At 62.6% G+C, this 54,806-nt stretch carries 57 protein-coding genes (2 of these 57 cut by a window edge); 23 read left to right on the plus strand and 34 right to left on the minus strand.

Translation table 11 applies throughout. The features are described 5' to 3' along the window. From argR to acs, 7 genes are all read right to left on the minus strand, one after another. Window positions 1-946 carry the 5' portion of a transcriptional regulator ArgR gene (gene argR, locus CF161_RS06090; protein ID WP_020295683.1) on the minus strand. It extends 35 nt beyond the left edge of the window, so the window shows 946 of its 981 coding nt (coding positions 1-946); its start codon is at window positions 944-946; its stop codon lies beyond the left edge, outside the window. A 122-nt stretch (window positions 947-1,068) separates the two neighbouring features. Next, window positions 1,069-1,833 (minus strand): ABC transporter ATP-binding protein, encoded by a 765-nt coding sequence (locus CF161_RS06095; RefSeq protein ID WP_020295684.1) that lies wholly within the window; start codon window positions 1,831-1,833, stop codon window positions 1,069-1,071. A gap of 28 nt (window positions 1,834-1,861) precedes the next feature. After that, window positions 1,862-2,974: a succinylglutamate desuccinylase/aspartoacylase family protein gene (locus tag CF161_RS06100; protein WP_020295685.1), complete on the minus strand. Its 1,113-nt coding sequence runs from the start codon at window positions 2,972-2,974 to the stop codon at window positions 1,862-1,864. A gap of 1 nt (window position 2,975) precedes the next feature. Beyond that, window positions 2,976-3,674, minus strand: a complete 699-nt coding sequence (locus CF161_RS06105) for an ABC transporter permease (RefSeq protein WP_020295686.1) — start codon at window positions 3,672-3,674, stop codon at window positions 2,976-2,978. Beyond that, on the minus strand, window positions 3,671-4,360 hold the full coding sequence (locus CF161_RS06110) for an ABC transporter permease (RefSeq protein WP_020295687.1): 690 nt from the start codon (window positions 4,358-4,360) through the stop codon (window positions 3,671-3,673). The genes CF161_RS06105 and CF161_RS06110 overlap by 4 nt, the downstream gene beginning before the upstream one ends. A 91-nt stretch (window positions 4,361-4,451) precedes the next feature. Further along, a complete protein-coding gene (locus CF161_RS06115) occupies window positions 4,452-5,225 on the minus strand; it encodes an ABC transporter substrate-binding protein (protein ID WP_020295688.1) in 774 nt (257 codons plus the stop codon). Between the two features lie 668 nt (window positions 5,226-5,893). After that, entirely contained in the window at window positions 5,894-7,849 is a 1,956-nt protein-coding gene (acs, locus tag CF161_RS06120) for an acetate--CoA ligase (RefSeq protein ID WP_020295689.1), read from the minus strand. Between the two features lie 415 nt (window positions 7,850-8,264). Here acs and CF161_RS06125 point away from each other — a divergent pair, with 415 nt between their 5' ends. From CF161_RS06125 to CF161_RS06135, 3 genes are all read left to right on the plus strand, one after another. Continuing rightward, a complete protein-coding gene (locus CF161_RS06125; protein WP_020295690.1) occupies window positions 8,265-8,528 on the plus strand; it encodes a DUF2790 domain-containing protein in 264 nt (87 codons plus the stop codon). A 327-nt stretch (window positions 8,529-8,855) separates the two neighbouring features. After that, complete coding sequence (locus tag CF161_RS06130) at window positions 8,856-9,149, plus strand: hypothetical protein (RefSeq protein WP_020295691.1); 294 nt, start codon at window positions 8,856-8,858, stop codon at window positions 9,147-9,149. A gap of 518 nt (window positions 9,150-9,667) precedes the next feature. Further along, a complete protein-coding gene (locus CF161_RS06135; RefSeq protein ID WP_020295692.1) occupies window positions 9,668-10,915 on the plus strand; it encodes a ribonucleotide-diphosphate reductase subunit beta in 1,248 nt (415 codons plus the stop codon). A gap of 133 nt (window positions 10,916-11,048) precedes the next feature. Here CF161_RS06135 and CF161_RS06140 read toward each other — a convergent pair whose 3' ends face one another. Further along, window positions 11,049-11,927: a tetratricopeptide repeat protein gene (locus CF161_RS06140; RefSeq protein WP_020295693.1), complete on the minus strand. Its 879-nt coding sequence runs from the start codon at window positions 11,925-11,927 to the stop codon at window positions 11,049-11,051. 190 nt (window positions 11,928-12,117) lie between these two features. Here CF161_RS06140 and CF161_RS06145 point away from each other — a divergent pair, with 190 nt between their 5' ends. Next, entirely contained in the window at window positions 12,118-13,110 is a 993-nt protein-coding gene (locus CF161_RS06145; RefSeq protein WP_020295694.1) for a hypothetical protein, read from the plus strand. Here CF161_RS06145 and CF161_RS06150 read toward each other — a convergent pair. The 4 genes from CF161_RS06150 to CF161_RS06165 all read right to left on the minus strand — a co-directional run bounded on the left by CF161_RS06150 (window position 13,107) and on the right by CF161_RS06165 (window position 17,758). Beyond that, window positions 13,107-14,288, minus strand: a complete 1,182-nt coding sequence (locus CF161_RS06150; RefSeq protein ID WP_020295695.1) for a hypothetical protein — start codon at window positions 14,286-14,288, stop codon at window positions 13,107-13,109. The genes CF161_RS06145 and CF161_RS06150 overlap by 4 nt on opposite strands. A 50-nt stretch (window positions 14,289-14,338) precedes the next feature. Beyond that, on the minus strand, window positions 14,339-15,529 hold the full coding sequence (locus CF161_RS06155; protein ID WP_020295696.1) for a hypothetical protein: 1,191 nt from the start codon (window positions 15,527-15,529) through the stop codon (window positions 14,339-14,341). A gap of 46 nt (window positions 15,530-15,575) precedes the next feature. Continuing rightward, entirely contained in the window at window positions 15,576-16,811 is a 1,236-nt protein-coding gene (locus tag CF161_RS06160) for a hypothetical protein (RefSeq protein WP_020295697.1), read from the minus strand. 131 nt (window positions 16,812-16,942) lie between these two features. Continuing rightward, window positions 16,943-17,758, minus strand: coding sequence for a sulfite exporter TauE/SafE family protein (locus tag CF161_RS06165; protein ID WP_020295698.1), 816 nt, complete (start codon window positions 17,756-17,758; stop codon window positions 16,943-16,945). Between the two features lie 114 nt (window positions 17,759-17,872). Between CF161_RS06165 and CF161_RS06170 the strand changes: the two genes are divergently transcribed. Further along, window positions 17,873-18,643: a helix-turn-helix transcriptional regulator gene (locus CF161_RS06170; protein ID WP_020295699.1), complete on the plus strand. Its 771-nt coding sequence runs from the start codon at window positions 17,873-17,875 to the stop codon at window positions 18,641-18,643. 128 nt (window positions 18,644-18,771) lie between these two features. Continuing rightward, entirely contained in the window at window positions 18,772-19,089 is a 318-nt protein-coding gene (locus CF161_RS06175; RefSeq protein WP_020295700.1) for a helix-turn-helix transcriptional regulator, read from the plus strand. Between the two features lie 93 nt (window positions 19,090-19,182). On the opposite strand, the gene CF161_RS06180 is transcribed toward CF161_RS06175, so the two are convergent. Beyond that, the gene (locus tag CF161_RS06180; protein WP_020295701.1) at window positions 19,183-20,241 is read right to left on the minus strand and encodes an MBL fold metallo-hydrolase; all 1,059 of its coding nucleotides are present in this window, start codon (window positions 20,239-20,241) and stop codon (window positions 19,183-19,185) included. A gap of 209 nt (window positions 20,242-20,450) precedes the next feature. On the opposite strand from CF161_RS06180, the gene CF161_RS06185 reads away from it, so the two are divergent. From CF161_RS06185 to CF161_RS06200, 4 genes are all read left to right on the plus strand, one after another. Beyond that, a complete protein-coding gene (locus tag CF161_RS06185) occupies window positions 20,451-21,059 on the plus strand; it encodes a TetR/AcrR family transcriptional regulator (RefSeq protein WP_020295702.1) in 609 nt (202 codons plus the stop codon). Between the two features lie 210 nt (window positions 21,060-21,269). Then, window positions 21,270-22,340, plus strand: a complete 1,071-nt coding sequence (locus tag CF161_RS06190; protein WP_020295703.1) for a diguanylate cyclase — start codon at window positions 21,270-21,272, stop codon at window positions 22,338-22,340. A gap of 363 nt (window positions 22,341-22,703) precedes the next feature. Beyond that, window positions 22,704-24,023 carry a methyl-accepting chemotaxis protein gene (locus CF161_RS06195; RefSeq protein ID WP_020295704.1) on the plus strand — a complete coding sequence of 440 codons (1,320 nt, stop codon included), beginning with the start codon at window positions 22,704-22,706 and terminating at the stop codon, window positions 24,021-24,023. An 89-nt stretch (window positions 24,024-24,112) separates the two neighbouring features. After that, the gene (locus tag CF161_RS06200) at window positions 24,113-24,655 is read left to right on the plus strand and encodes a DUF1003 domain-containing protein (RefSeq protein WP_020295705.1); all 543 of its coding nucleotides are present in this window, start codon (window positions 24,113-24,115) and stop codon (window positions 24,653-24,655) included. Between the two features lie 4 nt (window positions 24,656-24,659). Here the strand turns inward: CF161_RS06200 and CF161_RS06205 are convergent, their stop codons facing one another. After that, entirely contained in the window at window positions 24,660-25,607 is a 948-nt protein-coding gene (locus tag CF161_RS06205) for a LysR family transcriptional regulator (protein ID WP_084471664.1), read from the minus strand. Between the two features lie 25 nt (window positions 25,608-25,632). On the opposite strand from CF161_RS06205, the gene CF161_RS06210 reads away from it, so the two are divergent. Beyond that, window positions 25,633-26,352, plus strand: coding sequence for a CTP synthase (locus CF161_RS06210; RefSeq protein WP_020295707.1), 720 nt, complete (start codon window positions 25,633-25,635; stop codon window positions 26,350-26,352). Then, entirely contained in the window at window positions 26,349-26,672 is a 324-nt protein-coding gene (locus CF161_RS06215; protein WP_020295708.1) for an antibiotic biosynthesis monooxygenase, read from the plus strand. Before CF161_RS06210 ends, CF161_RS06215 begins: the two co-directional genes overlap by 4 nt. Window positions 26,673-26,684: 12 nt before the next feature. Here the strand turns inward: CF161_RS06215 and CF161_RS06220 are convergent, their stop codons facing one another. Further along, a complete protein-coding gene (locus tag CF161_RS06220) occupies window positions 26,685-27,020 on the minus strand; it encodes a DUF2025 family protein (protein WP_020295709.1) in 336 nt (111 codons plus the stop codon). A gap of 439 nt (window positions 27,021-27,459) precedes the next feature. Here CF161_RS06220 and CF161_RS06225 point away from each other — a divergent pair, with 439 nt between their 5' ends. Together CF161_RS06225 and CF161_RS06230 are read left to right on the plus strand one after the other, a co-directional pair. Beyond that, window positions 27,460-28,587, plus strand: a complete 1,128-nt coding sequence (locus CF161_RS06225; protein WP_020295710.1) for a glycerophosphodiester phosphodiesterase — start codon at window positions 27,460-27,462, stop codon at window positions 28,585-28,587. 2 nt (window positions 28,588-28,589) lie between these two features. Then, a complete protein-coding gene (locus CF161_RS06230; RefSeq protein WP_020295711.1) occupies window positions 28,590-29,288 on the plus strand; it encodes a helix-turn-helix domain-containing protein in 699 nt (232 codons plus the stop codon). Window position 29,289: 1 nt separating this feature from the next. Here the strand turns inward: CF161_RS06230 and CF161_RS06235 are convergent, their stop codons facing one another. After that, window positions 29,290-30,177: a sterol desaturase family protein gene (locus CF161_RS06235; protein WP_020295712.1), complete on the minus strand. Its 888-nt coding sequence runs from the start codon at window positions 30,175-30,177 to the stop codon at window positions 29,290-29,292. 151 nt (window positions 30,178-30,328) lie between these two features. Between CF161_RS06235 and CF161_RS06240 the strand changes: the two genes are divergently transcribed. After that, window positions 30,329-30,646: a PepSY domain-containing protein gene (locus CF161_RS06240; RefSeq protein ID WP_020295713.1), complete on the plus strand. Its 318-nt coding sequence runs from the start codon at window positions 30,329-30,331 to the stop codon at window positions 30,644-30,646. 190 nt (window positions 30,647-30,836) lie between these two features. Continuing rightward, complete coding sequence (locus CF161_RS06245; RefSeq protein ID WP_020295714.1) at window positions 30,837-32,024, plus strand: GAF domain-containing sensor histidine kinase; 1,188 nt, start codon at window positions 30,837-30,839, stop codon at window positions 32,022-32,024. Between the two features lie 15 nt (window positions 32,025-32,039). Here the strand turns inward: CF161_RS06245 and CF161_RS06250 are convergent, their stop codons facing one another. Both CF161_RS06250 and CF161_RS06255 read right to left on the minus strand, forming a co-directional pair. Further along, complete coding sequence (locus CF161_RS06250) at window positions 32,040-32,486, minus strand: hypothetical protein (RefSeq protein ID WP_020295715.1); 447 nt, start codon at window positions 32,484-32,486, stop codon at window positions 32,040-32,042. A 111-nt stretch (window positions 32,487-32,597) separates the two neighbouring features. Further along, window positions 32,598-34,223: a methyl-accepting chemotaxis protein gene (locus CF161_RS06255; RefSeq protein ID WP_020295716.1), complete on the minus strand. Its 1,626-nt coding sequence runs from the start codon at window positions 34,221-34,223 to the stop codon at window positions 32,598-32,600. A gap of 273 nt (window positions 34,224-34,496) precedes the next feature. On the opposite strand from CF161_RS06255, the gene CF161_RS06260 reads away from it, so the two are divergent. After that, window positions 34,497-35,519: a transporter gene (locus CF161_RS06260; RefSeq protein ID WP_020295717.1), complete on the plus strand. Its 1,023-nt coding sequence runs from the start codon at window positions 34,497-34,499 to the stop codon at window positions 35,517-35,519. A 188-nt stretch (window positions 35,520-35,707) separates the two neighbouring features. Next, window positions 35,708-37,324 carry an inorganic phosphate transporter gene (locus CF161_RS06265; protein WP_020295718.1) on the plus strand — a complete coding sequence of 539 codons (1,617 nt, stop codon included), beginning with the start codon at window positions 35,708-35,710 and terminating at the stop codon, window positions 37,322-37,324. Window positions 37,325-37,400: 76 nt separating this feature from the next. Here the strand turns inward: CF161_RS06265 and CF161_RS06270 are convergent, their stop codons facing one another. From CF161_RS06270 to CF161_RS06280, 3 genes are all read right to left on the minus strand, one after another. After that, complete coding sequence (locus tag CF161_RS06270) at window positions 37,401-38,375, minus strand: biotin-dependent carboxyltransferase family protein (RefSeq protein WP_020295719.1); 975 nt, start codon at window positions 38,373-38,375, stop codon at window positions 37,401-37,403. Further along, window positions 38,372-39,244 carry an allophanate hydrolase subunit 1 gene (locus CF161_RS06275; protein ID WP_020295720.1) on the minus strand — a complete coding sequence of 291 codons (873 nt, stop codon included), beginning with the start codon at window positions 39,242-39,244 and terminating at the stop codon, window positions 38,372-38,374. The genes CF161_RS06270 and CF161_RS06275 overlap by 4 nt, the downstream gene beginning before the upstream one ends. 174 nt (window positions 39,245-39,418) lie before the next feature. Next, window positions 39,419-40,177, minus strand: a complete 759-nt coding sequence (locus CF161_RS06280) for a 5-oxoprolinase subunit PxpA (RefSeq protein WP_020295721.1) — start codon at window positions 40,175-40,177, stop codon at window positions 39,419-39,421. 187 nt (window positions 40,178-40,364) lie between these two features. Here CF161_RS06280 and CF161_RS06285 point away from each other — a divergent pair, with 187 nt between their 5' ends. Next, window positions 40,365-41,282, plus strand: a complete 918-nt coding sequence (locus CF161_RS06285) for a LysR family transcriptional regulator (protein ID WP_020295722.1) — start codon at window positions 40,365-40,367, stop codon at window positions 41,280-41,282. A gap of 6 nt (window positions 41,283-41,288) precedes the next feature. On the opposite strand, the gene CF161_RS06290 is transcribed toward CF161_RS06285, so the two are convergent. From CF161_RS06290 to CF161_RS06310, 5 genes are all read right to left on the minus strand, one after another. After that, window positions 41,289-41,894 carry a membrane integrity-associated transporter subunit PqiC gene (locus tag CF161_RS06290; RefSeq protein WP_020295723.1) on the minus strand — a complete coding sequence of 202 codons (606 nt, stop codon included), beginning with the start codon at window positions 41,892-41,894 and terminating at the stop codon, window positions 41,289-41,291. Further along, complete coding sequence (locus CF161_RS06295) at window positions 41,891-43,573, minus strand: intermembrane transport protein PqiB (protein WP_020295724.1); 1,683 nt, start codon at window positions 43,571-43,573, stop codon at window positions 41,891-41,893. The genes CF161_RS06290 and CF161_RS06295 overlap by 4 nt, the downstream gene beginning before the upstream one ends. After that, a complete protein-coding gene (locus CF161_RS06300) occupies window positions 43,566-44,180 on the minus strand; it encodes a paraquat-inducible protein A (protein WP_020295725.1) in 615 nt (204 codons plus the stop codon). Before CF161_RS06300 ends, CF161_RS06295 begins: the two co-directional genes overlap by 8 nt. Continuing rightward, a complete protein-coding gene (locus CF161_RS06305) occupies window positions 44,180-44,788 on the minus strand; it encodes a paraquat-inducible protein A (RefSeq protein ID WP_020295726.1) in 609 nt (202 codons plus the stop codon). The genes CF161_RS06300 and CF161_RS06305 overlap by 1 nt, the downstream gene beginning before the upstream one ends. Before the next feature lie 286 nt (window positions 44,789-45,074). Further along, window positions 45,075-45,509 carry a multidrug/biocide efflux PACE transporter gene (locus CF161_RS06310; protein ID WP_020295727.1) on the minus strand — a complete coding sequence of 145 codons (435 nt, stop codon included), beginning with the start codon at window positions 45,507-45,509 and terminating at the stop codon, window positions 45,075-45,077. Between the two features lie 89 nt (window positions 45,510-45,598). On the opposite strand from CF161_RS06310, the gene CF161_RS06315 reads away from it, so the two are divergent. Further along, window positions 45,599-46,453 (plus strand): LysR family transcriptional regulator, encoded by an 855-nt coding sequence (locus CF161_RS06315; RefSeq protein ID WP_020295728.1) that lies wholly within the window; start codon window positions 45,599-45,601, stop codon window positions 46,451-46,453. Here CF161_RS06315 and CF161_RS06320 read toward each other — a convergent pair whose 3' ends face one another. Further along, a complete protein-coding gene (locus CF161_RS06320; RefSeq protein WP_020295729.1) occupies window positions 46,454-47,302 on the minus strand; it encodes a LysR family transcriptional regulator in 849 nt (282 codons plus the stop codon). A gap of 110 nt (window positions 47,303-47,412) precedes the next feature. Between CF161_RS06320 and CF161_RS06325 the strand changes: the two genes are divergently transcribed. Further along, complete coding sequence (locus CF161_RS06325) at window positions 47,413-48,138, plus strand: SDR family oxidoreductase (protein ID WP_020295730.1); 726 nt, start codon at window positions 47,413-47,415, stop codon at window positions 48,136-48,138. A 50-nt stretch (window positions 48,139-48,188) separates the two neighbouring features. Here the strand turns inward: CF161_RS06325 and CF161_RS06330 are convergent, their stop codons facing one another. The 4 genes from CF161_RS06330 to CF161_RS06345 all read right to left on the minus strand — a co-directional run bounded on the left by CF161_RS06330 (window position 48,189) and on the right by CF161_RS06345 (window position 50,807). Further along, the gene (locus CF161_RS06330; protein WP_020295731.1) at window positions 48,189-49,442 is read right to left on the minus strand and encodes an RNA polymerase sigma factor; all 1,254 of its coding nucleotides are present in this window, start codon (window positions 49,440-49,442) and stop codon (window positions 48,189-48,191) included. Continuing rightward, window positions 49,442-49,933 (minus strand): SRPBCC family protein, encoded by a 492-nt coding sequence (locus CF161_RS06335; protein ID WP_020295732.1) that lies wholly within the window; start codon window positions 49,931-49,933, stop codon window positions 49,442-49,444. Before CF161_RS06335 ends, CF161_RS06330 begins: the two co-directional genes overlap by 1 nt. 26 nt (window positions 49,934-49,959) lie before the next feature. Beyond that, entirely contained in the window at window positions 49,960-50,304 is a 345-nt protein-coding gene (locus CF161_RS06340) for a YciI family protein (RefSeq protein WP_020295733.1), read from the minus strand. A 68-nt stretch (window positions 50,305-50,372) separates the two neighbouring features. Beyond that, window positions 50,373-50,807, minus strand: coding sequence for an SgcJ/EcaC family oxidoreductase (locus CF161_RS06345; protein WP_020295734.1), 435 nt, complete (start codon window positions 50,805-50,807; stop codon window positions 50,373-50,375). 140 nt (window positions 50,808-50,947) lie between these two features. On the opposite strand from CF161_RS06345, the gene CF161_RS06350 reads away from it, so the two are divergent. Continuing rightward, on the plus strand, window positions 50,948-51,433 hold the full coding sequence (locus tag CF161_RS06350; protein WP_043228769.1) for a GNAT family N-acetyltransferase: 486 nt from the start codon (window positions 50,948-50,950) through the stop codon (window positions 51,431-51,433). Between the two features lie 10 nt (window positions 51,434-51,443). On the opposite strand, the gene CF161_RS06355 is transcribed toward CF161_RS06350, so the two are convergent. The 3 genes from CF161_RS06355 to CF161_RS06365 all read right to left on the minus strand — a co-directional run bounded on the left by CF161_RS06355 (window position 51,444) and on the right by CF161_RS06365 (window position 53,565). Then, window positions 51,444-51,941 (minus strand): GNAT family N-acetyltransferase, encoded by a 498-nt coding sequence (locus tag CF161_RS06355; protein ID WP_020295736.1) that lies wholly within the window; start codon window positions 51,939-51,941, stop codon window positions 51,444-51,446. Window positions 51,942-52,344: 403 nt separating this feature from the next. Continuing rightward, window positions 52,345-52,833 carry a GyrI-like domain-containing protein gene (locus tag CF161_RS06360; RefSeq protein WP_020295738.1) on the minus strand — a complete coding sequence of 163 codons (489 nt, stop codon included), beginning with the start codon at window positions 52,831-52,833 and terminating at the stop codon, window positions 52,345-52,347. Between the two features lie 69 nt (window positions 52,834-52,902). Continuing rightward, window positions 52,903-53,565: a LysE family translocator gene (locus tag CF161_RS06365; RefSeq protein ID WP_043228772.1), complete on the minus strand. Its 663-nt coding sequence runs from the start codon at window positions 53,563-53,565 to the stop codon at window positions 52,903-52,905. Window positions 53,566-53,811: 246 nt separating this feature from the next. Here CF161_RS06365 and alaC point away from each other — a divergent pair, with 246 nt between their 5' ends. Further along, window positions 53,812-54,806, plus strand: partial view of an alanine transaminase gene (alaC, locus tag CF161_RS06370; RefSeq protein WP_020295740.1) — the 5' portion only. Its footprint extends 220 nt past the window's final position; 995 of the gene's 1,215 nt are visible here — the first part of the coding sequence; the start codon lies at window positions 53,812-53,814; its stop codon lies off the right edge, out of view.

The following is a 54,806-nucleotide window of genomic DNA, read 5'->3' on the forward strand; positions in this document are numbered from 1 at the left end:
ACGGGCTGCTGCTGCGGCGCTGGTTGCGGTCTTCGCGGGGGGTGGCGCCGAAGAAGTTGCGGTAGGCGCTGGAGAAATGCGGCCCCGAGGAGAAGCCGCAGGACAGGCCGATCTGAATGATCGACTTGCTGGTCTGCATCAACATCTGACGCGCCTTGTTCAGGCGCAGCTCCAGGTAATACTGGCTGGGCACACGATTGAGGTACTGCTTGAAGATCCGCTCCAGTTGCCGGCGCGACACACAAACGTGCTGGGCAATTTCATCGGTGGTCAGCGGCTCTTCGATATTGGCTTCCATCAGCAGCACGGCCTGGGTCAGCTTCGGATGGCTGGAACCCAGGCGGTTTTGCAACGGAATACGCTGGCGCTCGCCACCTTCGCGAATCCGCTCTACCACCAACTCTTCCGACACCGCACCCGCCAGCTCGGCACCGTGATCACGGGCCAGCACCGCCAATAGCAGATCCAGCACCGACATACCGCCACAGGCGGTCAGGCGATCGCGATCCCAGTCAAACAGATGACTGGTGGCAATCACCTTGGGGAAACGCTCGGCGAAATCATCCTGCCAACGCCAGTGCACCGCCGCCCGATAGCCATCGAGCAAGCCCAACTGCGCCAGCGGGTAGACGCCGGCCGACAGGCCACCGATCACACAACCGGCTCGCACCAGCTGCTTGAGCGCGCTGCTCAAGGCCGGCGCCAGGGACGCCGGCGGCTCATCCGCCAGCAAAAACAGCTTTTGGCAGCCCTCAAGCTTGCCCGCCCAAGGCTCACCCGGCAGTTGCCAGGCGCCTTCAACCGGAGCTTCGGCCTGCAGGAACGAGAGTTCGTAGACAACATCCGGATGCACGCGCTGAGCAACACGCAAGGCCTCCTCAGCCAGCGCCAGCGTCAAGGCTTTAGTGCTGGGCCAAATCAGGAAACCAATTCGATGGGCAGTCATGGCGTGCGATCCGAAACGAAAACAGTGTTAAAAAACCGAGGGCGGCAGCACCAACATAGACCCGTCTGCGCGAGGCGCAGCATGCCCTAAAAAGGTGCACAACGGCAGCGCTAAATCAGCTGTTACTTCAAGCTGCCCGACAGGAACTGCTGCAACCGCTCGGATTGCGGATTGACCAGCACTTCACGCGGGTTGCCGCTCTCTTCCACCACCCCTTGGTGCAGAAACACCAACTGGTTCGACACTTCGCGAGCAAAGCCCATTTCGTGGGTGACCACGACCATAGTCCGACCTTCCTGGGCCAGGGCCTGCATGACTTTCAGCACGTCACCCACCAACTCCGGGTCGAGCGCCGAGGTCGGTTCGTCGAACAGCATGACTTCCGGCTCCATGGCCAGCGCCCGGGCAATCGCCACCCGCTGCTGCTCACCACCGGACATGTGGCCCGGGTAGGCGTCCTTGCGGTGCGCCACGCCGACCTTGGCCAGGTACAGCTCGGCCTTTTCCCGCGCCTCGGCCTTGGACATGCCGAGCACATGGACCGGCGCTTCCATGATGTTTTCCAGGGCGGTCATGTGCGACCACAGGTTGAAATGCTGGAACACCATGGACAGCCGCGAGCGCATGCGCTGCAGTTGTTTCGGGTCGGCGGCCTTGAGCGCGCCGTCCTTGTTCGCCACCAGCTTGAGCTCTTCGTTGTTCAGCAGGATCTTGCCCGCATGGGGCTGCTCAAGCAGGTTGATACAGCGCAAAAAGGTACTTTTGCCGGAGCCACTGGAGCCGATGATGCTGATGACATCGCCGGCGGCGGCTTTCAGGGACACGCCCTTGAGCACTTCGTGACTGCCATAGCGTTTATGCAGGTCTTGGACTTCAAGTTTGTACATGCTGTCGGTTCTCACAAAAAGCTGTCAGTCAGTCGTTGAGCAAGCGCCCGTGCCGCAGCGCTTCGCGCCCCGCCACCTTGGCCAGCCAGAAACCGGATTGGGCATAACGTAGCCGTTCCACGGCAAACAACACGCCGCTGGTGCCAGCACACAGGATGCTGACCCGATCGGATAAGGGGTCAATCACTTCAAAGATCGGCTCGCCCTTCTCCACCCAGCTGCCAACCGGACGCAGAAAGCTCACCACGCCCGGATGGGGCGCAAACAATAGCTCGGTGCCTTCAAATGGCATGGCTTCGCAGGCTTCCTGCGCGGCCTTGGGCCACTCACCAGCGATCAGGCCCTGCTCGGCCAGAAACGCCAGGATCCCTTCGGCATGAGCCTCGGCTTGCGGGCGACCGGTGTCAGCCTGCCCGCCCAGCTCGACGGTGGTCGCCAGGCACGCCAAGGGAATCTGCGCCTCGGGAAACAACCGGGAAAGTTGCAGCCAGGGCAGCGAACAGGCCTCGTCAAACGAGTTGCCGCCCGACTCCTCGGCCAGCAGGCCGACCCGTACATTCAAGTGCGCAGCCAGGGAGCGCCACTGCGGCCATTGCTGCGGCAAGGCGTACATGTGCAGCGCAGCCTCGGCATCGCAATGCAGGTCGAGAACCACATCGGCGCCACAGGCATGGCTCAGCAATACCCGTTGCAAGCCTTGCAGCTGACTGGTCGGGGCCGGCAATGCCGCCAGGGCATCGCTCATGGCCTGGCGAATCAGGCGGATATTGGCGTGGGGATCATCCCCCAGGCGCCCTTCCAGCAGCGCCGCAACTGGCGCGCTCAGCTCAACGAAATCACGGTTGAAGTTCTTGCCGCTGCCGGCCTCGAAACGCCCCTGGTGATTGCCTTGCAGCAACTGCCCGAGGCCGATCGGATTGGCCACTGGCACCAGCTCGATCACGCCATTGAGCGCGCCCTGGGCTTCCAGCTCGGTCAGGCGTTTCTTCAGTTCCCAGGCGGTGCGCATGCCGGGCAACTCATCGGCGTGCAAGCTGGCCTGGATATAGGCCTTGCGCTCGCCACGGCCAAAGCGAAACACCGAGACCTGGCGCTCGCAGCCCAGATGGCTCCAGGGCAATGAATGATCGATACGTTCCATATCAGTGCTTCCGCGGCGCCAGGTAGCCCAGCCAGCGGCGCTCGGCCAGCTTGAACAGGCGCACCAGGATGAAGGTCAGACACAGGTAGAACACGCCAGCGGTGATGTAGGCCTCGAACGGCAGGTAGTACTGGGCGTTGACGGTACGGGCGGCGCCGGTGATGTCGATCAGGGTCACGATGGAGGCCAGACTGGTGGTCTGCAGCATCATGATCACTTCGTTGCTGTACTGCGGCAGCGCTCGGCGCAGGGCCGACGGCAGCAGGATGCGGCGATACATCTTGTAGCGCGACATGCCCATGGCCTTGGCCGCTTCGATCTCGCCATTAGGCGTGGCCCGCAGGCTGCCGGCGATGATTTCAGCGGTGTAGGCGCTGGTGTTCACGGCAAAGGCCAGGCAGGCACAGAAGGTTGCGCTCGACAGCCACGGCCAGAGAAAACTCTCACGCACCGCCTCGAACTGCGCCAGGCCGTAGTAGATCAGAAACAGCTGCACCAGCATCGGCGTGCCGCGGATCACGTAGGTGTAGAGCCAGGCGGTCATGTTGATGATCGGCTGCTTGGAGACCCGCATCAGCCCCAGGGGCAAGGCCGCCAGCAGACCGAAAAACAGCGACAGGGCCAGGAGTTTCAAGGTGGTCAGCAGGCCGCCCAGGTACAGCGGCATCGCCTCCCAAATGACGTTGTAGTCGAAGATCATAGATCAGCCGCCCTTACGCCTACCGAGTAGCGCTTCTCAAGGTAACGCAGTGCCAGCAACGAGACGCTGGTGATCACCAGGTACATCGCCGCCACTGCAAGGAAGAAGGTGAAAGGCTCGCGGGTGGCGTCTGCCGCCTGCTTGGCCTTGAACATCATGTCTTGCAGGCCCACCACCGAAATCAGCGCGGTGGCCTTGGTCAGGACCAGCCAGTTATTGGTGAAGCCGGGAATCGCCAGGCGAATCATCTGCGGCACCAGCACCCGGAAAAACACCTGGAAACTGCTCATGCCGTAAGCCATGCCAGCTTCGGCCTGCCCCTTGGGGATGGCCATAAAGGCACCGCGGAAGGTTTCCGACAGGTAGGCACCGAAGATGAAACCCAGGGTGCCGATACCGGCAGCCAGCGGGTTGAGGTCGATGTAGTCGTCAAAACCCAGCAGCGGTGCGACGCGGTTGAGCAGGTCCTGGCCGCCGTAGAAAATCAGCAGGATCAGCACCAGGTCGGGAATCCCACGGATCACCGTCGAATACAGATCGCCCAGCCAGGCCAGCCAGCGCACCGGTGACAGGCGCAGCGCGACCCCGATCAGACCCAGAACAATGGCCAGGGCCATGGACGACAAGGCGAGCTGAAGCGTCAGCCAAGCGCCATCGAGGATGACAGCCCCGTAGCCTTTCAACATGATTCAGGTCCTCGAAAATTGGGATGAAAAAATGGCGCAAACTTCAGAGATTCTGCTGCTTGCGCCATCTCGGACTAACTGCTTCGACGTATTACTGGCCGTAAATATCGAAGTCGAAGTACTTGTCCTGGATTTGCTTGTACTTGCCGTTCGCACGAATGGCGGCGATGGCAGTGGTGATCTTGTCTTTGAGCGCATCACCCTTGCGTACCGCGATCCCTACGCCGTCGCCAAAGTATTTGACGTCGGTGAAGGCCGGACCCACGAAGGCGAAGCCCTTGCCGGAATCGGTCTTCAGGAAGCCGTCGTTCAACAGGGTGGCGTCTGCCACGGTGCCATCGAGACGACCGGCGGCCACATCCAGGTAGATTTCGTTCTGCGAACCGTAAGGCTTGATCTCGGCACCCAGCGGCGCCAGCACTTCACGGGCAAAGCGTTCGTGGATCGAACCACGTTGCACGCCAATGTTCTTGCCTTTGAGCTCGGTCAGGCCATCGCTGATCTGAGTGCCGGCCTTCATGACCAGACGTGCCGGGGTGTTGTAGTACTTGCCGGTGAAGTCCACGGACTTCTTGCGATCATCGGTGATCGACATCGACGACAGGATGGCGTCGATCTTGCGAACCTTGAGGGCCGGGATCAGGCCGTCGAACTCTTGCTCGACCCATACACACTTGACCTTCATCTCTTCACAGAGGGCGTTGCCGATGTCGTAGTCGAACCCGACGATGCCGCCGTCCGGCGCCTTGGAGGCAAACGGAGGGTAAGCCGCTTCAATACCAATTTTCAGGGGCTTTTCATCAGCGAATGTCGGCAGGGAGAGCACGGACAGTGCCAGGGCGCCAAGAAGCACGAGTTTCTTCATCTTAGGACTCCATCGGTAAAGGGCGAAAACGGCAGAGTGAGCGACAGCCCAATATGCGAATGGGTGGAACCTGATTAGCGGCGCAGCGTCCTTGGCAGCCCGGCGAAAATCCAGCACAGGCGACGACGAGCGAGTGATCGGCATTCTAACGACAGGCCGGAAGCCGATATTTCTTCAATGCGACAACAAATTACACAAGCATCGAGAAAGCCGGTCAGGCGCATTGACAGCTCTTCGGGTTTATGCAAGAGCAAAAGAAATGGAACCGATACATGCTGCAAATTGCGGGCCTATTATTGGCAAAGCCTTCTATTCCGGCAAGCTCAGCGTAATGACTTATTTTTTACCTGGATAAAACACGCCCGAAAATGGGGCCTGGCGTTTCCCATGGCCCCGCTATTGGGCACAGGGTTACACCTTGGGCGATCCCGGTAACATTCAGATACGTCCGATGGACAAAACCGATATTTATCATCTCTGCAGCCGCTGCCGTCAGGCTGCGCTGGCCCGATCAATTGCCGCAGAGTGCCAGGTCGATCGATGTCGCGTCGCAGGGCCAGCATCTCAGCCCCAAGGGCCAATCGACACCAATACAAAGCGCCGACGCCAAGCAAAAAAAGCCCCGCCAGGCGCAAGGCCGGGCGGGGCTCGATGACAGGTAGCGCGTGTTACGCGACGTTCATCGTCTTGTGGGTTTCGATCAGGTGCTGCACCACTCCCGGGTCAGCCAGGGTCGAGATATCCCCCAGGCCGTCGTACTCGGCGGTCGCGATTTTGCGCAGGATACGCCGCATGATCTTCCCGGAACGGGTCTTCGGCAGGCCTGGCGCCCACTGAATCACGTCCGGCGAAGCAATCGGACCGATCTCCTTGCGCACCCAGTTCTTCAACTCAAGGCGCAGCGCTTCGCTCGGCTCTTCGCCGCCATTGAGGGTGACGTAGACATAAATGCCCTGCCCCTTGATGTCGTGCGGCACCCCGACCACCGCCGCTTCCGCGACTTTAGGGTGGGCGACCATGGCGCTCTCGATCTCGGCGGTGCCCATGCGGTGCCCGGAAACGTTGAGTACGTCATCCACACGCCCGGTGATCCACCAGTAACCGTCCTCGTCACGACGTGCACCGTCACCGGTGAAATACATGCCCCGGAAGGTCTTGAAGTAGGTATCGACGAACCGGTCGTGGTCGCCATAGAGCGTGCGCGCCTGGCCTGGCCACGAATCGAGAATCACCAGGTTGCCTTCGGCTGCGCCCTCGATGATGTTGCCCAGGTTGTCGACCAAGGCCGGCACCACGCCAAAGAACGGCCGCGCGGCAGAACCCGGCTTCAGCGCATGGGCGCCCGGCAACGGACTCATCAGGGTCGCGCCGGTTTCGGTCTGCCACCAGGTGTCGACGATCGGGCAACGGGATTGACCGACGTTCTTGTAGTACCAGTCCCAGGCTTCCGGGTTGATCGGCTCGCCCACCGAACCCAGCAGACGCAGGCTGCTGCCATCGGCGCCCTCACAGGCGGCGGTGCCGGAGGCCATCATGGCGCGGATCGCAGTCGGCGCGGTGTAGAGGATGTTGACCTTGTGCTTGTCGACGATCTTCGCCACCCGGGTGATGTCCGGGTAGTTCGGCACACCTTCGAACAACAGGGTGGTCGCGCCATTGGCCAGCGGGCCGTAGACAATATAAGTGTGACCGGTGACCCAGCCGACGTCGGCGGTGCACCAGTAGATTTCCCCTGGGCGGTAGTCGAACACGCGCTCGTGGGTCAGGGCCGCGTACAACAGGTAGCCGCCGGTGGTGTGCTGCACGCCCTTGGGCTTGCCGGTGGAGCCAGAGGTATAAAGGATGAACAGGGCTTCTTCAGCCCCCATTTCCTTGGGTGCGCAGACGGTGCCGGCAACCTTCATCAGGTCTTCGTACCAGATGTCGCGATGCTGGTTCCACTTGATGCTGCCACCGGTGCGCTTGCACACGATGACCTTCTGGATGCTGCTGGTTTCCGGGTTGGTCAGGGCGTCGTCGACATTGGCCTTGAGCGGGATCTTCTTGCCGGCGCGAATGCCTTCGTCGGCGGTGATCACCACTTTCGAGCGGCAGTCGATGATGCGACCGGCCAGGGCTTCAGGCGAGAAGCCGCCGAAGACCACCGAGTGGATGGCGCCGATGCGGGTGCAGGCCAGCATCGCGACCACGGCTTCGGGGATCATCGGCATATAGATAGTCACCACGTCGCCGCGGTGTACGTCCTGGCCACGCAGGGCGTTGGCGAATTTGCAGACTTCTTCGTGCAACTCGCGATAGGTGATGTTGCGGCTTTCGGCAGGGTCATCGCCCTCCCAGATGATCGCGATCTGATCGCCGCGCTCAGCCAGGTGCCGGTCCAGGCAGTTGTAGGAAACGTTGAGGGTGCCGTCGGCAAACCACTTGATGTCGACATGGTGATCGTCGAAGGAGGTCTGCTTCACCGTGGTGAAAGGCTTGATCCAGTCGAGGCGCTTGGCCTGCTCGCGCCAGAAGCCGTCGGGGTTGACGACCGACTGCTGGTACATGGCCTTGTAGGTCGCCTCGTCAGTCAGCGTATTGGCCGCAACCTCGGGACGAACGGGATACAGAGAAGCCGCACTCATCTTTCTTACCTCGGTGACATAGTTGTTGTTGTATGCCCCTGTTTTAGCCGGGGCGGGCCTATAGAACCATTCGACGATGGTAGTAACAAGCCCCTACAAAACGTCCTATTTACCTCATCAGCCGCTCTAGTACGCAGGCTGTAGCCAATTCCAAGTGATATTGAAAAGGCCCGAATCTGGGTCCGCGGCCCCGGAAATCCGGGGATTGTTACAAAATCCGTCAATAGTGTTTATCAAAAGCACGGCTATATGCCGGCCGCCCAGGCGCCTAAAATCGGTCTCGCCAACAAGGCAAAGTGATTAACCAAGTTGCAGCCCCCACGAAGGCAGTTAATCCAAAACACTTACTCAAGTTCCACACGCAACCCCAAAAAGGTTGCGTGACCCCACACGACCTTAGAAAGGTAAATTTGAAATGAAAGCTTTATTAGTTCTGGCCCTCAGCAGTCTTTGCGTCACTGCGATGGCTGACGAGATCCCGACTGATGTTGCCAGCCAGCAAACACCGGTAGAGGAATACTCTTACTCGTCCGACCTGGACATCGCCAAAGTTATCTCCATGAGCGAAGTTCCCAGTGTGTGCGAAGTTGTACCGGCGCGAATGGAGTACGAAGACTCCAACGGCCAAAGACATATTCTGCAATATCGCGTCATGGGCAGCGGCTGCTCTAACGGCTGAGAGCCAAGTTAGTTTCAAAAGACTTTATAACTGCCGGCCGCAAGAAATCACTCTTGCGGCAAAGATGCCCGCCACACACCGGCTCACGGGACTGTTGCAGAGCATCGTCTAATCGAGACGCGAACACGGCACTCGCACTCGACCGATTCCCTGAAATTTCGTTTAGCGCCTGGCAGACCTTGCCGGCCATGCGTGGAGAAGCCATCGCAAACAAATCGAAATAATCGATTATTAAACGGCATTTTTTGCGCTTTTTAATCAATTTAATCCGATTAGTATGGGCTTCACACCCACCGCACAAAACGAACAACACCTGGAGCTACCGACATGAAAACCAAACTGATCCTCGCCCTGACCCTTTCCGTACTGGCCGCCAACACATTTGCCGCTGACGGCTATGACCGTACCGGCTCGGCCATTGCCGCCGATGGTTATGACCGCACAGGTTCTGCCACCTTTGTTGAAGACGGCTATGACCGCACCGGCTCGGCCACCTTTGCCGAAGACGGCTATGACCGCACCGGCTCGGCCACTGTTGCCGAAGATGGCTTCGACCGTACTGGCTCGGCCACCTTCGCCGCTGATGGCTACGATCGCACCGGATCGGCCAACCTTGGCTGATCCTGGCAGGCGACTTCACAGCCCGACTCCGGTCGGGCTTAGTAGTGTTTGAAGCCGACCAAAACCACCTCAAACCACTACATCTAGTAAAAAACCCAGTTTCCTGGCCTTTTTCGGCCTCTATTTTCACCGTCAAAAAAAAATCTTCAGCCCCCCTCCCACGGCCAAAGCCCTGTAAACCCTCGCTTCGCCCTCAGTGCCTTCCCTTTGTGAGCCAACCTGCGCTACTTGGTCGCCCCACAGGCCTGAAAAAATCCCTATAATGCGTCCTCAAAACGGGGCCGCAACATTCCCTTACCGGATTGCAGTCACCGGCTGGACCCGCGCACGAGCCGACAACCTCAGCTCCACCCGACGGCCGTTCCAGACCTCCGTACACATATTCCGTTATTGCCTGCGTTCAGCTGCTGCAACAAACGACTTTCTATAGATCAAATGCGGCCAAGTGAGGCCGTGTGAAAAGCCAACCCTTTTGTTTTCACACGGGCATCTGGCCCTCATGCAGGAGACGACACGTCATGCTGAGCTGGGACGAATTCGACAAAGAAGAAGGCGAAGTTGCCGCTAAAGGCGCCAACGCCGGCCACGCTTCTGAAGCCAACATGGACCGCCTCGACAGCGCCGGCGGTGCCGCTGCTCTCGAAGCTCGCGCAGTAACCGCCAACGACTCCGCCGCGATCATTCGCGCCAAGGCCGCCCTCGACAAGCTCGACGTCGCCGAAGGCCTGGCCGAGCTCGAAGGGGCTTCTGCCCGTGTGGCCGTCGACGAAAAGCGCATGATCAACTGCCGCGCCGACCTCAACCAACTGGTGCCATTCAAATATGACTGGGCCTGGCAGAAGTACCTGGACGGTTGCGCCAACCACTGGATGCCGCAAGAAGTCAACATGACCGCCGACATCGCCCTCTGGAAAGACCCGGAAGGCCTGACCGACGACGAACGCCGCATCGTGATGCGCAACCTGGGCTTCTTCTCCACCGCCGACTCCCTGGTTGCCAACAACCTGGTCCTGGCCGTGTACCGCCTGATCACCAACCCGGAATGCCGCCAGTACATCCTGCGCCAGGCGTTCGAAGAGGCGATCCACACCCACGCCTACCAGTACTGCATCGAATCGCTGGCCATGGACGAAGGCGAAATCTTCAACATGTACCACGAGATCCCATCGGTCGCTAAAAAAGCCGCCTGGGGCCTGAAGTACACCCGTTCGATCTCTGATCCGAAGTTCGAAACCGGCACCGTCGACACCGACAAAGAGCTGCTGCGCAACCTGATTGCCTACTACTGCGTTCTGGAAGGCATCTTCTTCTACTGCGGCTTCACCCAGATCCTGTCCATGGGCCGTCGCAACAAAATGACCGGCGTCGCCGAGCAGTTCCAGTACATCCTGCGCGACGAATCCATGCACCTGAACTTCGGCATCGACGTGATCAACCAGATCAAAATCGAAAACCCGCACCTGTGGGACGCCGAGATGAAGGAAGAAGCCTCGCAAATGATTCTGCAAGGCACCCAGCTGGAAATCGAATACGCTCGCGACACCATGCCGCGCGGCGTACTGGGCATGAACGCAGCGATGATGGAGGACTACCTCAAGTTCATCGCCAACCGTCGCCTGTCGCAGATCGGCCTCAAAGAAGAATACCCAGGCACCACCAACCCGTTCCCATGGATGAGCGAAATCATGGACTTGAAGAAAGAGAAAAACTTCTTCGAGACTCGGGTTATCGAGTATCAGACTGGTGGCGCGTTGAGCTGGGATTGATTCCAGAAGCTCGCCTGAGTTTTCCGATCATCATTTGAATCGGCAAACACCAAAAAGCCCTGACCTGGTCAGGGCTTTTTTATGGGCGGTCGGATCGGTCGCTGAGCGATTACAGCCCGAAGCCTGAAACACCTCAGCCCTTCAACACCCCTGCATCATTGGGGCACGTCGGCTCAGGCGTGGTCTCGAACAAGTCCTTGGCCCAGCGCTCGGCGGCGGTGTACCAGGCGACGCTGGAGTTGGCGATCTCCTGCTGTGCCTGTTCCGAGCCATTGGCAGCGGCTTTGTGCAGCCAGAGCTTTCGCTGCTTTTGATCCAGGGGGATATCCCCTTGCCCAAAGCCGTAGGCGTAGCTCAGCGCGTACTGCGCGGGGGCATAGTTTTGTTGGGCGGACTGGCACAGCCAATACCCGGCTTTGCGATCGTCGCTGCTGTAGCGCGCGTCCCATTCGTCGAGTTGCCCATCGGCCGAGGCGAAGGCGTCCTCGACGCCTCGGTCGGCGCTCCAATACAACTTGCTCAAGGCGAACTGGGCTTCGGCATTGCCTTTTTTGGCCGCCTGCTCGTAAAAGTACATGGCGGTTTTCACGTCCTGTTTGACGCCAGTTCCCTGCAAATGGCTGGCGGCAAGCTCCATGAGCGCCAGGTCCAGGCCGTGCTTGGTGGCTAGCGTCAGGTACTTGATCATTTTCTTCTGGTCGGGTTCGCCGAGCAGGCCATCGCGGTAAATGATCGCGATCTCGAAGGCCGCGCGGTCATTGCCCAGCTCCGCAGCCCTGCCGTACCAGCGTATGGCACCGGGATAATTCTGTTGGGTGTAATAGGTGTAACCCAGGTTAAAGGCTGCGGCGACATCGCCTTCGTCGGCCTTTTTGATCAGCGCCATCTCCTGTTCATAACCCTCGGCAGCCTCGACGGTGAAAGGCAGTGCGTCGTCGGCTTGAGCCCCATGGGCGGTCAGGGAAGTGAAGCCGAGCATCACATAGAGCAACCAGCGTGGGCAGCGCGTCATAAGCAACGTCCTTGTAAAGGTGGGTACAACGGCGGATGCATGATGACCCGGGGTGGACAGAGCCTACTCGCCCTGCTTGCGCGCCAGCAAGGCAGCCGATCCGGTTGAGCAGGTACGGCATGCAAAGAATGCGTGCAGCCAACCGGTGCTACCGCTATAAAAGGCCCTTTTCGCTCAAGGATCCGGCCCCATGAAATTCGACCTCGCCTACTGCATCAGCCTCGACGACAAGTTGTCGATCTATGACGTGCGTGACCTGAATTTCGACGAGACCCTGGCCTTCGACTCGGCGAAGGAGCAGTTCCAGTGCCCCAACGATGCCTGCCGCAACGCGTTCGAGGCCGGCAACGGCTTGGGCACCTTCAATGCCAAGAACATCAATTACATCCGCACCCCGCACTTCAAGAACCTGCCGGGCACCCTGCATATAGAGGGCTGCCCTTATGGCAGCAGGGCGCTGACTGGCGAACTGGACAGCAGCGAGAGCGAGGACGGACGTGAAGAACACTTCCCGTCCGAGCTGTTGCTGGTCCGCCGCGAATACCAGCGCAAGCCTGCCGCCAGGATCGAAGCAGCCCACGCTCCTCAGGACATTCCAGCGCCCGCCTCCCGCAGCGAAACGCCCCACACCGCTCGGGAGACTGCACCGGATAAAACCAGCGTCTTCGCCCACCCGGTGGAATGCTTTGTGTCGAATATCGACGACAAGGAGCTGCTCAAGCGCATGCCGCTCAAGATCGGCGAGCACAGCGCGTCCTATGCCACGTTTTTCAAGAAGATCGAGTACCTGCAAGACAACAGGGGCTTGATTTACTGGGGCAAGATCAAGGAGATCAAGGACTACAACCTGAGCTTTCGCATCGATTTCGAGCAAAAGGTCTGGTTCAAGAAAGACACCGAGGCCAAGAAAAAGCCTTATTCGGTCAATGTCTACCTGAGCAAAAAGCTGATCGACAACTACCGCAAGCGCAACGCTTTCCTCGAGGAAATCAAGCACGCCATCGACAGCAAGCGGGAGTTGTACTGCTTCTTTTACGGGGTGACGCCGGAGCTGAAGCAGGTGCCGAGCAAAAAGAGCCCCGATAAGACGTTCGAAGTGTTCAGCGCCAATATCGAGAGCCTCGAGCACTTCATCATTCGCGAAGCGCCGGGGCTCAAGGCGCAGTCGGCTACAGGCAGTTAGTCAGGCAGGAGCAGCGGGACCCCGCCCGGGGTCTTTTTGACGATGGAATACGGCAGGTAACTCCAGCTCGGCCAACGACAGGCCGAGGCCGCCTGAACGAAGTCGGGGTTGAAATACAGGCCCTTGGCGGTGAAGTACCAGTTGGCAAATTTCCAGCGCTGCTCATTGTCGTAGTCGCAGCCGCCCTGCTCGCCGGTGTCTTTCATCTGCCGCGGGTACAGCTCCTGGAAGTACTCCACCAGCCAGCGACCAAAGAGTGTATTGCGGTAGTCGTAGTAGGCGTCGGTGATTTCGGCCGGGTAATGGTCGCGCCCGGGCATGAATTGCTCGTAATGAATCGGCTCGCCCTCGGCGATCCACATCACGTCCTCCAGGGTCAGGGGCCGGCCCGTGCGGGCATCCAGGTTGATCGGAAACTGATCCTGATTGGGGCTCGCGCCGCCACACATGAACTCATGGCTGACACTGACGCTGATCACCGACGACGTCAGCAGCATCGGCTTGGCCGTCTGCTGGAAAGAACCCTCGTCACCGCCGGCCAGCAGACAGCCGTGATAGGCCACCACCGCCTGCCACAAACTGCTCGATAGCTGCAGGTTGATGGCCTTGAGCGCCGGCTGCGGGTAACCGGCCACCACTTCAAACAGGGTCGCGCCGGACTCGGGCTCGCTCCACCATTGCAGGCTGTAGCCCATGAAGTGCTGCTTTTTACCGGGCTTGAGCTTGAGCTCCAGCAAACGCAGGTAATCATAGGGCGCCATGTCGTGCATCAAGGCCAGGTACGGAATCGGTTCGGCTGGCAGTGGCGGGATCTGCGCCGGGCTCAATTCGATCTTGAGGGTCTTGCCATCGGCGCCTTTCCATTCGCCATGCCAGCCCTTGGCCGAAGGCTCCAGGCGCAAACCGGGGTGGGCGCCGCTGCTGCCCCAGCGACTTTCCTCAAGCACCAGCGCATCGCCCTCGCGCTTGCCTTCAAGGCGCAGGTCCTTGTGGTACTTGCGGTAGAAGTAGCGCCCCTGAACATCCCCCGCCATGTCCTCGAACAGCTCGACGACAATCGGTGCCTGACCCAGGGTGCCGGTGAATACCTGCTTGCCCTCGCTGGCCCAGGCCGACCCCGACAGCAACAGCGAGTAGAGCGCGAAGCGGCAGGTCCGCAGCAGCAGTCCTTTGAACATTGAACGGTCCTTGAAAAACGAGCAGGCGCCCGACAGATGAAATAAGCGGTTCAGGGTAATGGCAACGCCAGGCGACCGGGATGCTGCCTGACAAGGCTGTAGGGCAATACGCTCCAGGCCGGGGCCCGGCACCCGCCCTCGCTGTGGGAAAAAGCCGGAAGCACCTGCAATCCATCCCCTCCCAGGTACCAATTGACGTACACCCAGCGCTCCACATTGCTGTAGTCACACCCCGCCTGATCGCTGGCTGGAGGGGTCAGCCCCTGGGGGTGCAGGGTCTGGAACTGGCTGATCAGCCAGGGGGCAAGACGCTGCCGGCGATAATCGGCAAAACCGCTGGAGTCGACATCGGACTCCTCCTCGCCCCAGCCATTCTCATCCCGCACGTAGCGAAATGCCCGGCCCTCACCGAGCCACAACAGGTCCTCCAGGGTCAGTTCCCGGGCCGTGTCCACTTGCAGGTTGAAGCCGGCCTCGGTTTCGTCCGGGTGCGGCCCGCCACAATCCCAGCTCCTGGAAATACTGACACTGAGCAACGCCGGGCTCAGCAATTTGGGGCGGGCGTGTTGCTCATACACCGCAGCCTCGCCGCCATTGAGCCGGCACTCGTGGTATTGCGCGACGTCGCGCCACAGGCGCGTCATCAGTTGCTGATTGATCCGCGTGCGCTGCTCGGCCGGGTAACCTTCGACCACTTCGAACAGGCTGACGTTGGACTGCGGTTCGCTCCACCACTGCAGGGTGTAGCCCATGAATACCTGTTGCTTGCCCGGTTGCAGGGTCAGGCCCTGCAGCCGCAGGTATTCATAAGGCGCGTCGGTGTAGAGCGTGGCCAGGTACGGCAGCGCATCACTGGGCAGGGGCGGCAGCTGGGCCAGGCTCAACTCGACCTCAAGTTGCTTGCCCTCGGGGCTTTGCCACTGCCCCCGCAAGCCGCTGGCAGTCTCGCGCAAGCGCAGGTGTGGCAGCGCCTTGCCCTCCCCGCCCCGGTCCTCGCCTTCGGCCAGGCTGATGAGCTGCCCGTCGCGGCGGCCATTGAGCGCCAGGTCCAGGTGGTACTTCTGGTAGAAGTAACGGCCGCTCACCTCGTTGTCATTGGAGCTATCAAGCATCAGCACAATCGGCGTCTTGCCCAGGGTGCCGCTGTAGACCCGAGGGCCTTCGTCCGCCCACAGCGAACTGCACAGCCCAGCACACAACACGGCGGCCAGTGACAGCTGGCGCAACAGTCCCTTGAACATTGGATGATCCTTGAATAAAGAGGCCGCAGGCCCTGGTGCGATGCGCTCAGGGCCGGGCATACAGGCTTGGCTCCGGCAACTTCAGCCCGGCCTTGCCCGGATGCTGCTGCAATACCGAGAACGGCAGCACGGACCAGACCACGCCACCACACCATTGCAGTTTTTCCGGGTAGACCGGCGACAGGTACAGGCCCTGGGGCGTGAAGTACCAGGCCGGGTTGCGCCAGTGGCCGGGGTTGTTGAAATCACAGACTCGATCAGCCTCTTCCGGGGCCAGCATGGGTTGCGGATACAGGCTCTGCAACTGTGCCACCAGCCAGGGCGCAAACACCTGGCTACGGTAATCGTCGAAGGCCTTGGCCTGGGCTTCAGGCAAGTGCCCGTCAGCTTGGCGCCGCCGGTCATGGGCATTTATCGCCGGGCCCTGGCCCACCCACAGCACGTCTTCCAGAAACAGCGGCTGAGCGCTATGGGCGTCGAGGTTGACCGGCTGCTCGCCCTCGTCCGGGGGTTCGTCGCCACAACGCCGGGCGATGTAGAAGCTGGCGCTGACAATGTCCGGGGTCAGCAACGTGACCGAAGTACTGGCTTGGTGATAACTGTCATCAGCGCCGACCTTGGCCAGGCAGGTGAAATGCGACGCCACTTCGGACCACAGGCGCTGGCGCAGGTGCTGGTTGATCCGCTCGCGCTCCTCGGGCGTATAGCCTGAAAGCACTTCGAACATTTTTATTTTCGAGGTCGGCTCGGTCCACCATTGCAGGCTGTAACCCATGTACTCCACCGGCTCAGCGGCCGTTAGCTGCAGCCATTGCAAACGCAGAAAATCGTAGGGCGACGCCTGGTAAGTCTCGGCGAACACCGGCTGTGCCTCGGCCTGTGGCGGGTCGACCCGAGCGGGGTCGAGGGTCAGCAGGGTCTGCCGCCCTTCTGCGCTCATCCACTGGCCCTGCCAGCGACCATCGGGGATTTTTTTAAGGCGCATCCGGGCAGAGGGCGTGTAGCGATCCTCGGCGTGCTCCTCGAGCAGCAATTGGTCGGCTTCGAGCGTGCCAGCAAAGCGCTGATCATGCAGGGCGTTTTTTGCAAAATAGCGACCACTGGCCTTGGCCGGGTTGCTCAGGTCCAGTTGCAGCACGATCGGGGTGCTGCCCAGAGTCCCGGTATACAGCCCGTCCACCGGCCGCGCCTGCCGAGATGGCCACAACCCAAGCACCACCAACAATGCCAGCAGCACCATGGCGACCCAGAGTGCGCGCCAACCGAAGCGTCCTTTGTACATTCAGCCTTCCTTGAACAGGGGGGCGACAGGAACGAGCCCTGCCTGCCTGATAACGGCGCTGAAGTATGGCGAGGTTGGCCGGCAGAATCGACTGCTGGCGCGTTAAAGATTCAAGCGTCGGGCAGGCGGATTCAGTGCCAGCACATGCTCAACAGCACCAGCAGCAACAGGCCGATATACACCCGCGCATGCAGGCGATCGGCAATCCGCCCGATCCACGGCGACGCCAGGCGAATACCCAGCAACGAGCCGAGGGTCAGCACCGCGAAGGCCAGCAGGTCGACATAGCCGATAAACCAGGGGCCCAGGTCGAAATCGCTGAACCCGGCCAGCACCAGGTAAGTCAGGGTGCCGGCCAGGGCCACCGGCACACTCAGCGGGTTGGCCATGGAGGTGGCCTGGGTCATGCTCAGCCCGCAACGGCGCAACAGGGGCACGGTCATGACGCTGCCGCCCACGCCGAGAAAGGTTGCTATGACACCGATCCCCAGGCCGCTGCCAGCCGTCCGCGCCCGCCCCAGGAGGCGCGGAGTGGCGCTGGCTGAGGGTTGTAAAAAGCCGCGCCGCAACAGGCAGTCGGCGATGGTCAATCCCAGGTAGGCGATAAAGGTGTAGCGAATCACCTCGCCATCCACCCAACTCGCGGCCAGCGCACCGAACACCGCGCCAAGACCGATATAACCTCCCAGGGGCCACACGTACTCGCGGATCAGGTTGCCGGCGCGCCGGTGTTTGAAGGTGGCGAGCAGCGCGTTGACGATCATTACGCAGGTCGATGTGGCCACCGCCACCTGCATCGCCGACTGGCTGATCGCGCTGTCGCTGCCATGACTGGCCAGCAGCAGGCGATAGAGCAAGGGCACCACCACAAAGCCGCCGCCAAACCCGAACAGCACCGCGGTGACACCGCTCAGGCAGCCAAAAAGTGCGAGGAGTAAATAGAGCATCGAACACCGTCCGTCAGCAGAAAGAACGCGAACGATAGAGGGCGGCGCCTTGGCTTGCTTGCGCAAGCCAGCCAATAATATTCGCGTTTACGCCAACTGCCGGATGGTGCCTGAATGCGCAATATTTCGATCAACCAACTGGATCACACGCCGCGCCCGGTGGTGGCGATCGGCACCGACTATGCCGACGGTTATCTGCTGGCACGCCACAGTCATCGCCGCGCCCAGTTACTGTATGGCGCCACCGGGGTCATGCAGGTCAGCACCCGCCAGGGCAACTGGGTGGTGCCGCCGCAGCGCGCGGTGTGGATCGCGCCGCAGGTCGAGCATGAGGTGCTGATGCTCGGGGTGAGCACCCGCAGCCTGTACATCGAACCGGCGCGCGCGCCGTTGCTGGGCAGCGAATGCCAGGTGATCAGCGTCTCGCCCTTGATGCGCCAACTGCTGCTGGAGGCGGTCGAGATGCCGCTGGAGTACCAGCAAGACGGCCGTGATGGGGTGTTGGTCAGCCTGCTGTTGCATGAGCTGGCGCGCACCACTCGCCTGCCGCTGCATATCCCACTGCCGGCCGACGTTCGCCTGCTGGGGTTGTGTCGCTCGTTCCTGCAGCGCCCCAATGCCCATCAGTCGCCGGAACGCTGGGCCGAGCAACTGCACATCAGCCTGCGGACCTTCAATCGCCTGTTTCGCCAACAGACCGACATGAGCTTCGTGCAATGGCGACAGCGCGCCTGCGTGGTCCTGGCCCTGGCACGCCTGGCTGCCGGGGAGCCGGTGACGCGGATCGCGATGGATTTCGGCTACGACAGCCCGGCGGCATTCTCGACCATGTTCCGCCGCGTACTGGGGCAAGCCCCCTCGACCTATCTGAACCACCCGCTTTAGAGCCCCGGGAAAAGCCTTGTCACGAAGCGCCGGGCCCCAGGCTGAAAATGAGTTTGATTCGGGCGCCAAACAACTGTACAAATAAACAGTGCTTTAGCGAACCACCTGTCATCCTCCCGGAGAAAACCATGGCTTCCCTCGCGATGAAAATCACCCTGGAACGTATTGCGCTCTATCAATTCACCCCGGAACACTGCACCCAGGCCCGCGACTTGCTGGGCTGGGACATGGAGCAACTGGCTCAAGCATCCGGCGTCTCGGTACAGGCCATCCAGCGCTTCGAAGCCGGCTTCGAATTGCGCGACGTAACCCGCCTGGCCCTGGCGTTTTGCCTCGAGGCCGAGGGCCTGGTGTTCTTCCCCGGTTTCTCGCCCGGCCGTGGCATGAATATCCGCGGCGCCACCCCCAACCCCAAGGAACGGTCTGACTACGCCATGATCGAGTGATCCCGCCACGCATTCAGCGGCCCCGGGGCAATATGCGGCAGCACTTGCCCCATGCTCCTGCGGCGCGCTGCGGCAAGTGCTGATTGACGGGCGTTACAGGCTGTTGAGGGGCACCGGGTCCGCGCTGCTTTCCACGTCCAGCCACCAGGGCGTACCGCGCTGGGGCTGCTCCAGATTGAACGCCTGGCCCATTTGCGGGGTGGTGATGGCGATGCTGCGCTCCCAGGCCAACTCCAGGATGCGGTCGAAAGGCTCATACCAGGCGTGCATCGACAAATCGAACGTGCCGTTATGAATGGGCAGCAGCCAGCGGCCCTTGAGGTCGATATGGGCTTGCAACGTCTGCTCCGGTTGCATGTGCACATGGGGCCAGTCGACGTTGTAGGCGCCGGTTTCCATCAGGGTCAGGTCAAAGGGGCCGTACTGCTGGCCGATGCGCTTGAAGCCATCGAAGTAACCGGTGTCGCCACTGAAAAAGATCCGTGTGGCGCCGTCGAGCATGACCCACGAAGCCCACAGCGTGCTGTTGCCGTCGAACAAGCCGCGTCCGGAAAAGTGCTGCGACGGCGTCGCGACAAAGCGGATGCCCGCCACCTCGGTGCCCTGCCACCAATCCAGCTGGCGCACCTTGTCGGCGGGCACTCCCCATTTGATAAGGGTATCGCCCACTCCCAGCGGCGTCAGGAAGCAGCGGGTTTTATCCGCCAGCTTGAGTACGGTCTGATGATCCAGATGATCGTAATGGTCATGGGACAGAATCACCGCCTCGAGCGCCGGCAACTCTTCAAGGCTGATGGGTGGCTGATGAAAACGCTTCGGCCCGGCCCATTGCACCGGGGATGCGCGCTCGGCAAATACCGGGTCGGTGATCCAGAACTTGTCACGCAGCTTTAACAGGACGGTCGAATGGCCCAGGCGAAACACACTGTGATTGGGCGCCGCCAGCAACTGCTCGCGGCTCAGCGGCTGTACGGGGATGGCCCCGGCCGGGCGAGTATTACGCGGTTTATGAAAAAGCATGTTCCAGAAAATCCGCAACGTCTTGCGCGAGCCTTCGCGCTGTACCGGAGCGTGATTGCGATAGGCGCCTTGTTCCTGGCGCGAGGTTTCAAGGCGAGTGGCGCCGTTGACGCGGGAAGAAAGAGTGGCCATGACCAAGTGACTCCAAGGAACGCGGCGTGGTTCCGGTGATGCTCTGCGGGATGAAATGGCCAATGCACGCACGCGTCAGCCGACACTCATTGTTCTGCGCTTTCTCTAGACAACAACTACACTGCACAGTGTAGTTTCTAGATTGCAACAACGCGCAGACGAAGTAAACTGCCCGGTGCAATTTTCCCCATCAGCCTTGAACCTCACTTATGACAGCTCCAAAGCGCCTCACCGACCGCAAACGCGAAGCCATCATCCAGGCGGCGATCAGCGAATTCCGCGCCAGCGGCTTCGAAATCACCAGCATGGACAAGATCGCCGCGACGGCCGGTGTTTCCAAGCGCACGGTGTACAACCACTTCCCGAGCAAGGAAGAGTTGTTTGCCGAAATCCTGCATAAGCTGTGGACCAGCATCAGCGCCGAATCAGACACCGTCTACCGCCAGGACCGGCCTCTGCGCGAGCAACTCCAGCAGTTGCTGCAGGCCAAGATGCAAATGCTCGCCGACGACAACTTCCTCGATTTGGCGCGCGTGGCGATAGCCGCCACCATCCACTCCCCCGAGCGGGCGCAAAACATGGTCGCGCGCCTCGGAGAGCGTGAGGAAGGCCTGACCAAGTGGATCCGTGCGGCGCTCGACGATGGCCGACTCAAGCCCCTGGCCCCGGAGTTCGCCGCCCATCAGATCCACGGGTTGCTCAAGGCCTTTGCTTTCTGGCCTCAAGTCACCCTGGGCCAGCCTGCCCTGCCGTCCACGGAGCAGGTCGCGGTCATCGAGTCGGCATTGGATATGTTCCTGGCGTGCTACCAGCTCTGAGCCCGAGCGGAACCTTCTTCCCATATAGCTCCACGGATTCGCTGCCCCGCTGCTTGAACACCGCTCAGATACGGGGGTTAAGCAATGAAATGGCTTCGAAGGACACTGATTTCTGCGTGGAATAAATGACAATATTCACCGCGCTTATCCGATAAACGGTTCGGTCGGATAAACACTCGAGTGATTCAGAGCAATTCGGTGCAGGGAAAAATGGAAAACCAACGCGGCAAAGGGCTGTCATTTGCCAAAAGAATCTATATGCCAAGAATTGTCGGCCTGGGGATCGGCTGCCTTAGCGTATACGCCGCGCTCTACCCGCTGCCGATGCCCAACTGGGTCTGGGTGCTGCTGATGTTCAATGGCTTCGTCTGGCCGCACATCGCCTATCAGTTGTCGACCCGTTCAAGCTTTCCCTACCAGGCCGAGCGCCGCAATCTGCTGTACGACTCGGTACTGGGCGGTTTCTGGGCGGCCACCATGCAGTTCAACCCCCTGCCGGCGGTGACCATTCTCGCGATGATGGCGATGAACAATGTCGCAGCGGGCGGCAAGCGCCTGTTGATCCGCGGTGCCCTGGCCCAACTGGGTGGCGTGCTGATTTCCTGGATGCTGTTCGGCCCGGGGTTCATCGACCACGCCAGTACTGCACAAATCTACGCCTGCCTGCCGATGCTGACCCTCTACCCCCTGGCCGTGGGCATGGTGTGCTACCGATTGGCAATCAAGTTGTCCGAGCACAAGCGCGCCTTGAGCGCCCTGAGCCGGATCGACAGCCTTACCGGCCTGCTCAATCACGGTTCCTGGAAAGACCTGCTGCACATCAAGTTCCACAAATGCCGGCAACAGCAGGCTCAGGCGACCATTGCCCTGATCGATGTCGATCACTTCAAGAGCATCAATGACAGTTATGGCCACATCGTCGGCGACGCCGTGCTGCGCCAGTTGAGCAGCGATCTGCGGCGCAATCTGAGGGAGAACGATCTGGCTGGGCGCTACGGCGGCGATGAGTTCTGCGTGATTCTGCCGAGCCGCTCACTGCATCAGGCCGCTGAAGTGATGGAACGGCTGCGTGAGGTGTTCAGCAACTACCGCCACAGCGAAGTGCCGCAACTACGGGTCAGCCTGAGCATTGGCCTGGCGGCGTTCCACCCCCGGTTCGACGATGCCGCCACCTGGCTCAACGAGGCCGACAAGGCGTTGTACCGAGCCAAAAACACCGGCCGCAACAAAATCGCCAGCGCCGAATCCGCCCAGGATTACCCCGTGGCCAAATTGGCCTGAGCCCTGCCGCTCGTCAAAAAACTTGTACAAAAAGGCTGTTTTTTATTTATTTGTACAAGTTTATTTGGATTTCCCCTGGCACTAGCCAGCATAATGATGTCACCGCGCAGACCCCAAACTGTCGCCGCCCTGGATCGCGTACTGTCACCTGTTGCGCCTAAATTGCCAGGCAGGTGCGTCGTCCTATACGAATGGCGAAAACCCGAGGAAAAACCGCGCCCGTGCATCACATCCATCCTTGCTTTGTGTCAGTCATGGAACGCTGACATCAGCAGATAATGCCGAGGCACCCGAGGCTTCGGTATGCAGGCGAACTTGAACAGGGACCGACTTCCCCGTTTTTCCCACTGAGCACCCGCGACCATGCTATTCAAACGCCATAACCAGACCATCCAGAACCTGCAGCAAACCGTCGCCCAACAAGCCAGCATGCTCGACGCCATCGAGCGTTCGATGGCCGTGGTGGAGTTCGACAATGACGGCAATGTGCTGCGCGCCAATGACAACTTTCTCCAGACCATGGGCTACCGCGAGCAACAGGTGATCGGCCAGCCCCATCGCCTGTTCTGTACCGAGGCATTTACCCGCAGCAATCAGTACCGCGAGCTCTGGAGCCGCCTGAAAAATGGCCAGTTCGAGTCCGGGACTTTCGAACGTCTCGACAGCAAGGGCCATTCGGTCTGGCTGGAGGCCAGCTACAACCCGATCCGGGACGCCTCGGGCGCCGTGGTGAAGGTGGTCAAGTACGCCCTCGACGTGACGAGCAGGATCCAGCAGGAAACCGACGCCAAGGGCAAGCTGGATGCGATCGACCGGGCGATGGCGGTGATCGAGTTCGATCTCTCGGGCAACATCCTCAGCGCCAACCAGAACTTCCTCAATCGCCTCGGCTACAGCCTGGCCGAGCTCAAGGGCAAGCACCATCGGATTTTCTGCCCGGCGGAACTGGTCAACAGCAGCGCCTACCAGGACTTCTGGCGCCGGCTCAATCAGGGCGAGTTGTTCAGCGGGCAGTTCGAACGCATCGACAAACGCGGACAGACCCTGTGGCTGGAGGCCAATTACAACCCGGTGTATGACGCCAGCGGGCGCCTGTGCAAAGTGGTGAAATTCGCCTCCGACGTCACCGCCATGGTGCAGCAGCACGAACGGGACGCGCAAAGTGCCACCCAGGCCTACCACATCTCGGTCGCAACCCGGAAAGTCGCCGAACAAGGCACCGAAGTGATCCAGCAGGCCGCCAGTGAAATGCGCCATATCGCCGAGAACATCGAGGGCTCGTCCAGCCTGATCGCCCAGCTCGGCGAGCGCTCCGAGCAGATCACCGCCATCGTCAACACCATCCGCGCGATTGCCGACCAGACCAACCTGCTGGCGCTCAACGCGGCCATCGAAGCGGCACGCGCCGGGGAACAAGGCCGAGGATTTGCCGTGGTGGCTGACGAGGTCCGGCAACTGGCCGCCCGCACCAGCGGCTCCACCGCGGAGATTTCCGCGATGATCGACGTGATCCAGAACGAGACCCAGCAAGCCATCAAAAGCATGCAGGGCACCCGGGACCGAGCCTCCAAGGGCGTTGGCCTGGCCGACCAGGCGGGCACGGTGATCCTGCAGATTCGCGATGGCACCAGCGAAGCGGTGCAAGCGGTGAGCATGTTCGCCAGCGAGCGCAAGGCGCTCTAATCCGCGCCAGCCCGATGCCATCCAAGGCATCGGGCAATGCCTGACAGGGCTATAGTGGCCCAACGTCCCAGTGCATCGCAGAGAACCCCATGAGCTCGAAAAAATCGGAACCCACCAGCCCTGCCGCCCCCCTCGACCACCTGCGCTTTCACCGCCCCCACGCCCATCTGAACAGCACCTTCGGCAACGATACCTTTGCCCTGAAAGCCGAAGCCTTCGCGCGCTTTTTCGGTACCCCGACCTTTCTCGGGGCCCAGACCCTGATCGTGCTGGTGTGGATCGGCCTCAACCTGGGCGGCGTGACCACCTTCGACGTCTACCCGTTTATCCTGCTTAACCTCGCGTTCAGCCTGCAAGCCGCCTACGCCGCACCGCTGATTCTGCTGGCGCAAACCCGTCAGGCGGCACGCGACAAGGCCCAGGCCGACGCCGATGCCCAGCACCGCGAGGCCATCGCGGTGGCCAACGCCGACCGCCAGGCCCAGGCCGCGCAGAACACCGCGCAGTTGCTGGAGCTACTGGAGCAGAACACCCAATTGACGCAGATGACCAAGCAATTGACCGAACGCATCGAAAGCCTGACCTCGGAAATGCACCAGCACTTTGTGCGCAAGGAGCCGCCCCAGGCCTGAGGCGTCAGGGCAGGCGCACACCCCGCGCCAGCTCATCAAACAAGGTCACCACTGAGCGCAATGCACGGCAATCCGGCCGGGTCAGCAGCCACAAGGCGGTATCGCAACCGCTCAAGGCCTCGCTCAAGGGCTGCAAACCCGAGCCCTCCCCCAGCAGGAAGTCCGGCAACACCGCCACCCCCAGCCCGGCACGGGCCAGTTCACTGACCGACAGCATGCTGTTGCAGCGATAGGCGGGCTGCACCCCGGGCCACTGTTGGCGGCGCCAGGCCACCGTCGGGTGATCGGGGAGAAAATCGTCCGGAGCGATCCAGGTCAGCCGCTCCAGATCCACACTCGCCAGCGTTTTCAGATAAGCGTCGCTGGCGCAGACCCGATAAGACACCGCCCCCAACTGCCGCCCTACCAGGTGCTCGGGCGGCGTGCGGGTCAGGCGCAGGGCAATGTCAGCATCGCGGCGGCTGAGGTTGGCAAAATCATTGGAAGTGCACAGCTCCACCGCGAGCGCCGGGTAGGCCGGCATGAAGCGCGCCAGGGCCGGCAGCAGCAACCCCTGCAATACCGAGTCGGTACAGGTCAGGCGTACCGTGCCGCTGATGACTTCACCGCCCTGCTCGACACCGACCCGCGCCGCTTCCAGGGCCTGCTCGGCGCGTTCGGCCTGCTGCGCCAGGGCCTGGGCCAGGCTGGTGGGCAGGTAGCCGGCGCGGCTCTTGTCGAACAGCTGCTGACCCAGCGCCGCCTCCAAGCGGCGTACGGCGCGAAACACGGTCGACACATCGACCTTGAGCAGCGCCGAAGCGCGGGCCAGCGAGCCACCCCGGACCAGGGCAAGGATCAGGGCCAGGTCGGGGTAGTCCAGTTGATAGTGCGTGGCTGCATTGAACACTTGGGTAAACGCCAATATTGATTGCGTGGACGCCAATCTATAGTGGCCTCCAGCAATCAACAAGCCTTGGCCACACCGGAGTTCGAGCATGCCCAGCACCACGCCCCAGCCCCCCGTCCGCATTGCCCTGATCGGCGACTACGACCCGCAGATCACCGCCCACCAAGCCATCCCCAAGGCCCTGGAACTGTCCGCCACCAGCCTTGGCCTGAAGGTCGAGGCGCAATGGCTGGCCACCGAACAGATAGAGGCAGGCACGCCGCTGGAGCGTTTCGAGGGTGTCTGGTGCGTACCGGGCAGCCCCTATCGCAGCCACGAGGGCGCGCTGCGGGCGATTCGCTTTGCCCGTGAGCAACAACGTCCATTCCTCGGCACCTGTGCCGGTTTTCAACATGCCTTGCTGGAGTACGCGCGCCATGTCCTGGGCTGGAGCGATGCCGAGCACGGCGAGATCGCGCCACAGGCCGAGCGCGCCGTGCTCTCGCCCTTGAGCTGTGCCCTGGTCGAGGTCCGCGCCGCCGTTTATTTGCAGGAAGGCAGCCTGATCGCCCAGGCCTACCCAACCCTGACGATCGAAGAGGGCTATCACTGCCGCTACGGAGTCAACCCGCAATTGGCCCCCCTGCTGCTGAGCCAGGGCCTGCATGCGGTGGGCCATGACGCGGCGGGCGATCTGCGGGCAGTGGAGCTGGCAGGCCATCCGTTCTTTATCGGCACCCTGTTCCAGCCGGAGCGCGCCGCCCTCGCCGGTGGTGTTGCGCCTCTGGTCAGCGCCTTGCTCAACGCCTGCCGGGGGCCGCGCCAATGATCGGACAAACACCCGCGCCACCCTACTACGCGGTGATTTTCAGCTCTCAACGCCGCGGGCTCGACGCCGACTACGAAACCGCCGCCACCCGCATGCTCGAATTGGCGCAACAGCAGCCCGGGTTTCTCGGCGTGGAATCGGCCCGCGGCGAGGATGGCTTTGGCATCACCGTGTCGTACTGGGCCAGCGAGGCGGCGATCCTGGCCTGGAAGGAGCATGCCGAACACAGCGCCACCCGCGAGCGCGGGCGCCGCGACTGGTACGCGTCGTGCAACACCCGGGTGTGCAAGGTCGAGCGCGCCTATGGGTTCGAGCGCTGAGGCAGGCCCGGCTCAGCCGTGGGCGTGCTTGACCAGGCTGCGCACCGCTGAAATCTCCGGCATGTCGTCGCGGCGCATGTACACCCGCAGGGGTTCGGTGATGTTGATCCGGTCATCGATGTTCTGGTCCAGCAGCAGCTGGATCAACTCGCGGCTGAGGCTCATGGCCGGGCCGCTGCCCAGGGCCCAGACGAATTCACAGGTGGGGATGATGGCGTCGTCCGCAACGTCCATGCCGAAGGAGTCTTCGCTGAAACGCACGATGTAGCGGCCGGTCTTGCGATTGAAGCCGACAAAGCCCTTGAGCTGGTCGGCAGCCTGACAGATAAGCTCGGAAGTGATGCGCATGGTAAACCTCACTGAGGGTCCCGCAGGACTCGTGGTCGATGGTTTACACGCCAGGCAAGAAAAAGAATGTTCGAGGTTTCCCTCTGACGGGGAAACTGCAGGGCCCAAGAGTACTGCAAAGCGCTGCACAAACGTGTGGAAAAAAAGTCGCAGGGGGTAATGCCCGTCCGTTAAGGGCAAGCACCGTCATGGTGGCGAGGCAGCTTGCTCCCGCCGGGCCGCGCAGCGGCCCCAAAAAGGCGACGGCTACGCCCCGGAGCCCCGGCCGGCCCCACGGGAGCAAGCGCCCTCGCCACAGGTTATGTTTCGTTCGCTCTAGCGCTTAACTGATCGGCATTCGTCGCAGGGGGGCTTTTATGTCGCTGCCGCGATAGCACTGAAGCGCCGCAGTTGTTAAAAGAGAGGCCTCTGCCAATGCCCTCACGAAAGGATTTCGAGCATGCCGGTCACCTTCACCCACAGCGCCCTGTTATTGAGCCTGCTGCTTGGCTTCGGCCAGGCCCAGGCTGCCAGCGAGCGGGAGCCCGCCGCACTGGCCGCCAGCAATGGCATTCCTTACCCGGCGGTGATCGCCCACCGAGGAGCGTCGTTCGATGCGCCGGAGTCCACGGCGGCGTCTTACCGGCTGGCCCGCGACCTGGGCGCCGACTACCTGGAGATGGACCTGCAGCGCAGCCAGGACGGCGTGCTGTTTGCCCTGCATGACAACAACCTGCAACGCACCACCGACGTCGCCAGCAAATTCCCCGAACGCAAAGACAGCCCGGCCCACCAGTTCACCATGGCGGAGCTGAAAACCCTGGATGCCGGCAGCTGGTTCAACCAGGCCTACCCGGACCGCGCGCGCCCCGCTTACGTCGGGCTGAAGATCCTGACCCTGGATGAAATCATCGACATCGCCCAGGGCAACCCGCACCACAAACCCGGGCTGTATATCGAGACCAAGGAACCCAGGCAGTTTCCCGACATCGAGCGCGACCTCAGGGAAAAACTCCAGGACCGCGGCTGGCTGAGCCCGGCCGGTTCGAAACTGGCCAAAAGCGAACTCGCGGTCGGCCAGGGCAAAGGCAAGGTGGTGTTGCAGACCTTCGATAAACACAGCCTGGAGCTGCTGCAAAAAGAGATGCCACGGGTGCCGAAGATCCTCTTGCTGTGGGTCGGTGCCGGCAGCATCGAAGCGCAATCCCTGCAGACCTTTGCCGACAGCGGCGAAAAAACCAAGGCTGCCTTCTACGCCAAGCAACACCCCAAGAACGAGGCCGAATTCAAGCGCTGGGTCGATTACGCCAAGGCCCAGGGCGCCATCGGCACTGGCCCCTCGACCCAGCTCAGTGACCTGGGCGACCAGAGTTACTCCGACCTGGTACAGCCCTGGATGAACCAGTACACCCATGACCAGGGCCTGCTGGTGCACGCCTATACCGTCGACGAACCGGTGGATTTCAAGCAGGTGCTGAATGCCGGTGTCGATGGCATTTTCACCAACCGCACGAGCGAGTTGCTCAAGTACCTCAAGCGCCCGGCTGGCGCCAGCGTCGCGCAACTGCTCGAAGCCAACGGTTACTGAGAATGGGCCGCGAGCGGCGGTTGCCGGCAGCCGAATGGACCGGACAGCTGTGGCTCGGCCGCGACTATGGCCTGATCCACGGTGAGCTGGGGCGTACTACGCCCCACGCCCATTACGCCCATCAGTTGCTCCTGGCCGTGGACCAGCCACTCACCATCAGCCTCGACGGCGCCCTGCACATCGGGCGTCAGCTGTTTGTTCCGGCAATGCGCAGCCACGCGATCATCGAGGCACCGGGCGTGGTGTTCACGGTCTATGCCGAACCCTTGCTGATCGATGCCCAGGCGCTGCAAGACGCGGTGCTCGATGCCGAACTGTCGCTGCCCGGGCTGGACCAGGCCTTGCGCCAGTGCCCGCGCCAGGCAATCCAGGATCCGCGTATCGAACGGGCGCTGGCGGCGCTCGACGCCGCCCTGATCGGCAAGGTGCCGGCGGCCTCCCTGGCGGCCCATGCCCATCTGTCCTTGAGCCAGCTGGAACGGCTGTTTGCCAGCCAGGTCGGGTTGCCGGTGCGGCGCCTGGTGCTGTGGCGCCGGCTGCGCCTGGCCATGGCCCTGGTACTGGCGGGCAAGTCGGTGACCGACGCCGCCCATGGCGCCGGTTTTGCCGACTCGGCGCACTTCTCGCGGACCCTCAAGGCGCTGTTCGGCGTGACCGCACGCCAGGCCCTGCAAGGCATTGAACTGCGCCTGCTGGAATGACTCAACGGCGCAACGGCGACGGCACCTGCGGCTCGCGGCCCAAGGTCGGCGCCTGGAAGGGATCAAGCAGCTGCGGCCAGTAATCCACCGGAAAATCCGGGCGGCTGCCGATGCCCAGGTCGCCGTCGCGAATCGGGTATTCATGGCTGTAAAACGCCGTGCCCAGCAGCCAGTCCCACAGGTTGAAGAACAAACCGAAATTCACATCCCCGGCGCGGCCGTACTTCATATGGTGCAGGCGGTGCATCGGTGCCCAGGCGAACACCCAGCGCAGCGGCCCCAGGCGCATCTCGACATTGGAGTGTTGCAACAGCAGCTGGATGGCAATGGCAAAAGCCAGCAACTGCGCCACCTGCAACGGCAGGCCCAGCACCAGCAACGGCAACAGCCCGGCCGATGCCTCGACCATCTGGTGCAACGGGTGCTTCATCAAGCCATTGAAGCCATACAAGCGCTGCACGCTGTGATGCACCGCGTGCAGACGCCAGAGCAGCGGCAGGCGGTGGCTGGCGTAATGGGCCAGGGTGATGCCGCAATCGGCCACCACAATGGCCAGCAGCACCTGGGCCCACAACGGCCAGGCCTGAGGCCACAGGCCGTCATGGCCGAGCAGCGCCACCAGCCCCGGCACCAGCAACAGGCCCAGGGCGTTCAGGCTTTCATTGACCAACGCATGCAGCACATCGCGCAGCCGGTCCTGGCGCGGGCGGTTCCAGCAGGGCTCATAGGGCAGCCACCACTCGGCCATAAACGACACCCCCAGCGCACCGACAAACAACAGCGCCAGCCAACCCGGTGCAACCCCGCCCTCTCCCACCAGCCACACCCCGGCCCCGATAAAGCCAAACCAGAACAACGGCGCATAGATACTGCCCATCAAGCCTTTCATAAGGTTCTCCCGTGATCGAGCCCGCAGCATGCAAGCCGGCGTCGTCACGGAATTGAACAAACGGCGCAAAGGTTGCGCCAAATTAAGGGTGAATTAAGTTCGAGCGGCTAACCTGAGGCCACTTAAACAGTTCACCCCAAGGAATACACCGATGAAAACGTTGACTGCCCTGTTCGCCGCTGCTGCCCTGACCCTGACCGCTGGCCTGGCCCAGGCTGACGTTCGCCCCGACCTGATTCCGGGGCTGCTCAAGGCTGGCACCATCATGGACCTGGAAAAACTCAACCAGGCCGCCCTGGCCCAACACCCCGGCACCACCGCCGCCAACATCACCGACACCGAACTGGAACACTCCGCCGCAGCCGGCTACGTGTACCAGGTAGAACTGCGCGATGCCAAAGGCGTGAAATGGGAAATCGACCTGGACGCCAAGAGCGGCAAGGTCCTGAGCAACAAGCAAGACCAGTAAGGCAACCGACAGACAGGCCGCGCGTCCTCAGGGGCGCGCGGCTTTTTTGTGGCCCGCCGCTGGCAAACCGACGCCAGAAACAAATCCGCCCGGGGCCCAAGGAAATTGCCACCCACCCGCGTCAGCTCGCTAGAATCACCCCCAGGTTCGGCGGCGCATAAGGTGTCGCGCCTTATGTACAGAGAATGAAATGGGGCAGACAGCAGCCGACATCGCCACCATCGGCCGGATCAGCGCAGTACCGGCGATGTTGCAGGTGATTCGTGAAATGACCGGCTTGCGCTTTGCCGCGGTGGCCCGAGTTACCGAGACCTCGTGGCACGCCTGCGCGGTCCTCGATGACCTGGAGTTCGGCCTCAAGGTCGGCGGCGAGCTGGACCTGGTCACCACCCTGTGCCACGAAATCCGCTCGGCCCACGTCTCGGTCGTGATCGACAAGGCCAGCGAAGACCCGCACTACCACAATCACCACACCCCACGCCTGTACCGCTTCGAGAGCTATATCTCGGTCCCGGTGTTTCGCACCGACGGCAGCTTCTTCGGCACCATCTGCGCCCTCGACCCCAGCCCGGCGGCACTCAAGGCCAGCGCCATCCAGAGCACCATGGAGTCGTTCGCACGCCTGCTGTCGCTGCAGATCGAAGCCGAAGAAAGCCAGCAGCAGACCGAAGCCGCGCTGCAGCAGGAGCGCCAGACCGCCGAGCTGCGCGAGCAATTCATTGCCGTACTGGGCCATGACCTGCGCAACCCGCTGTTCGCGATCAATGTCGGTGCCGAACGCCTGCTGCGCAAACACCCGAACCCGGCCACCGACCCGATCGTGCAGCACATCCTCAACTGTGGACGGCGCGCCGCGCAGTTGGTCGAAGACGTGCTGGACTTCGCTCGGGGACGCCTGGGGCCCGGCATCACGCTGAACATCGCGTCCAGCCAGGATCTGGAGCAAACCCTGCATCACGTGGTGGCGGAGGTGCAGAGCGTGCACCCGGAGCGCCCCATCCAGTGTGTGATCGGCGATTTGCAGGGCATCCGCTGCGACCGTGACCGGGTCGCGCAACTGCTCTCCAACCTGGTGGCCAATGCCATCACCCACGGCGCGCCCGAAGGCCCGGTGCAGGTCAGGGCCGAAGTGCGTGAGGGCGTGTTTATGCTGGCGGTGCAGAACCCGGGGCAGATTCCCCCGGCGATCCTGCCCTACCTGTTCCAGCCGTACTCGCGCCCGGCCAGCGATACGCCGCAGGCCGGCCTGGGCCTGGGGTTGTATATCGCCGACCAGATCGCCCGCTCCCACGGCGGGCGCATGGACCTGGCCTCAAGCGCCGAGCACGGCACGCTCTTCACCTTCAGCCTGCCCCTGGCGCCTGAAGCTCGGGCCTGAAACAAGCGCCTGATCTCAGGCCGTGGTGTCGACCAGCGAGCCGGACGAACTGCTGCTCGAATCCTGCAAGGCTTGCAGCAGTGCGGCGGTGGCGGTCTGCAGCGAGCCGCTGGTGGAAGCGATCTGCGATTGCGCGGCGGCCACGGCGGCGGCCTTGGCATCCTTGCTGTCCTGACTGGCCTGGGCGGCCTGCAGCTGCTGTTGCTGCTCCTGCAACTCTTTCTGCAATTGCGCAATCTGCTTGCGCAGCGCCTTGACCGCATCCGACTCCTCGCTGCTGCTGGAACTGCCGCCGGACGCCGCAGCCCCCGAAGCACCGCCCGCCTTGCTGCTGTCACCGGAGGCAGCACTGGCCGCGGCAACCCCGGTCTCGGTGCTGCTGGCCTCGTCACTGGCGCTGGTCGCCAGCTTGCTGGTGCTGACCTGGGGTTGGGTAATGGAAACGGAACTGATACTGACCATGGGCATGGGCCTCGTGAGTTGGGGTTCGCCCTACCATCGACGCCGGCCCGGTCAACTTGAGAGTGACTGTGTACCGACCTGGTAAGCAGGCCGATACACAGGACGCGGCGGTCAGTTGCCCAGGCGCGCGGTGACCTCGTTCAACTGCCCCGACAAGCCATGCAGGTTGCGGCTTGCGGCTTCGGTGCGCTGCACGTTGTCGAGGTTGGTACTGGCGATGCTGGTGATCTCGGTCAGGTTGCGCGAAATGTCCTCGGCCACCGAGGTTTGCTCTTCCGCGGCCGTGGCGATCTGGCGGTTCATGTCACGGATCGCCTCCACAGCCACGGTGATCCGCTCCAGCATCGCCCCGGCCTGGGTCACTTGCTCGACGCTCTGCTCGCTGCGCGACTGGCCGCTTTCGATGGCCTGGGCGGCGTCCACCGCGCCGGTCTGCACGGTCTGGATAATCTGGTTGATCTCGATAATCGAGGCCGCCGTGCGTTGCGCCAGGCTGCGCACTTCGTCCGCCACCACCGCGAAACCACGTCCGGCCTCGCCGGCGCGGGCCGCCTCGATGGCCGCGTTCAGCGCCAGCAGGTTGGTCTGTTCGGCAATCCCGCGGATCACCTCCAGCACTTTGCCGATGCGCCCGCTGTCGGTTTCCAGCTGGCGAATGACCTTCGCGGTGTTGGCGATTTCGCCGCGCATCAGGGTGATGGTGTGGATGGTGCCCTGCATCACCTGTTCGCCCTGTTGCGCCGAATGATCGGCATCGTCGGCCGCGCGCGCCGCATCGGCGGCGTGGCGTGCCACTTCCTGGGCCGTGGCGGACATTTCGTTCATGGCCGTGGCCACCTGGTCGGTGCGGTTGAACTGCTCGTTGGTGCCCTGGGCCATCAACCCGGCGATGGAGCTCAACTCGCCGCTGGCGCTGTCCAGGTCGGAGGTGCTGCGTTGCAGGCGGCTGAAGGTGTCGGCGAGGAAATCACGCAGGGTGTTGGCGGCCATGGCCAAGCGGCCCAGTTCGTCCTGGCGGTCACTGGCGACACGTTCGGCAAAACGCCCCTGGCTCAGTTGCGCGACATACTCGATCAGGGTGCGGATCGGCTGCACCAGGTTGCGGTTGACCAGCCACAGGCTGAACAGGCCGATCATCAGGCCCGACGCCAGCATCACCAGAATCCCGATCCAGATCGTGCGTTCGGCTCCGGCGCTGATCAGCAGCGACTGCTGGTCGCCCTGCTTGCGCAACTGGCTGACCAACTCACTCATCTGCTCGCTGGTCGCACGATCCAGGCCCTTGACGGCCACATCGCCAGCTGCCGGATCCGCACCCGCCGCCACATAGGCGTCCCGGCCTTTCTGATAGGCCGCACCGAGCTGGCGATGCTCTTCGCGCAGGCGTTCGACCTGGCTTTTCAATTGCGCGTCGACACCTGGGGCCATCGCCAACTGGCCGAGAATGCCCTGGACATCGCTCTGGCGGTCTTCGAACAATTTCCAGTATTTGCTGCGTTCTTCAGGCTGTTTGCCGCGCAGCAGGACGTTCTTCCATTCCTGGACCTGGCTCTTGAACTGCAAGTTGGCCTCGTCGACCAGCTGCGAAGTGCGCAGCGGCCCCTCGATCAGATTGCGATAACTTTGCACACCATTGGACAGGAAGTTGAAACACGCCAGGGCGATCAACAACATCGCAAACAGGCTGCCGCTCAACAAGGCGAGCGTTTGCGCGCGCAGGGATTTTTGCAAGAACATCAAATGAGATCTCATGGCAGGGATGGAACACATCCGAAATGGACATGGGTGGCACACAGACATCCCTGTCAGGGCAGTCGACGACGGGCCGATGCTCGACTGCTGTGAGCGTGATCGGCGCGCAGCGGGCTTTCTTGAGCGCCTCCGACCACCGGTAGCAGGGCGCGCATTCTGCACCTGAAACTGTCACAAAAACGTCAAAAAGCCTTGCGATGATAAAGCCCAAGTGAACCTGTAAAACGCCTACAGGTGGCTTCCCTCCTGCGAGACTCCATGAACCACAGCATCGACCAAAGCCATCGCGATTCCGATCTGTTCGGCCTGTTGTACGGCTTCAGTTTTCTCCCGGGGCAAGCCGGCCGCGAGCTGGACTCGGCCAAGGCTCTGGAATGCCTGAAACAAGCAGGGGACGGTGACGAGTTTCTCTGGCTGCACCTGAACCTGGCCCACGCGGCCTGCGAGCGCTGGATGAAGGCTCACCTGGAACTGCCTGAAGAGTTTTTCGAAGCGCTGCATGAAGGCTCGCGCTCCACCCGCATCGAGCATGTGGACTCGGCCCTGCTGGCGGTGGTCAACGACGTGGTGTTCAACTTCAGCAGCATGGTCTCATCGGATATCTCGACCCTGTGGGTCTGCGCCCGCAGCCGCCTGATCGTCAGCGCCCGCCTGCAACCCCTGCACTCGGTGGACAAGCTGCGCTCCTCGGTCAAGGCCGGCGAGCGCTTTCGCTCGCCCCTGGAACTGCTGGTGCACCTGCTGCGCGACCAGGGCGAGGTACTGACCCAGATCGTGCGCAAGACCAGCCAGAGCGTGGACCAGATCGAAGACCAACTGCTGGCCGCCCGGGTCTCCACCAACCGCGCCGAACTCGGGGCCATGCGCCGGGTGCTGGTGCGCCTGCAACGACTGCTGGCGCTGGAACCGGGCTCGCTGCTGCGGCTGCTCAACCGGCCGCCGCAATGGCTGCAGAAGGAAGACGTCAAGGAGTTGCGCAAATCCACCGAGGAGTTCGCGCTGATCATCAACGACCTCACGGCCCTGGGGGAGCGAATCAAACTGTTGCAGGAAGAAATCGCCGCCAACCTCAACGAACAGACCAACCGCACCCTGTTCACCCTGACCGTGGTCACCGTGCTGGCGCTGCCGATCAACATCATCGCCGGCTTTTTCGGCATGAACGTGGGCGGCATTCCGTTTTCCGCAGACCCCGAAGGCTTCTGGATCCTGGTGGCCCTGGTCGCCACCTTCACCCTGTTCGCCGGCCGCTGGGCCTTTCGCAAACGCCAGGACTATTGAGCCAACACCCGCTGGCCCTGCATGACACCCCTTCCCCTGACCGACACAGCGCCTGTAACGGTATGCCGAAAGGCCCATTCAGATCAGCGGCCCACCCAATCGCACAAACACTGACCTGACGCAGTCTCTCTGTAACATTTGGCAACGATCATGGAGCCCACTCCTCCCCTCCACAGGATTGTCCGGCAATGGCCACCCCTTCCCTGACTGCCGCCACCCCCTCTTCCACCCGCGAAACCAAGCCCCAGCTGGATAAAAAGGCCAGCCCCTTCACCCTGGTGATGTTTTTCGCGGTACTGGCCATGGGCTTGCTGTTCACCGCCTACAGCCTGATGCATGACATGCACGAACTGGGCACCACCGTGACCACCTGGACCCCGTTCCTGCTGCTCGGCGTGGCGCTGCTGATCGCCCTGGGTTTCGAATTCGTCAACGGTTTCCATGACACCGCCAACGCCGTGGCGACGGTGATCTACACCCACTCGCTGCCACCGCATTTCGCCGTGGTCTGGTCGGGGTTCTTCAATTTCCTCGGGGTGCTGCTGTCCAGCGGCGCCGTGGCCTTCGGCATCATTGCCCTGCTGCCGGTGGAGCTGATTCTGCAAGTCGGCTCATCGGCCGGCTTCGCCATGATCTTCGCCCTGCTGATCGCCGCCATCCTGTGGAACCTCGGCACCTGGTGGCTGGGGTTGCCGGCGTCTTCGTCCCACACCCTGATCGGCTCGATCATCGGGGTCGGCGTGGCCAATGCCCTGATGCATGGCCGCGACGGCACCAGCGGTGTGGACTGGGGCCAGGCCACCAAAGTCGGGTACGCCCTGCTGTTTTCGCCGCTGATCGGTTTCGCGTTCGCCGCCCTGCTGCTGTTGGCCCTGCGCCTGTTCGTGAAGAACCGCGCGCTGTACAAGGCGCCCAAAGGCAACACTCCGCCGCCGTGGTGGATTCGCGGCATGCTGATCCTCACCTGCACCGGTGTGTCCTTCGCCCACGGCTCCAACGACGGCCAGAAAGGCATGGGCCTGATCATGCTGATTCTGGTCGGCACCCTGCCCATGGCCTACGCGCTGAACCGCACCATGCCGGCCGACCAGGCCCTGCAATTCGCCGCGGTGGCCGAAGTCACCCAGCAGGCCCTGAGCAAAGGTTCGCCACAGGCGGCGCCCGCCGATCCGCGGCCGATCCTTTCCGATTACGTGCGCAACAAGCAGGCCACGCCTGAGCTGATCCCGGCGCTGGCAGCGCTGGCCGGTCATATCGGCAACGAAGTGAAGGGCTATGGTTCGTTGTCCAAAGTGCCGGCCGAGGCCATGGGCAACGTGCGCAACGACATGTACCTGACCAGCGAAACCATTCGCCTGATGGACAAGAACAAGGTCGGCCACTTCGACGCCGACACCCAGGACAAGCTGCAGCTGTTCAAGCAACAGATCGACAACGCCACGCGCTTCATTCCGCTTTGGGTCAAGATCGCCGTGGCCATCGCCCTCGGCCTTGGGACCATGGTCGGCTGGAAACGCATCGTGGTGACGGTCGGTGAAAAGATCGGCAAGACCCACCTGACCTACGCCCAGGGCGCCTCGGCGGAAACCGTGGCCATGCTGACCATCGGCGCCGCCGACATGTTCGGCCTGCCGGTATCGACCACCCATGTCCTGTCATCGGGCGTGGCCGGGACCATGGTCGCCAACGGCGGCGGGCTGCAGATGCGCACCATCCGCAACCTGCTGATGGCCTGGGTCCTGACCCTGCCGGCGGCGATCCTGTTGTCGGGCAGTTTGTATTGGTTGTTTACCCAACTGTTTTGAGCGGGCGTGTAGTTGTCAGGCTTGGGCGGCGTTTGGATGCGGGCTGGGGCGGCTACGGGTGTAGCCGCCACGGTGCTCAGGAGGGAAACAGTTTGCTCAGGCAGCCCAGCTTTTTCTTGTAGGAACGCCGGGCCTCCAGCGCCTGTTCGAGGGTCACCGCGACGAAGCGGGCCTTCTGGTTGGGTTGCATCTGGCCGATCAGGTCGAGGTCGGCGCTGATCACGGTGCCGATCATGGCGTAGCCGCCACCGGACACCGCATCCCGATGCAACACGATCGGTTCGAGCCCCGCAGGCACCTGGATCGAACCGATGGGGTAGCAGCTGTCGACGATGTTCGACGGATCGGAGCCGGCACCAAACGGCTGCTCCCGCGGCTGAAAACCCAGGGCACTGCCGCCCTTGAAGCGATAGCCGATACGGTCAGCTTCGGAGCCCACGGTCCAGGGCTCGGCAAAAAAGCTGACCTTGGCCGCCTCGCTCAAGCGCTCGTAATACAGGCCGGGCACCACCCGCAGCGTGACCTCACCACCCAGGGACTGACGCAAGGCCATGGGCAAGCTCGCACCGACCCGGCTCTTGCCGCTGTCCACACCCACGGGCAACTCATCGCCGACCGCCAGCCGCCGCCCCTGGAAACCGCCCAGGGCGCCGAGGGTGTAAGTGGAACGACTGCCCAGCACCAGCGGCACATCGATGCCGCCGGCCACCGCCAGGTAAGCGCGGGCGCCGGCCTTGGGAAAGTCCAAACGCAGCACTTGCCCGGCCTTGACCGCAAAGGCCGTGTCCAGGTGCATGTCCACCCCATCGAGCTTGGGCGTCATGTGCGCGCCGCAGACCGCCACCAGGGCGTCGCGGCCAAACTCCAGCTCCGGCCCCACCAGCGTGCACTCCAGCGCCGCCGCCCCCGGCGGGTTGCCCACCAGTTGGTTGGCCGCGCTCAAGGCGTATTGATCCAGGGCCCCGGACGGCGGAATACCCAGGTGGTAATAGCCTTCGCGCCCGAGATCCTGCACCGATGTGGCCAAACCCGGTTTGATGACCTTGATCATGCCAACGCCTCCTGCAACGACTTCGGATAGCCGACCGGGTCGGCGAGAAAGGCATCCAGTGAAAACTCCACCGGCCGGATACGCAGGTCGAAACGACCGGCCTCTACTTCGGCCACCGCCAGGTCGTAGGCCTCGCGGTCCATGGGTTTGAACTGGACGATGTCGCCGGGGCGGAAGAACACCATGTGCTCTTTCAGATACGCCAGGGTTTGCTCGGGGTCGTAGATCGGGGCCGGGGTCACGCCAAACATCTGATAACCGCCCGCCCCGCGCACCGAGTAGATGCAGCCGAAACAGCCGCCGTGGCCCAGGGTCAGCTTCGGCGTATCGGTGCGCGGCCGCAGGTACTTGGGCACCTGCAACTGACGCTCGCGCTCGACCATCTGGAACATGAACGGTAAGCCGGCGACAAAGCCGACCATCGACACAAACCAGGGCGCGCCACTGTGGGCCGCGACAAACGCCTCGACGTCGGCCAGGCCGTTGATCCGCGCGGCGTACTCAAGGTCCGTGGCGCTCGGGTCCTGATGGCGGTCACGAAAACGCATCAGGGTTTCGTGGGTCCAGGGATCGTTGTACAGCACCGGAATCTCGATGATTCGGGTGTGCAAGCTGCGTTCGGCCACGGCTCCGGCCTCGGCGCCGCGCACCGCCTCCAGCAGCGCCTGGGGAGCGATGCGGTCGGGGTCGAACCGGATCTGGAACGAAGCATTGGCCAGGCATATGTCCAGCACCCCATCCAGGGCCAGGCGCTCCACGGCGCGGGTCACGGCCATGCCCTTGAAAAACGCCTCCAGGGACATGCTGTCGCTGACCTCGGCGAACAGGTGCTCATCGGCACCAAAGCTGTAGCGAATCGCTGTGCTCATGCCGCACCTGCCCGGCATTCAATCACCGCAGGTTGGCCCGGGACCGTGGCGGCCTGGGTGGTAACACTGTATTCAGCCATGTCTGTTCCTCTTGGAATACTTGTAGAAAGGCAGGCAAAAAAATTCAACGCATTCAGCGAAACCCGAGGTCTGCGCACTCGGTGTTCCAGGGCATCAGCGCGGCGCACGCACCTCGATACCGGCCTGGTCCAGCGCCTGGCGAGTGGCCTGGACCAAGGCCAGGGCCCCGGGGGTGTCGCTGTGCAGGCAGATGGAATCGAAGGCGATGGGCAGGTCCTGGCCTTCGACCGTGCGCACCAGGCCGCTCTGGCAGGCGCGCAACACCTTGGCCGCGACTTCGCCAGGATCCAGCGCGCGCACCTGGCGGGTAAAGACGATGGAGCCGCTGAGGTCGTAGTCGCGGTCGGCGTAAAACTCGCGGATCACCGGTTGCCCCAGCTCGCGGGCCACGCGCCAGATCACCGAATCGGGCATGCAGTACAACAGCAGCTGCGGCTCCAGGCGTTGCAGGTTTTCCACCAGCAGGCGCGCGGCCTGTTCATCCCGCGCCAGGTGCATGTACAGCGCGCCGTGGGGCTTGATGTGTTGCAGCGCTACGCCCTGGGCCCGGGCGATTTCCCGCAGGGCGCCGAGTTGGTAGAGCATGTCGTCGACCAGCTCCTGGGCCGGGGCATTGATGTGTCGGCGGCCAAAACCCACCAGGTCGCGGAACCCCGGGTGAGCACCGATGGCCACCCCCAGGCGCTTGGCGGTCTCGACCGTGCGGCGCATGGTGCCGGGGTCGCCGGCGTGAAAGCCGGTGGCGATATTGGCTGAACTGATAAAGCCCATCAGCTCGGTGTCGACGCCATCGCCGATGGTCCAGGGGCCGAAGCTTTCGCCCATGTCCGAATTGAAATCCACTGCCTGCATCACCGTTGCTCCGCCTGTCGTGACTGGTTGCAGGCAAAATTAGGCTGGGGGCCTACCCCTTGGGAAGATCTATTATCAGATAGGGTATCTTCTGAAAAACAGATAATACTGTCGCCGTAGCCTCGCGGGGCTTGGCAGCGGCTACGGCTGGTTATTGGATCAATGTGGGCGGTTTGAGGAGTTGTGGATGTCTTTGACGTTGCGCCAGGTGCGCTACTTTGTGGCCACTGCCGAGATCGGGCAGATTTCCCAGGCGGCGATTCACCTGAATATTTCCCAGTCTGCGGTGACCACGGCGATCAAGGAACTGGAAGCCATGCTCGCGGTGCAGCTGTTTGTGCGCTCGGCCCAGGGCATGAACCTGACCGATGCCGGGCGGCATTTTCTCAACCGCGCCTACGTGATTCTGCGCAGCGTCGACGACGCCTTGAACAGCCCGCTGCCGGACTACCGCGCCAGCGGCGTGCTGCGCCTGGCGGCAAGCTACACGGTGATCGGCTATTTCCTGCCCCATCACCTGCAACGCCTGGAGCACTGGCACCCGGACGTGACCATCGAGGTCCACGAGCAGGAGCGCCAGGCCATCGAACACGGCCTGCTAGAAGGCCGCTTCGACATGGCGGTGGTGCTGACCGCCAACCTCACCCACCCGGCTATCGTTTCGGAGATTCTGTTCAACTCCGAACGGCGCCTGTGGCTGCCCAGCCACCACCCGCTATGCGAGCGGGCGGCGGTCAGCCTGGCCGACGTGGCCCGCGAACCCTACATCCTGCTCACCGTGGATGAGGCCGAACAAAGTGCCATGCGCTACTGGGAACACGCCGGGCAGCAACCCACGGTGCGGGTGCGCACCAGCTCGGTGGAGGCGGTGCGCAGCATGGTGGCCAACGGCAGCGGGGTGGCGATTCTGTCCGACCTGGTGCATCGCCCCTGGTCGCTGGAGGGCAAGCGCATCGAGACCCTGACCGTCACCGACCCGGTCACGCCCATGAGCGTGGGCCTGGCCTGGCACCGCGAGCGCAACTTCACCCCGGCGATGCAGGCATTGCGTGATTATTTCCACGATGCGTTTCTGGCACCGCAGCAGCTGTCGGCTCGGCGCTGATCAGGCTCAGGGGCAAGGGGTGGACGGCACTTGCGCCCAGCGCCGAGCGGTACTGGCAATGCTCTGCGCCAATTGCCCGATGGCCTGCTGGTGCGCCAATACCAACGCCTCCAGTTCGACACCGGCCGGCTGGCGGATCTGGCTGCTGCAGGTCAGGCTGCGAGCCTGTGCGCCCTCGCCGCGCAGGCGCAGGCTCCACACCACATCGATCAAGGCATAGCGCCCCGGCAACGAATCAAAGCGGCGCACATCCGTCTGCAACGACAGCAGCGGGCGCCCGGCCTGCTTGGGCAGCCCTTCCAGGTTGCGGGTCCCCAACTTCACCTCCAACTGGCTGGCCAGGGCGTCATGAAACTCATCCACCAGCGGCGCACTCCAGCGCTGGGTCTCCAGAATCGCCAAGGTCCCGCCATCCAGGCGCACCACCAACTGTGGCTGGTCGACCTGGGCCGGAATGCGCACCGTCGCCATCTCGAACTGAAACCCCGGCGCCGCAACGCCAGCGGCGGCCCCTTCGGCCACGGGCGACATCAGCGTGTAGTAACGGGTCGGCGCCGAACTGCAGGCCGCCAGGCCCACTACCGCACTCAACAACAGGATCGGGGTTTTCATGGCAGGGCTTCCGGCTCGGGTTCACGAACAGAGGATGACGTGGATTTGTAGGCATCCGGCTGATTGTCCTTGAGGCGACCGCGAATCAACGACTCGGGATGGCGGCTGAGGAAGTCGGTCAACACCCGCACCGAACGCGCAGTGCGTTGCACTTCATCCATCGCCTGGCCCAGGCGCAGGCGCTCTGGCGAGTCCTCGGAAAAACTGTCGTTGGCGGTGGCCAGGGTTTTGCGGGTCTGCACCAGGGTATCGCGCATCTGCGGCAGCACCTCGCCGTTGACCTGTTTCAGGGTCTTGTTCATTTCCCCGAGGCTGGCGTTGAGGTTGTTGGCGATGGCATCGAGCGGCAATTTGCTGATTTTCTCGACCACTTGCTGCACTTGCTCCTGCAGCTTGTCGAGGCTGCCCGGCACGGTGGGAATCTCCAGCGGCTTGGCATTCTGGTCGAACATCACCGGCTTGGCGTTGGGCATGAAGTCCAGGGAAATCAGCAATTGCCCGGTCAGCAGGTTGCCGCTGCGCGCCTGGGCCCGCAGGCCGCGCTTGACGAAGCCGGCGATCAACTCCGCGGAGCGCGCCTCGTCCTCCCCGCCCCATTCCTTGAGCAGTTTTTCCTGAACCTTGCCCAGGCGATTGGGGTAGATCACCACACCGACCACGGTCCAGAAGTCCTTTTTCTGCTCGTCGAAATCCAGGTTCATCGACACCACTTTGCCGATGTTCACCCCCAGGAACTCCACCGGGGCATTGATCGCCAGCCCGCGCAACGGCTGGTCAAAACGCATGCGCATGTAGCGCGGCTCGCCATCGGGCGGCGCCAGGGCGGTGTCCTGGTCGTCGAACAGGGTGTAGGTGGCGTTTTCAGCCGCAGGCTCCGGGTTCGGGCTGTATTTGGGTTCAACAAAGGCAATGCCGCCCGCCAGGATCGACGACAGGGACTCGGTGTTGACCTTGAGCCCGTTGGCCCCCAGGGTCACGTCCACGCCGCTGGCGTTCCAGAAGCGCGAATCGGTGGTGACGTACTGGTCGTTGGGCGAGTTGACGAACACCCGCACATCCACCCCTTTGCCATCGCTGGCCAATTGATAGGAAATCACCTGCCCGACCTGGATCCGCCGGTAATAGACCGGCGAGCCGATGTCCAGCGACCCCAGGTCATCGGTGTGCAGGGTGAAGCGCTTGCCCTGCTGGCCGTAGGTCACCGCCGGCGGGGTTTCCAGGCCGACGAACTGTTTGCTGGTCTTGCCCGATTGCCCGGCGTCGGCACCGATGAAGGCCCCGGAAAGCAAGGTATCGACCCCGGAGATACCGTTGGCGCCGATACGGGGCCGCACCACCCAGAACATCGAGTCATCGGCGGTGAACGGCTGGGCCGACTGATCCAGTTCGACGGTGGCGTTGACCTTGCTGCGGTCATCGCTCAGGGCAATGGCAGTGACCTTGCCGATCACCACATTCTTGTATTTGACCTGGGTCTTGTTGGCTTCCAGGCCTTCTGCGGTGAGGAAGCTGATGGAGATCTGCGGCCCGGCCGACAAGGAGTTATTGATCATCATCGACACCCCGACCAGGGCCGCGACAATCGGCACCAGCCATACCAGGGATACGTTGAAACGCCGTGTCCTGACCGCCGGAGTGCCTGGGGCAGGCGATTGCTTGGAACCTGGATCATCAGACATCTTTCACCTCTACATCCCAGATGAGCCGGGGATCGAAACTCATGGCTGCCAACATCGTCAGCACCACCACCAAACCGAAAAACAGAATGCCCATGCGCGGCTCGATCGAGCTCAGGGCACGGAACTGCACCAGCGCGGCCACCAGCGCGACCACGATCACGTCGAGCATCGACCAGTAGCCGATCACTTCGATAAAACGGTAGAGCCGGGCGCGCTCGCGCATCGCCCAATGGCTGCGCCGCTGGCAACTGATCAGGAGGGTCGCCAGGACAAAGAATTTGATGCAGGGCACCACCACGCTGGCGATAAAGATCAGCAGCGCGATGTCCCAGGAGCCGTGGCTCCAGAACTCGTAGACGCCGCTGAGGATGGTGTTTTCACTGCCGCTGCCGAACATGCTGGTGTACATGACCGGCAACAGGTTGGCCGGGATATAGAAAATCAGGCTCGCCAGCAGGAACGCCCAGGTCCGCGTCAGGCTGTTGGGCTTGCGCCTGTGCACGGCGCCATCGCAGCGCGGACAGTGATGGACGTCTTGCGCGCAGACCTGGCCGCAGGTATGGCAGAGCATCAATTGCAGGTCGCGGGCGTAGGGTGGCGCGCTCATCAATAGCGGCCCTCCAGGTCGTGCCAGAGCCGGCGGATGTCTTTGCCGGAAATCAGGATGATCAGCACCGTCAACATCGACAGCGCCCACAGCCCAAGGCCCGGGTGCACATCGAGCATGCCCGCCAGCTTGACGATGGCCACCAGGATGCCCAGCAGGCACACCTCGAGCATGCTCCAGGGCCGCAGGTGTTCCAGGGTGCGCATGCAGGTCTTGAAGCCCGGCGCAGCGCGGCCGACATTGGCAAAGCCAAGCACCCAGCACAGCAGAACGATCTGCAGGCAGGGGGCAAGGATGATGGTCAAGCCGGTGACGGCGGCGATCAGGCTGATGCGCCCATAGGCCAGGGCCTCGACCGATTGCCAGAGGGTGGCTTCGTTGCTCAGGCCTTCGAGGCTGATCTTGATCACGGGAAAGGCGTTGGCGAACACAAACAGCAAGGCAGCGGTAATCGACAGCGCAAACAGCTGCTGCACGCTCCAGCGGCTGGCCCTGGCGAGCACTGCGCCGCAGCGTGAACACTGGGCCGTCTGGCCTTTGCCAAGCGGCACGGATTGATACAGCGAATCGCAGTGCTCGCAGATGATCCAGGATGGAGAAAGGGTCATGGCCTTCAGCTAGTCGAGGGAACAGCAGGTTCGGTTACATGAACCGGCACATCGCTTCTATCAATCATCACCCTGGCCGGTTCCAGGCTCCAGGCCTGCAACCCCAAGACCGAGTGCGCCCCGAGCGTCACCGTGAAGGTCGCTATCAGGGCTCTGCATCGGGCTGTTGCAGGCTGCAATGCAGCATAGCCAACTCAAGCGCGGGTTGCTGTTTAAAGAAACGCCGCTGCCGCAACGCGCGGCTATCGCCTCTCGGCAGCGGACTCTATGACCCAGGCCCGTGACATTAGTTCGCCATTCGCAGGCGCATCAGACGCTCCCGCGCCAGGTCGTACAGCCAGTGATACAGGTAGGTGTACGGCAGGAAAAACAGCAGCACGCCGATATCCAGCAGCAAGGCCTGCCACAGGCTGACCTGCAACCACCAGGCAATCAGCGGCACACTGACCGCCACCAGCCCGCCTTCGAACAACAGGGCGTGCAAGACCCGAGTCCAGGGGCTGTGGCTCAACGCCAGGCGCTTGAGCAGGCGATCGAACAGGCTGTTGAACACCACGTTCCAGGCCAGGGCAATCAGGCCGATGCCCAGGGTGACCGCGCCCATGTTCACCAGGGGCTTGTCCATCAACCAGGCCAGCAACGGCGTACAGATCAGCAACGCCAGCACTTCGAAGCCAACGGCCTGGGCAACACGTTCTTTCAGGGATTTCTGGGGGCTCATGGTCCGGCTCCAGGGGTGAATGTGGTTGCCATGATCCAATCAGATACCGATACTTCATAACCAATAACCATCGATCAAGGCGATAGTTCATGGCTTCACATGAAGTGCTGCTGGCGTTTGTCCAGGCGGCCACCCAGGGCTCGTTCTCCGCTGCTGCGCGCAAGCTGGGCAAGAGCCAGTCGACCATCAGCGCCGCTGTCGCCAGCCTGGAGATCGACCTCGATGTGCAGTTGTTCGACCGCAGCAGTCGCAAGCCCGGGCTGACTCCCGCCGGGCATGTGCTGCTGCAGCGCGCCGAAGAGATCCTGGCGGCCACCAGTCGCCTGGAAATGGCCGCCAGCCAGTTGTCCCGGGGGGTCGAGGCCAAGCTGACGGTGGCGCTGTCCGACACCTATCAGTCGGACCGCTTCGAGTCTTCCCTGCAAGCGTTCGAACAACGCTATCCGGACCTGGAACTGGAATGCCTGATCGCCGAATGCGAAGACCTGGTGGAACTGGTGCAACGCGGGCGGGCGCAGATCGCCTTCGCCGAAATGCAGCCCAGTTACCCCACGGACCTGGACTCGGCCACCGTCGATGAACGCACCGAGATCGCTTTGTTCGTGTCGCCGCAACATCCCCTGGCGAGCCTCGCCAAGGTCGACAAGGAGACCTTGCAGCAGCATCGCGAACTGCGCCTGGCGACGGTGATCAACCCTTACGAAAGCCGGGCCCGGGGCCGTGTCTGGTCGGCCCCCAGCTACCTGATGCTGCTGGAAATGGCCCAGGGCGGTTTCGGCTGGGCGCCCTTGCCGCGCTGGCTGGTAGAACGTTTCGGCGCGGGCAGCCTGCACGAACTCAACGCCCGCGGCTGGCCGCGCCTGGTGGCGGTGGATGCCCTCTGGTCACGCCTGCATCCGCCCGGCCCGGCAGGCAGTTGGCTGCTGGGGCAGATGCTTGAGTAGTCAGCCTGTAGCCGCTGCCGCCAGGGGCGCCGGGCGATGGGTGAGGAAGTATTCGTGCAGCCCGCGCAAGGTCGGCAACTCCAGCGCCTGGGCCGCGTAGCACAGGCCCACGCGCCGACTGGGGGCCGGCAGGTGCAAAGCACGGGTGACCACGCCAGGGCGCCCCCGGGCCAGGGACAGCGGCAGCATGGCCACGCCCACGCCGGCGGCCACCATGTGCATGGCCTGTTTCAGGGATCCGGCATGCCCGGCCACCGCTTCAGGCGAGCGCCCGTACAGCGCCATCAACCGCTGATGGGAAACATGCTGCGGGCAGGTGATCCAGTCCTCGATCGGCAGCCACCCGCGGCCTTCGTCTCGGGCCATGGCGTGCGCCGCGGGCAAGGCCATCACATAGGGTTCTTCCCACAGCGGCAGGAACAATTCGTCTTCACAGCACAACTCTTCAACCGCCAGCCGGGCATCGCCGACGCAACCTTCCTGCAGCGTCAGCAACAGGTTCGGCAAGCCCTGATGGGCCAGGCGCACAAAGGCTTCGATCTGACTGTCGGCGATATCACCCTCCACTCCCAGCACCAGCGGCGCACGGTTTTCGCGGGCGCGAAACAACCGGCTCAAGGCCTCGGCTTCAGCCACCATGCGCCGCGCCTGGGGGTACAGCACCCGCGCCTCGTCACTCACTTCGACCCCGCGCGGCTGACGCAGAAACAAGGCCGCGCCCAGTTCCTGCTCCAACTGTTTGATGGTCACCGACAGGGTCGGCTGGCTGATAAACAGGCGTTGCGCGGCGGCGGTGATGTTGCGTTCTTCAAACACCGCGAGGAAGGCTTTGAGGTGGCGAATATCCATAGGAAATTCCGATAACAGACAGAGGAATTAGGCATTTTTCAGCGATCATCCGGCTAAATATACTGCCGCTCTGCTTCAGTCATTGGTTTTTATTATTCCAGGAGTTTCCCATGAGCAAGCCACTCATCATCATTACCGGAGCCAGTTCCGGCATCGGCGAAGCCACTGCCCGCCTGCTGTCGGCCGCCGGCCATCCGCTGTTGCTACTGGCCCGGCGCATCGAGCGGCTGCAGGCCCTGAACCTGCCCGACTGCATCAGCCGTGGGGTCGACATCAGCGATCGCCCTGCAGTGCTGGCGGCGGTCAAGGATGCAGAAGCACGGTTCGGCCCGGCCGATGGCTTGATCAATAACGCCGGGGTGATGCTGCTCGGCGAGATCAGCAAACAGGATCCGGCGCAGTGGGACCAGATGCTCGACGTCAACGTCAAAGGCCTGCTCAACGGCATCCACGCGGTGGTGGCCGGCATGAGCGAACGTCAGCGCGGGACCATCATCAACATCAGCTCGGTGGCCGGGCGCAAGACTTTCCCCAATCACGTGGCGTATGTGGGGACCAAGTTCGCGGTGCATGGTTTGTCGGAAAACCTGCGCGAGGAACTGGCGCCGCACAACGTGCGCGTCATCACCATCGCTCCCGGTGCGGTGGAGACCGAGTTGCTCGGCCATACCACCGACGAAGCGATCAAGAGCGGCTACCAGGCCTGGAAACAGGGCATGGGCGGCACCGTGCTCAGCGCCGAAGATGTGGCCGGGGCGATCCAGTTTGCCTACGACCAACCGCAGAATGTCTGCATCCGCGAAATCGTCCTGGCGGCTACGCGGCAGCAGGCCTGAAGAGCTGGCGCATGGCCTGTCGGTGGGTGTAGCCGCTGCCGCAGGCTTGGCTACAAGGACGGCACCAGCGCGGCGAGGCGGCGTTCGAGGAAGCGCCGTTCGGGGTCTTGGCGAGTCAGTTGCAGGGCTCGCAGGTAGGCTTCGCGGGCCTGATCGTCGCGGCCCAGCTGGCGGCAGAATTCGGCCCGGGCCGAGTGCGCCAGGTGGTAATCCTGCAATTCACCACGGGCCAGCAGCGCCTCGACCTGCGCCAACCCCGCCTGCGGACCGTCGCGCTGAGCGAGGGCCACGGCGCGGTTGAGTTCGATCACCGGCGATGGTAGCGCCCTTAACAGCACGTCATACAGGCCGACAATCTGCGCCCAGTCGGTTTGCCCCGCCGTCGGCGCCTCGGCATGCACGGCGGCAATCGCCGCCTGCAGGCAATACACCCCGAAGCGCCGGGTGCCCAGCGCCCGCTCGACCAGGGCGCAGCCTTCGACGATCAGTTCGGCATTCCACAGCCGCCGATCCTGCTCATCCAGCAGCACCAGCTCGCCAGTCACGGAAACCCGCGCCGAGCGTCGCGACTCATGCAGCAGCATCAGCGCCAGCAGGCCCATGACTTCCGGTTCCGGCAGCAGCTCCAGCAACAGCCGCCCCAGGCGGATCGCCTCGCGGGTCAGCTCGTCACGGGTCAGCTCAGTGCCCATGGACGCCGAATAACCCTCGTTGAACACCAGGTAAATCACCCGCAGCACGCTGTCCAGGCGCTCCGGCAGCTCGCCCAGGGACGGCACCTGATAAGGAATTTTCGCCTCGCGGATCTTGGCCTTGGCCCGCACGATGCGCTGGGCAATGGTCGCCGGGGCCGTGAGAAAGGCCCGGGCGATCTGCTCGGTACTCAGGTCGCAGATCTCGCGCAGGGTCAGCGGCACTTGCGCATCCGCCGCCAGGGCCGGGTGGCAGCAGGTGAAGATCAGCCGCAGGCGATCATCTTCCACATCGTCCTCGCTCCACTCGGTCTGCTCCAACTGTTCCAGTTGCCTGGCCAGCGCCGCCTGGGACGCAGCAAACCGTGCGCGTCGGCGCAGGCCGTCAATCGCCTTGAAGCGCCCGACCGACACCAGCCAGGCCCGGGGGTTATCCGGCACGCCGTCGCGCTGCCAACGTTCGACCGCGACAAAAAACGCCTCGTGCATGGCCTCTTCAGCCAGGTCAAAATCCCCCAGCAGGCGAATCAGGGTCGCCAGGATGCGCCGCGACTGCTCGCGGTAGACCGTCTCGACCAGTGCCGGGACGGCCTGCCCCGCGTGCCTGGGCATCAGTCCGGCATGCCTTGGGTGACCAGGGTGACCAATCGATCCAGGCTCTGGCCCCAGCCTTCATGAAAACCCATTGCCTCATGGGCCTTCTGATCGGCTTCGCTCCAGTGCATAGCGCGTGCGGTGTAGAGGGTCTTGCCATCGACTTCGTCGAAGGTCACTTCAGCGGTCATAAAGGGCTTGGCCGAGGGGATCCAGCCCGGGACAAAGGCGTCGGTAAACACCAATCGGCGCGGCGCGACGATCTCCAGGAACACCCCCATGGTCGGGTATTCCTGGCCGTCCGGCGCGCGCATCAGGGTGCGAAACTGGCCACCGACCCACAGGTCCATCTCGCATTCGGGCGTGGTCATGCCATGGGGCCCCCACCATTGAGCCAGCAGGGCCGGCTCGGTCCAGGCGCGAAACACCTTGCGCCGAGGCGCATCGATCAGGCGGCTGATGGACAGTTGGTACTGGGCAGGCGCGTGGCCTGCTTGCGCATGAGTCATGGTCAAACTCCTGTTTATGGTTGTTATCAGGGATTCAATTGACGTACCGGGCGCACCTCGACGCTGCCGACCCGCGCCGCCGGAATATGCCCGGCGACCTGGAGGGCTTCGTTCAGGTCCCGGGCCTCGATCAGGTAGAAACCGGCCAGTTGCTCCTTGGTTTCAGCGAACGGGCCATCGGTGATCGACAACTTGCCGGCGCGCATGCGCACCGTGGTTGCGCTCTGCACCGACGCCAGCGCCTCGGCGGCGAGCATGCGGCCACTGCCCTGCACCGCTTCGGCATAGGCCATGCATTCGGCGTCCGCCGGGCTGTCGGGCAAGCTGTGCAGCAACTGTTCGTCGCTGTAGACCAGGCATAGGTATTTCATGGGGGCTCTCCATGATCGGGCTGATCAACTATGGCCGCTGTTGGGCGCTTTGCCGAAAAACCCGACGATCAGGGTTGCAGGTCGAACTGGGTGCTGCCGCTTTGCATGTCGAACGGTGCCGACCAGTGCTCGTGCCGTACCCGCCACTGTCCGTCGATACGCTGGTAACCGGCACTGACCCGCATCCAGCAGGCCTTGGTCTGCCCCTGCTCATCAGTGCCGCCGCAGTGGGCCAGCCAGTGGGCAAAGGCGATGTCGTCGGCGGCCACGATCTGCAATTGCTCGAAGTCGAAAATCCCCGGTCCGGGGCAGAACTCCATGCACGCCTGCCAATGATCGCGGTAGGCCTGCTTGCCCTTGAACTGCAAGGCGCCCACCGCATCGAAGGCGGTAATGTCCTCGACGTAGTAACTGACGATGCGCTCGATATCCTTGGCCATCACCGCCTGGCGCCAGGCGTCGATCAGGCTGCGAATCTGGTTTTCACTGGGGTGCGTGCTCATGGGGGTACTCCTTGCCATTGAGTGAAGACACCCTTAGTCGTCTGCGCGTCCCGCCAATCGACATGCCCAAGAAAAAAAAATGCGCAAACACCGCAAATCGCTAAAATCGACGCCCCTCCAAAAACAACATGGACAGTGCCTTGACGACCCGACTGGTGCCTTACGAACAGCTCGACGCCACCCAGCGCGAGCAACTCGACGGCCTTGAAGTACACCCGGAACAACAGGCTTTTTCCGGCGACATCTACACCGCCCTGCATACCCTGCTCAAGGCACCGGAGCCGGGCATCAAGGGCTTCGCCCTGCTCGCCGATGAGCGGCCGGTGGCGTTTCTGCTGCTCAAGCACGGGCCATTCCTGCCGCACTGGGCCAGTGCCGGCACCGCCACCCTGCATGCCTTGCAAGTCGACCACCGGGTCCAGGGCCGGGGTTACGGCCAGGCCTGCCTGCAAGCGTTGCCCGAGGCGGCGCGCCTGGCCTGGCCGGAACTCAAGGGCTTGATGCTGTCGGTGGATGCGGATAACCAGGCCGCGCTCAAGCTCTACCTGAAACAGGGTTGGGTCGACAGCGGCGAGGCCTACAAGGGCCGCATCGGCTACGAACGCAGGATGACCCTGGACTTCTAAGGCCGTCGGCCTACAGCTCAAGCACCATTTCGTGCCAGGCCATGCCGCCGTGGTCCGACGCCGAGGCTTTGCAATAGACGAAGCCGAAGCGCTGGTACAACGGCACATGCCGCTCCTTGCACATCAGGTGGATGCTGGCCTTGCCCAGATCGCCCATGTTGCCGATAAACGCCTGCAGCAGCTGCCGCGCCACGCCCAGGCCCTGGTAATCCGGGTGCACCACCACCGACATGATCACCACGTGGGGGCCGGCCGGGTCGTGGCCGATCAGTTCCTTGAACGCCTCATCGGCCATTTCCACCTCAAAGGCCGCGCCGGAGTTGATAAAGCCGGCGATCACCCCGTCCACTTCTGCAACGATAAAGCCGGTAGGCCAAGTGGCGATGCGGGTGGCGATCTTTTCCCGGGTGGCGGCTTCATCGCCCTCATAGGCCAGAGTTTCGATGGCGAAACAACGGTCCAGGTCGGCGGGCAAGACTTGGCGAATTTCAAGGTTGGAAGCATTCATGGCGGGCAACGGGGACCTCGGGCGGGTGAAGGGGCAGGCGCGGATTCTACCAACGCCGGGGCGTTGCCAGCCGGCTTGCCGGACAAAAACGTAGCAACGGCGTATGGATTCTTCACCCGCCCGTAAAACCTCCATATACACGCTGGCCAAGGCCCGGCGGCGAGGCTATTTATCTGGGCCCGGCGTGCTCCCGGCCTGCAACTGGCCGGGCGCCTGCCTCCTGTATCGGAGCCCTGTCCATGAGCAACACCCAAATCGGCCTGCTTCTGTTGTTTGGCATCAGCACCTTCGGTTTCATCACGCTGTACATCGACTTCCTGCATGAACGACGGGATAAAAAACAGCGCTGAGCGCCCCTGGCTGCTGCCGTTGCCGCACCCGCCAGGGCGCCTTCGAAAACGCCTCAGTCGGCCTTGAGCGGCAGCCAGATTTCCAGCACACCGTCACCGGTGGCCGGGTTGAAGTCGGCGCTGTAACGCTCGAACTCCGGCGCATCCGCCGCCTCGCGCCCGGACTGCGGCAGCCAGGTTTTCCAGATGTAGTGAAAGGTCTGGGGCAAGGACTGCAGCGGCCCCTGATGCTCGAATACCGCGTAGTGCTGCGGCTGCACTTCAACCCAGCGATACCGTTCGGGCAAGTCGTCGAGCTTGCTGATCTCGACGCCCGCCACGTAGTCGAACGCACCCTGGCCATCGGCGTTGCAGCAAATGCCGTAGGTCACGTCATCCACCTGGCCCGGCACCTGGCCGATATGGGGCGCAAACTGCTCCCACAGCTGGGGAATAGTCGCGGCGCTGGCCTGGTCGTAACGCCCGCCCAAACCGGCAAGCAGCAGAAAACGCCCTCTTTCGAAGCGCGGTTGCGAGGCGATGCCCTGTTTTTGCTCATCCATGAAAAGCCACTCCTGCCGGTTAGAAACGGGTTCGGCTGCAAGTATAGAGGCCAAACCCGAGTTGCTTCGTCAGAGTGCTGGAAGTTCTGCCAGGGCGCCGCCGCCGATAAACTCCTGGTAGCCAGATAGGATCACGTAGACCGCGAAATAGCAGAAGATCGCCGCAGATGCCAGATAGGAGTAGCGCAGCAGTTTGTCGCCGAGCAACTTGCCACCCTGGGTCGCAGCCAGGCACAGGCCCATGGTCCAGACCAGCCCGGCACAGAAGAACCCGGCCAGGAACAGCCCGGAACTGGCGATGCCGCCGCCCCCGGATCGGGCAATCAGGGTCCCGCCCACCGCGGCGAACCAGAGGATCGCGCTGGGGGATGACATGGCCAGGAAGATCCCGCGAAAGAACTCCTTGCGCGGCGAACCGTTGTCCGCCTCCCCCGCTTCCGCCAGCACCGAACTGTGGTGGATCGCCGAATAGATCATCTTCGCCGCGAAGTACACCAGCAGCGCCGAGCCCCCGATCCACAAGACCCAGCGCACGCTCTCGTACTGCAACAACACGGTCATCCCGGCCAGGGCCAGTACGGCATAGACCAGGTCGCCGACACAGGTCCCCAGGCCCAGGCAGAAACCTTGAAAATAGCCGCGCTGCATGGCCAGGGTAATCATCGCGATATTGGCCACGCCGATGTCCAGGCACAGCGAAAGGCTCAGCAGAAAGCCGCTGGTAAACTCCATCATTCATCCCGTTCAAGGCAGTTGCACACAGAGCCCCCTCATGGGGCACCACTTGCTAAGGCAAAAAGCGTGCACGTTATAGCGGCAAACCACCGCGCCTCACAAATGCTCGCCGAGGCCTGCAAAAAATTTGCGCGTCACCTCTGGACAAGCAGCCAGTCGCGCCCTTATCGTCAGCGCCGCAGGCCACCGCAGTGGCCAACGTCGCTCGGACGGTTCCGGGCGCTTACGTATTTCGAGGCAACAATGGCCGACCAAGGTTCGCCGCGCCGCTTTGCGCGCATAGATCGACTCCCTCCCTATGTTTTCAATATCACTGCCGAGCTGAAGATGGCTGCGCGTCGGCGCGGCGAAGACATCATCGACTTGAGCATGGGTAACCCCGACGGCCCCACGCCACCGCATATCGTGGAAAAACTGGTCACCGTCGCCCAGCGCGAAGACACCCACGGCTACTCCACGTCCCGCGGCATTCCGCGCCTGCGCCGGGCGATTTCCCGCTGGTACAAGGATCGCTACGAGGTCGATATCGACCCCGAAGAAGAAGCCATTGTCACCATCGGTTCCAAGGAAGGCCTGGCGCACCTGATGCTGGCGACCCTGGACCAGGGCGACACGGTGCTGGTGCCCAACCCGAGCTACCCGATCCATATCTACGGCGCAGTGATTGCCGGGGCCCAGGTGCGTTCGGTGCCGCTGATTCCGGGGGTGGACTTCTTCGCCGAGCTGGAACGGGCGATTCGCGGCTCCATCCCCAAACCGAAAATGATGATCCTGGGCTTCCCGTCCAACCCCACCGCGCAGTGCGTGGAGCTCGACTTTTTCGAGCGGGTGATCGCCCTCGCCAAGCAGTACGACGTACTGGTGGTGCATGACCTGGCTTACGCCGACATCGTCTACGACGGCTGGAAAGCCCCGTCGATCATGCAGGTGCCAGGGGCCAAGGACATTGCGGTGGAGTTTTTCACCCTGTCCAAGAGCTACAACATGGCCGGCTGGCGTATCGGTTTCATGGTCGGCAACCCGGAGTTGGTCAACGCCCTGGCGCGGATCAAGAGCTACCACGACTACGGCACCTTCACCCCGTTGCAGGTGGCGGCGATTGCCGCGCTGGAAGGCGATCAACAGTGCGTCAAGGACATTGCCGAGCAGTATCGGCAGCGGCGCAATGTGTTGGTCAAGGGCCTGCACGAACTGGGCTGGATGGTCGAAAACCCCAAAGCCTCGATGTATGTCTGGGC

The sequence above is a fragment of the Pseudomonas sp. CF161 genome, from assembly GCF_000416215.1.
GTDB lineage: Bacteria > Pseudomonadota > Gammaproteobacteria > Pseudomonadales > Pseudomonadaceae > Aquipseudomonas.

Coding starts and splice junctions, on each gene's coding strand:
- CF161_RS06095 (WP_020295684.1), bottom strand. CDS start 1,833: ATGTACAAACTTGAAGTCCAAGACCTGCATAAACGCTATGGCAGTCAC.
- CF161_RS06100 (WP_020295685.1), bottom strand. CDS start 2,974: ATGGAACGTATCGATCATTCATTGCCCTGGAGCCATCTGGGCTGCGAG.
- CF161_RS06105 (WP_020295686.1), bottom strand. CDS start 3,674: ATGATCTTCGACTACAACGTCATTTGGGAGGCGATGCCGCTGTACCTG.
- CF161_RS06110 (WP_020295687.1), bottom strand. CDS start 4,360: ATGTTGAAAGGCTACGGGGCTGTCATCCTCGATGGCGCTTGGCTGACG.
- CF161_RS06115 (WP_020295688.1), bottom strand. CDS start 5,225: ATGAAGAAACTCGTGCTTCTTGGCGCCCTGGCACTGTCCGTGCTCTCC.
- acs (WP_020295689.1), bottom strand. CDS start 7,849: ATGAGTGCGGCTTCTCTGTATCCCGTTCGTCCCGAGGTTGCGGCCAAT.
- CF161_RS06125 (WP_020295690.1), top strand. CDS start 8,265: ATGAAAGCTTTATTAGTTCTGGCCCTCAGCAGTCTTTGCGTCACTGCG.
- CF161_RS06130 (WP_020295691.1), top strand. CDS start 8,856: ATGAAAACCAAACTGATCCTCGCCCTGACCCTTTCCGTACTGGCCGCC.
- CF161_RS06135 (WP_020295692.1), top strand. CDS start 9,668: ATGCTGAGCTGGGACGAATTCGACAAAGAAGAAGGCGAAGTTGCCGCT.
- CF161_RS06140 (WP_020295693.1), bottom strand. CDS start 11,927: ATGACGCGCTGCCCACGCTGGTTGCTCTATGTGATGCTCGGCTTCACT.
- CF161_RS06145 (WP_020295694.1), top strand. CDS start 12,118: ATGAAATTCGACCTCGCCTACTGCATCAGCCTCGACGACAAGTTGTCG.
- CF161_RS06150 (WP_020295695.1), bottom strand. CDS start 14,288: ATGTTCAAAGGACTGCTGCTGCGGACCTGCCGCTTCGCGCTCTACTCG.
- CF161_RS06155 (WP_020295696.1), bottom strand. CDS start 15,529: ATGTTCAAGGGACTGTTGCGCCAGCTGTCACTGGCCGCCGTGTTGTGT.
- CF161_RS06160 (WP_020295697.1), bottom strand. CDS start 16,811: ATGTACAAAGGACGCTTCGGTTGGCGCGCACTCTGGGTCGCCATGGTG.
- CF161_RS06165 (WP_020295698.1), bottom strand. CDS start 17,758: ATGCTCTATTTACTCCTCGCACTTTTTGGCTGCCTGAGCGGTGTCACC.
- CF161_RS06170 (WP_020295699.1), top strand. CDS start 17,873: ATGCGCAATATTTCGATCAACCAACTGGATCACACGCCGCGCCCGGTG.
- CF161_RS06175 (WP_020295700.1), top strand. CDS start 18,772: ATGGCTTCCCTCGCGATGAAAATCACCCTGGAACGTATTGCGCTCTAT.
- CF161_RS06180 (WP_020295701.1), bottom strand. CDS start 20,241: ATGGCCACTCTTTCTTCCCGCGTCAACGGCGCCACTCGCCTTGAAACC.
- CF161_RS06185 (WP_020295702.1), top strand. CDS start 20,451: ATGACAGCTCCAAAGCGCCTCACCGACCGCAAACGCGAAGCCATCATC.
- CF161_RS06190 (WP_020295703.1), top strand. CDS start 21,270: ATGGAAAACCAACGCGGCAAAGGGCTGTCATTTGCCAAAAGAATCTAT.
- CF161_RS06195 (WP_020295704.1), top strand. CDS start 22,704: ATGCTATTCAAACGCCATAACCAGACCATCCAGAACCTGCAGCAAACC.
- CF161_RS06200 (WP_020295705.1), top strand. CDS start 24,113: ATGAGCTCGAAAAAATCGGAACCCACCAGCCCTGCCGCCCCCCTCGAC.
- CF161_RS06210 (WP_020295707.1), top strand. CDS start 25,633: ATGCCCAGCACCACGCCCCAGCCCCCCGTCCGCATTGCCCTGATCGGC.
- CF161_RS06215 (WP_020295708.1), top strand. CDS start 26,349: ATGATCGGACAAACACCCGCGCCACCCTACTACGCGGTGATTTTCAGC.
- CF161_RS06220 (WP_020295709.1), bottom strand. CDS start 27,020: ATGCGCATCACTTCCGAGCTTATCTGTCAGGCTGCCGACCAGCTCAAG.
- CF161_RS06225 (WP_020295710.1), top strand. CDS start 27,460: ATGCCGGTCACCTTCACCCACAGCGCCCTGTTATTGAGCCTGCTGCTT.
- CF161_RS06230 (WP_020295711.1), top strand. CDS start 28,590: ATGGGCCGCGAGCGGCGGTTGCCGGCAGCCGAATGGACCGGACAGCTG.
- CF161_RS06235 (WP_020295712.1), bottom strand. CDS start 30,177: ATGAAAGGCTTGATGGGCAGTATCTATGCGCCGTTGTTCTGGTTTGGC.
- CF161_RS06240 (WP_020295713.1), top strand. CDS start 30,329: ATGAAAACGTTGACTGCCCTGTTCGCCGCTGCTGCCCTGACCCTGACC.
- CF161_RS06245 (WP_020295714.1), top strand. CDS start 30,837: ATGGGGCAGACAGCAGCCGACATCGCCACCATCGGCCGGATCAGCGCA.
- CF161_RS06250 (WP_020295715.1), bottom strand. CDS start 32,486: ATGGTCAGTATCAGTTCCGTTTCCATTACCCAACCCCAGGTCAGCACC.
- CF161_RS06255 (WP_020295716.1), bottom strand. CDS start 34,223: ATGTTCTTGCAAAAATCCCTGCGCGCGCAAACGCTCGCCTTGTTGAGC.
- CF161_RS06260 (WP_020295717.1), top strand. CDS start 34,497: ATGAACCACAGCATCGACCAAAGCCATCGCGATTCCGATCTGTTCGGC.
- CF161_RS06265 (WP_020295718.1), top strand. CDS start 35,708: ATGGCCACCCCTTCCCTGACTGCCGCCACCCCCTCTTCCACCCGCGAA.
- CF161_RS06270 (WP_020295719.1), bottom strand. CDS start 38,375: ATGATCAAGGTCATCAAACCGGGTTTGGCCACATCGGTGCAGGATCTC.
- CF161_RS06275 (WP_020295720.1), bottom strand. CDS start 39,244: ATGAGCACAGCGATTCGCTACAGCTTTGGTGCCGATGAGCACCTGTTC.
- CF161_RS06280 (WP_020295721.1), bottom strand. CDS start 40,177: ATGCAGGCAGTGGATTTCAATTCGGACATGGGCGAAAGCTTCGGCCCC.
- CF161_RS06285 (WP_020295722.1), top strand. CDS start 40,365: ATGTCTTTGACGTTGCGCCAGGTGCGCTACTTTGTGGCCACTGCCGAG.
- CF161_RS06290 (WP_020295723.1), bottom strand. CDS start 41,894: ATGAAAACCCCGATCCTGTTGTTGAGTGCGGTAGTGGGCCTGGCGGCC.
- CF161_RS06295 (WP_020295724.1), bottom strand. CDS start 43,573: ATGTCTGATGATCCAGGTTCCAAGCAATCGCCTGCCCCAGGCACTCCG.
- CF161_RS06300 (WP_020295725.1), bottom strand. CDS start 44,180: ATGAGCGCGCCACCCTACGCCCGCGACCTGCAATTGATGCTCTGCCAT.
- CF161_RS06305 (WP_020295726.1), bottom strand. CDS start 44,788: ATGACCCTTTCTCCATCCTGGATCATCTGCGAGCACTGCGATTCGCTG.
- CF161_RS06310 (WP_020295727.1), bottom strand. CDS start 45,509: ATGAGCCCCCAGAAATCCCTGAAAGAACGTGTTGCCCAGGCCGTTGGC.
- CF161_RS06315 (WP_020295728.1), top strand. CDS start 45,599: ATGGCTTCACATGAAGTGCTGCTGGCGTTTGTCCAGGCGGCCACCCAG.
- CF161_RS06320 (WP_020295729.1), bottom strand. CDS start 47,302: ATGGATATTCGCCACCTCAAAGCCTTCCTCGCGGTGTTTGAAGAACGC.
- CF161_RS06325 (WP_020295730.1), top strand. CDS start 47,413: ATGAGCAAGCCACTCATCATCATTACCGGAGCCAGTTCCGGCATCGGC.
- CF161_RS06330 (WP_020295731.1), bottom strand. CDS start 49,442: ATGCCCAGGCACGCGGGGCAGGCCGTCCCGGCACTGGTCGAGACGGTC.
- CF161_RS06335 (WP_020295732.1), bottom strand. CDS start 49,933: ATGACTCATGCGCAAGCAGGCCACGCGCCTGCCCAGTACCAACTGTCC.
- CF161_RS06340 (WP_020295733.1), bottom strand. CDS start 50,304: ATGAAATACCTATGCCTGGTCTACAGCGACGAACAGTTGCTGCACAGC.
- CF161_RS06345 (WP_020295734.1), bottom strand. CDS start 50,807: ATGAGCACGCACCCCAGTGAAAACCAGATTCGCAGCCTGATCGACGCC.
- CF161_RS06355 (WP_020295736.1), bottom strand. CDS start 51,941: ATGAATGCTTCCAACCTTGAAATTCGCCAAGTCTTGCCCGCCGACCTG.
- CF161_RS06360 (WP_020295738.1), bottom strand. CDS start 52,833: ATGGATGAGCAAAAACAGGGCATCGCCTCGCAACCGCGCTTCGAAAGA.
- CF161_RS06365 (WP_043228772.1), bottom strand. CDS start 53,565: ATGGAGTTTACCAGCGGCTTTCTGCTGAGCCTTTCGCTGTGCCTGGAC.